The sequence below is a fragment of the Corallococcus sp. RDP092CA genome (assembly GCF_041903675.1).
Classification (GTDB): Bacteria; Myxococcota; Myxococcia; order Myxococcales; family Myxococcaceae; genus Corallococcus.
Genome location: NZ_JAYESI010000047.1, coordinates 1 through 51,530 on the forward strand (window position 1 = coordinate 1; position 51,530 = coordinate 51,530).

Below are 51,530 nucleotides of genomic sequence, written 5' to 3' on the forward strand. Positions count from 1 at the left end.
CGGGCGGCGGGGGGCGGGTGGCGGGAACGCCCTGGAACGTGCCGGTCCGGACCGACGACGCGACGCTCGTCTCGGTGGGCACGCTGGGCTGGGACGGGGCCTCGCGGTGGGAGGCGCTGGGGGCGGGGGAGGTGGCCCGCATGCTCTTGCTGAACGCCCTGTTGCCCGAGCCCACGCCGGAGGGCCGGGGCGCGCTGGTGGGCGCTGCCGGGCGGCTGCTGTCGTCCGTGGAGACCGCGCGGCTCGTGTTCGCGCGGGATGCCAGCGCGGCGGAGGTCGTGCGGGCACGGCTGACCGAAGCGGCGCGGACCTGACGGTGAGGGGCTCGCGCTGGCCTCGCGTCTGCGTTACAGCGGGAGTGGGAGGCGGATGCTGGTGGCTGAGACGCGGGTGCCGTTGACGGTGATCGCTGGACCCACGGCGTCGGGGAAGACGGCGTTGGCCATCGCGTGGGCTCGCGCCGCGGGCGGGGAGATCGTCAGCGCGGACTCGCAGCAGGTGTACCGCGCCTTCGACATCGGCACCGCGAAGCCCTCCGCAGAGGAGCTGGCGGCCGTGCCGCACCACCTGCTCTCCTGCGTGGATCCGCTCGAGCCCTTCTCCGCCGCCGAGTACCAACGCCGCGCGGACGCGGCCATCGCGGCCATCGCGTCGCGGGGCCGGCCGGTGTTCGTCGTCGGCGGCACCGGCCTGTACCTGCGCGTGCTGCTGCACGGCGTGGTGGACGCGCCCGGCGCCCTGCCTGCGCTGCGCGCGGAGCTGGAGGCGCTCGCGGCGGAGCAGGGGAGGGAGGCCGTGCACCGCCGCCTGGCCGAGGTGGATCCCGAGACGGCGGCGAAGCTGCCCACCCAGGACCTGGTGCGCGTCGTCCGCGCCCTGGAGATCCACGCGCAGACAGGCGTGCCCGCATCCGAGTTCCGGCGCGCCCACGCCTTCGCGCCAGACCGCTATTCCTTCCAGCTCTACGTGCTCGACCCGCCGCGCGAAGCCCTCTACGCCGCCATCAACGCGCGCACGGAGGCGCTCTTCTCGCGGGGGCTCGTGGAGGAGACGCGAGCCCTGCTGGAGCAGGGTTACGCGGACGCGGCGCCCATGCGCAGCGTCGGCTACGTGCAGGCCCGCGCGGTGGTGGAGGGCCGGATGACCCGCGAGGAGGCCATCGCCGACACCGCGCAGGAGACCCGGCGGTACGCCAAGCGGCAGCTCACGTGGTTCCGCAAGGAGCCCGGCGCGGTGTTCCTCGCACCGCCCTACGCCTGCCCTGCCTCCCAGGCGCAGTAGGCCGCGCAGGCCCCTGCCCGCCGCTCCGCCTCATTTCGTCCCCGGGAGCCGATTGTTCGCACCCCGCCGCGCTCCCATCTTCCACATGGAACGCTACCCCCACGTCCCCTCCCGGACCGCCAGGCGGCCGAGGGCCCGGGCCGGGCAGCCATCACCGTGGAGAACGCCATGGAAACGAACGTTGAGCGAGTGCCGGAGACCCGTCCGGACCGTCGTCCTCCCCGAGGGGCCTCCGCGATGTGGGGCGCCCCCTTCATCCTGGGCCTGCTGACGGCGATCGCGGGCGTCGTGCTGCTGGGCGCCACGTTCTTCACCAGCATGGTCACCATCATCTTCGTCGGGACCATGCTGGTGATTGGCGGCGTCCTGGAGCTCATCGCGGCCTTCCGTTCGCGCGACGAGAGCAAGGGCGCCTTCTGGTCCCTCATGCTCGGCGGCGTCCTCACCACCGTGGTCGGCATCCTCACGGTCATGTACCCGGCCGCGGGGCTCGCCTCCCTCACGCTGCTGATCGCCGGCTACTTCTTCGCCAGCGGCCTGTTCCACACCATCACCTCCGTCATGGACCGCTACTTCCAGTGGGGATGGGACCTGGCCTATGGCCTCATCTCCCTCGTCCTGGGGTTCAGCGTCATGGCCCGGTGGCCCGCGTCCTCCGTGTGGCTCGTGGGCACGCTGGTGGGGCTCGCCGTCTTCTTCCGAGGCATCTCGATGATGTCGGGCTCGCTCACCCTGCGGCGGGGGCTGCGGCGCGTGGAGGCGTGAGCGCCAGGAGCCGCCCTGGGCCTTGTTCACTTTGAGTGAATTAACGATAGCGGTGGGTGAAGCTCCGAGAGGCGGGGCAGGGCCCCCGGGAGAGGGGGCAGGAGGTGTCCACCCCGCGCGGGTGGACACCCCCTCCCCGTCGGCCCCGGGCCAACGCCGGACGCGGCTACGGCTTCTTGTGCGCGGCGTCGAACAGGTCGGAGAACTGATCACGCGACACGTGCTTCAGGTCGCCCTGCGCATCCTGCTGCTCCAGCGTGAAGTCGTGGATGGGGCCGCGCACCAGGTACTCCTGATCCCGCGCGGAGTTCATCATCGCGCGCTCGCGGTAGGTGAAGCTGGGTTTCGTCGGATCCACACCGACGTCCGCCATGTACCTCCGCTCGTGGGGCTCCGGCTTCCACACCGGCTTGCCGGGCTGCGTGCGGTTGACGGCTGTCTCGTCCAGCCCCGGATGCGTGGACGTGCGGATGTCGTGCTGGATGTCGAACTGATCGAAGACGTCCCCGCCCTTCGCGTCCTGCGCCGGGTTGTGGACGATGCGGCTCTTGCCGTAGCTCGGGTTGTCCACGAGCTTCTTCTCCGTGGCCTGACCGTCCACGCCCACGGGCACGCCGCTGAAGGACGTGAAGGGCGAGTGGGCCTTCGTCTCCTTCGCGCCGTCCACGTGCGCGGTCAGCGTCACCGTGCGGTCCTTCGCGTCCACCGGCTGCAGCCTGCCGTCGCGGTCGATGGCGGACTTCGGCGTGTTGTACTTCGGCTGGAGCTCGTTGAAGGGGAAGTCGTCCCGCCGGGTCAGCTCCACGTCCGGCCGCAGGCGCGGCGCGAGCCGGTTGTTGCCGCCGTCACGCCGATCCTCGGCGTTCATGATGTCGCTCATGAGGTCGTGCTGCTGGAACCGGGTCCGGTTCTGCTCGGCGCGGACCTTGAGCGCCAGCTCCTCCGACGACGGGACCTTCGTGGAGAACGAACGGCTGACCTCCGGCGCGTGCTTGAACAGCCGGGACGTCGTCTGCGTGAGACGCGGCAGCTTCGAGGCGAACATGAGGGACTCCCTTTTTTGTGGAGCATGAAGTGCGAAGCTTCATGCTTTTGTAGGGATTATCCCGTCTATGTGATCGCGGTTGCGCGCAGGTGGGTGTCAGGACGCAAAACGGTCTTCGCCAAATGTTTCGACGACGGCGTGCCGGAGGGCGTCGCGCGACCTGTCGAGCGGGTCCGGCACGCGGCCGGTGAGCTGGCAGAGGAGGCGATCCGGGTTCACCGGCTTGGGCAGGAAGGTCTCCGCGCCCGCGTCGAGCGCGCGCTGACGCACGTGCGGACGGTTGAGGCCGCTCATCACCAGCACGCGCGTGTCGCGGGTGAGCGGATGCTGCTTGAGGCCTTCACACAGCCGCAGGCCGTCCACCCAGTGCAGCACCACGTCCAGGAGGATGGCGGTGGGGGGCCGGCGCGCCACCGCGCAGAACAGCGCCAGCTCGTCCGCGAAGGCCACCACGCGCGCGCCGGTGCTCTCCAACAGCAGCGTGAGCGCCTCGCGCGTGTCCGCGTCGTCGTCCACCACGTAGTACAGGTCCGGCTCCACCTCCGGCACCAGCGTGGGCACGGGCTCGATGGGCGTGCGCAGCCACGAGCCCACCACCTCGCGCACGCCGGACCAGCGCGCCGCGGACAGCAGGCCCAGCGGGGTGGGGGCGCTCAGCCCCAGCACGCCGCCGCCGTACACGCCGCACGCCGAGTGCCTCGCCCGCGCCGCGACGAACGCCGCCGGGGCCCGCTTTCCCGCGCGGCGCAGCCACGCGATGGAGCGCGCGCCGGCCGCCGCGTCCTCCATCAGCTCGCCCAGCCCGTCGCGCACGTAGCGCCGATCCAGCGACGGCGCGTCCAGCCCGCCATCCAGCAGCGCCACCGCGGCGCGGCTGCAAGACGCCAGCGTCTCCGACAGGCCCACCTGCAGCGGGTGGCCGAAGGCCGCGGGGCCCACCGCCAGCTGCCCGGGCGCCACCAGCGTGCGGCCGGGCCCGAAGGGCAGGCGCGTCGTCTCCAGCGCGGTGACCTCGAAGCCCTCCTCGAGCATGCCGTCGCGCGCGGCCATCATCAGCACCTGGCACAGGTCCGCGGGCGTCACCGCCGCGCCGAAGGCGAGCGCGTACACGGACGATGCGCCCGGGACCAGGAACAGCGCGTCCACGGAGGGCAGCGGCGCCACCCACAGCCGCGCCACCGGCGCCAGATCCCGTCCGGGCATCGCGCCCTGGAGCCGCGCCTGCACCGCCGGCATGGACGGCGCCGGCTTGAAGCCCTTGAAGAACGCGTCCCCCAGGAGCGGCCCCGCGCCCGCCGCCAGCGCCACCGCGTGGAAGCGCTCGCCGCTGCCCTGCGCGCGGACGACCAGGGGCCCCGCGTTGCGCACCGCCGCGGGCGCGTCCGGAGCCGCAGCCTGCCGCTCCACGCGCTCCACGTGGCGGTTCACGAACCGGGCGCCCTGCGCGCTGGCCGCCGTGGCCAGCACGTGGCTCACCATGTCCAGGCCCCCTTCGCCCTTGGGCCAGCCGTCCACGACCCAGAGGCCGCCGGCCGCGCACGGCAGCAGCGCTCGCTCGCCGTGGGAGACGATCTCCACGCCGCGCAGCTCGTGCGCGCGCCACTCCGGAGGAATCCGGCAGCCCAGCGCCGCGAGCCGCGAGCGGCACTCCGGCGTGAGCAGGGCAGGGGGCGCGGTGCGCTCCTCGGTGCCGCCCGCGTAGACGCGCACGTCCAGCGCCACGCCCCGCGCGCGGCCGTTGAAGAGCAGGGAGGCCGCGAGCCCCGCCCCGGCGATGCCCCCGCCGACGATCGCCACCCTCGAACCACTCGCCAGCTTGCTGGTCCCGCTCATCGCGCGCCCTCGTTCCCTTCCGGCCGTCAGTGCCGCTGTGCCGCCGGAGCGTGGAGCGACCGGCCGTACACCACCACCCGGTCGCGCCCCTCCCGCTTGGCCTCGTAGAGCGCGGCGTCCGCCGCCTTCAGCAAGGCCTCCGTGCTCTCGCGCGGCGCGTCGGCGGTGTGGTCCGCCACGCCCACGCTGATGCTCAACCCGAAGGGCGCCGGGCGCCCGTCACCGCGCTGCACGTGCACGCCGCGCAGCTCCGAGCGCAGGCGCTCCGCGAACACCGCGGCCTCCAGCGACGTCTGGTGCGGCAGGAGCACGACGAACTCGTCGCCGCCGAAGCGCGCCGCGAAGTCCGACTCGCGCAGGTTGCCCTGCATCAGGGTGGCCAGGGCCAGGATGGCGCGGTTGCCCACGTCGTGGCCCATGCCGTCGTTGATGGCCTTCAGGTGGTCCAGGTCGATGACCACCACGCTCAGCGCGTAGCCGTAGCGCTGGGCGCGCTTGAACTCGTCCTCCAGCCGCACCGACAGCGCCCGGAAGTTCGCCAGCCCCGTGAGCGCGTCCGTCTGCGCCAGCACCTGGAGCTTGCGCTGCTGCTCGCTCTGGCGCACCGCGCGGTCGATGCGGGCGAGCAGCTCGCGCGAGCTCGCCGGCTTGTGGATGAAGTCCACGGCACCCATCTCCAGGCATCGCTCCAGGGTCGCCTCGTCCGCGTCCCCTGTGAGGAAGATGACCGGCACCATCTCCGTGCGCACGTCGCCCTGGAGCGTCTCCAGGACCGCCAGCCCATCCCCGGAGGGCAGGAAGCGATCCAGCAGCACCAGGTCCGGGCGGTGCTCGCGGGCCAGCTCCACGCCTGCGTCCGCGTCCGAGGCGGCCAGCACGTCGAAGCGGGTGGCGAGCAGGTCCATCAGGCCTTCGCGCACGCCGGCGTCGTCCTCGATGATCAGCAGGAGCGAGCGCTCACTGCTGCGGCCGTGCCGTTCCATGAACTGGTTCACTCCGCTTGCCTGTCCCGAAATGGCAGGCCGAAAGTCTCGGGCGCCACGCCCTTCGAGGTGCTCCCCACGCCCCTGCGCCCCACGCGCACCCGCCATCGCCCCGTCCTGCAAGCACCCGCCCATCCATCCAACCTTCACCCGAGACCTCCGGCTGCCAAGCCCGTCCGCCTCCGCGGGGGCTTGGGGAGCCTTCCGCCCCGGTCGCCCGCGTGCCCCTGCACGAGAGCAAGCCCTGTGCCCCGCGCTTCACTCGCGGGACGGCCTCTTTTCAGGGGGTTGCATGGGGGCCGGCGAAACAACCAACAAGGCGGCCGGAAGACGTTGCAGCGTGGGCGCCGGGCGCACGGTAGGAATTGCCGGACGCACGCCGCTCCGGAGGCCGCGCCCGACGCGGGGTGGGGCGGCTGATCCGTCGGGGGCTCCCCGGAGGCGCGCGCGAGGAAGCGGCGCCATCCACGGGGGCGGGGCGGGCCGCGAAGCCGGATCGCGGCGGCCCGGAAATACGACGCCAGCGCCGGTCAGGTGGCGCCCGGGCGTCAACTCGCTGGGACTTCAGCGCCGCTGGGTGAACTGCACGCGACGGCCGCCGCCCATGGGCGGCATCATCGGTGGCGTCTCCAGACCGAACTGCCACCAGAGCGGCTCGTAGGGCTTCATCTTCAGGCGCTTGTCGTTCTGCAACTGGGCGAGGCTGCCCTTGAGCTTCTCGTCGGAGGGGTTCTGCTCCACGCCGCGCGCCAGCACGCGCTGGGCCCCGTCCTTGTCCTTCTGCTGCAGGAGGCACCACGCGTAGACGGCCCAGACGATGGACTCCTTCTTGCCGCTCTTCGCCGCGGCCTCGAACGAGGCCTTCATGGCGGGCACGTCGTTGCGGCGGAAGTGCAGGGCGCCCTCCATGGCCTTGGCCATGTAGTTGCGGCTGCTGGCCTTCTCCAGGTGGGGCTTCGCGCCGTCCAGGTCCTTCACCATGTACTTCAGCATCCCGATCTGCGCGTGGATCTCCGGACCGATGAGGAACTGCCACTTGTCCCAGACGAGCCCCTGCTCCAGCGTCTTGACCGCCCGGTCCACGCGCCCCTGGGCCTCCTTCTGGTTGGCGGGCTGGCCCTGGAGATCATTCTGCACCGTCGTCATCAGCGCCTGGACCCGGGTGGAGACCCTGCGGGCGAGCAAGATGTAGGCAGCGAAGAAGACGATGACGCCGGGGACGATGCCGGCCCACCAGGAGAAGCCGCCAGCGAGCTTCACCAGCACGCCGACCGCCAGCCCGATGGCCAGGGAGATGAGGAGGTTGTACATGCGCTGCCCCTTTAGCGGTGTGCGTGGACCACCGCAATCTTCGGATGCACACGGACCGAAGGCGCGATATACGTTCGGCCGCCTCGTTCACACCCAAGGGGCCCTCTGTCGAAATTGGTAGACGAGGCGGACTCAAAATCCGCTGCGGCTGACCCCGCGTCCCGGTTCGAGTCCGGGGAGGGCCATCCTCGAAACGCAGACCCGGCGCCCGCGATGCCGTCCTTCCGGGCCGCCCGAACGTGAAAGCGCTCCCCTGTTCCCCGCGCTGGAAGACGCGATGAAGGTCCTGCTCGTCGAGGATGATCCGAGCCTCCGGGAGGGGATGGGGGAGCTGGTCGCCGAGCTTGCGGACGTGCAGGCGGTGGGCACCCTCGACGAAGCGCTGCGCGCCCTGGCGACGGACCGCTTCGAGCTGGTGATGACCGACATGCGCATCGCCGGCGGGCACGCGGATGGCCGGGGCGTCCTGGAGGCCGCGCGCCGCAGGCGGCTCCCGGTGGCCATCGTCAGCGCCTCCGGGCCGGACGAGGTCGCCCAGGTCCTGCACCCCTCGGAGCCGGACGCGCTGCTGATCAAGCCCTTCCAGGTGGAGGACATCATGGGCCTGGCGGAGCGCTTCCTCGCGCTCAAGCGTCAGGTGGTCGCCGCGGCCCGGGAACCCCTGGCCGAGGACTCCCCGGAGTGGACCGAGGTGTCACCCGGGGTGAAGTGTGCCGGAGCGGCGCCGGACAGCGCCCGGACGTGGGTGCGGCTGGGGGCAGGCGCGGCCTTCCCCTGGAACCGTTCGCAGTGGGGCCAGGGGATCCTCCTGATGGAGGGGGACCTGGAGCTGGACGGCGAGCGCTTCGCCGCGCCGTGCTACCTCTTCCTGTCCCAGGGGGCGTCGCCCCAGGTGACGACGCAGGCCGGCGCGCTGGCCGTGTGCGTGCCGCTGCGCGGCTAGGCGACGAGGTCATCCGTGGACATCCCCCTCTGGCCCACGCCGCATGAGCCGTCACGCCTGGGCCGTCCGTCCCGGCGCGCGGCCACCGCGGCGCTGGAGACGCACATCTCCGTCCTCAAGGGCGAGCCGCTGAAGGCCGCGCTCGCCACCGCGCTGCGAGAGGCGGACGGGCTGGGCGGACAGGAGCGGCGCTTCGCGGCGCTGGCGGCGCGCGAGCTGTCCCGGCACCAGCGGCTGTTGGACCTGGCGGCGCGGCAGCTGGGGCACTCGCCCGGGAAGCACACGCTCTCGGAGGACCAGGCGCTGGTGCGCTACGCGCTCTGGCGGCGCCTGTTCTGCGGCGAGGGCTGGGGGCGCATCGGGCCGGAGGTGAAGCTGCCCGGGCCGGTGCGCCCGCGCACGCTGCATGACGCGGTGCTGGAGGGGCTGGTGACGAAGCCGCTCGCGGAGCCCGCTCCGGTGGAGGGCGCGGAGGCCCTCGTCGAGCGGCTGGCCACGCGGTACTCGTTCCCGGGCTGGCTCTCGCAGCGGCTGGCGCAGGTGTATCCGGAAGGAACGCTCGCGGGGCTGATGGCGTCGCTGGATGAGGAGCCCGCGCTGCACTTCCGCGCGCGGCCCCCGGGGACGCGGGACGCGGTGCTGGCGGCGCTGGCCGAGGAGGGCGTGGCGGCGGAGGCGGTGCCCTGCGCGCCGGACGCGCTGCGCGTCGCGGACGCGAGCCACCGCATCTTCGAGTCCCGGACGATGAAGGCCCGGCGCCTCCAGGTGCAGGACGTGGGCAGCCAGCTCATCGTCCTGGCGTGCCTTCCTCCCGGGGCGACCCTGGACGGGCTCACCGTGGCGGACGTGTGCGCGGGGGCCGGCGGCAAGACGCTGGGGCTCGCGGACCTCGTGGGCGCGAAGGGGAAGGTGCTCGCGGGGGACCGCTCCAAGCGGCGGCTCGCGGACGCGCGCGACCGGGTGCGCGAGTTCGGCCTGCGGCAGGTGGCGTTCCCGCACCCGGTGCCGCTGGGCGCGGTGGACGTGGTGCTGGTGGACGCGCCGTGCAGCGGCACGGGGTCCCTGGCGCGCGAGCCGGATCAGAAGTGGAAGCTGTCCGCGAAGGCCATCACCGAGTTCAGGGCCACGCAGTCCGCGCTGCTCGCGGAGGTGGCCGCCCAGGTGAAGCCCGGGGCGCGCATCGTCTACGCCACGTGCTCCGTGCTGCCGGAGGAGAACGACGCGGTGGTGGAGGGCTTCCTCGCGAAGCACCCCGGCTTCGCGCTGGAGCCGGTGGGGCAGGGGTGGCCCGCGGAGCTCCAGGTGGGGGTGGATGGCCCCTACCTGCGCGCCCTGCCGCCCCGGGTCCCCGGCGGGGGCTTCTTCGCCGCCCGGCTGGTCCGCGAGGCGGGTTGACAGTCGGCGAGCCGCCACGTTACGCACGAACGACCTTCTCCCGTCCCGAGGGTGACAGCCGTGGCTGCAGATCCGAAGCAGACCGAAGTGATGCGGCAGATCAACGAGGCCTTCCAGGCGGCCGAGGCCAAGCTGGCCAGGCTGCGCGAGGCCGTCGAGCGCAACACGGAGCTGGCGCGGGCCAACGGCAAGGCGGCCTTCCTCAAGGACAAGAAGGAGCAGACCCACCGCGAGCTGGGCGAGGCCGTCTGGCAGGCCATCCAGGCGGGCCGGCTGGAGCTGCCCCCCAGCTTCGGCCGGTTCCTCCAGAACATCGCGGCGGCGGAGAAGGCGGCGGCGGACCATGCCGCGTCCCTCACCGACCTGCTCCGGGAAGGAGAGGAGGTGGCGGACCGTTTGAAGGTAAAAACCGTCGCGAAGCCGCAAAAAGTTGTGGCGTCGGGAACGAAGAAGCCGTAGAAGTCGCGCCGCCTCACGGCACGGACCGCTCCCCACGGCGGACCGGGCAGCACGCAGCAGAGAAGGGGCTATAGCTCAGCTGGGAGAGCGCTTGAATGGCATTCAAGAGGTCACCGGTTCGATCCCGGTTAGCTCCACACTGAATCCAGAGAGGCCCGCGGGAGAAATCCCGCGGGCCTCTCGCTTTTTCGGGCCTCCGCCGGACGCAGGCCCCGGGCTCGGCGCCTCCCGCGCTACGGGAGCGCCGAGACGCCGCGGGGCAGCCGCACGGTGAAGGTGGTCCCCGCGTCGGCGGTGGACGTGACGGTGATGGTGCCCCCGTGGGCCTCCACCAGCTGTTTCACGATGTAGAGCCCCAGGCCGATGCTCCGGCCGCTGGTGTCCACCTCGCCGCTGGCGCGCTGCAGGGGCTGGAAGAGGCGGCCCATCCGCTCCGGGGAGATGGGGGCGCCCGCGTTGTGGATGGACAGCGTGACGGCGTCGTCCTCGCCGTAGGTCTCCACGAGGACGGCGGTGTCCCGGGGGCTGTACTTCAGCGCGTTGGTCACCAGGTTCTGGGCCAGCTGCCCCAGGCGGTCCGGATCCCACTCGCCCAGGCCGCTGCCGCCGCGGCGCCGGTGGAGCTCGCGGTCCGGGTGCGTGGCCTCGATCTCCTCCAGTACGCCGTCCACGATTTCGTGCACGTCCGACGCGCGGCGCTGGATGCGCAGCCCGCCGCCCAGGCGCGCCTGGGTGAAGTCCAGCAGGTCGCGGATCATCCGGTGGGCCCGCTCCGCGGCGGTCTGAATCCGGCTGACGGCCTTGGTGCTGCGCTCGTCCAGCTCCTCGCGGCGTATCAGGCTGGCGGCGCCCAGGAGGATGGCGCTCACGGGGTTGCGCAGGTCGTGGCTCACGATGCCGATGAGCTGCTGCTCGAAGTCCGCGCGCTGCTGCTGCTGGGCCTGGGCCTGGCGCAGCTCGTGGACGTCCATGGACATGCCCACCCACTTGAGCACCCGGCCCTCCGCGTCCTTCACGGACATGGCGCGCACCATGTGCCAGCGGTACAGGCCGTCCCGGTAGCGCACCCGGTGCTCGGTCTGGAGGCGCTCGCCGCCCGCCAGCGCCTCCGCCCAGGCCCTGGCGCTGCCGGGGAGGTCGTCGGGGTGGATGACGCGGCGGTAGCCCCGCTCCAGCAGGGTCTCCGCGGCCACGCCGGTCTGCTCCGTCAGCACGCCGTTCACGTAGGTGACCGCGCCGTCCGGGGCGGTGACGAAGACGGCCTCCGGCAGCGCCTCCGCGAGCGTGCGGAACTCCTCTTCACTCCGGCGCAGGAGGCCCTCCGCTTCCTTGCGCCGGGTGACGTCCTGCATGGCGCCCACCATGCGCAGCGCCGTGCCGGCGGCGTCGCGCACCACCCAGCCCCGGTCCTCCACCTGGGCGTAGGTGCCGTCGTGCTTGCGGAAGCGGTACTCGGCGCGCCAGTCGCTGCCGCCGGGCGCGTCGATGATGGCGTGCAGGCTGTCCACGGTCGGCGCGCGGTCCTCCGGGTGGACGGCGTCCGTCCACCAGTCCAGCCCGGGGGGCACCGTGTCGACCGGGTAGCCGAAGAGGGTGTGGATGCCCTCGCTCCAGGTCAGCTGCTGGGTGCGCAGGTCCAGGTCCCAGACGGCGTCCTTGGTGGCGCGGGTGGCCAGCCGGTAGCGCGTCTCCGACAGCTTCAGGGCCTCGAGCAGCTCCTCGCGCTGGGCGCGGGCCCGCGCGGCGTTCACCGTCCCCTCCAGCCGCGCCACCAGCTCGCGCACGCCGAAGGGCTTCACCAGGTAGTCGTCCGCGCCGGCGGTGAGGCCCTCCACCTTCGCCTCCTCGCCCGCGCGCGCGGACAGGAGGATGACGGGGAGGTGGGCCGTGCGGGGCTCCGCCTTCAGCGCGCGCAGGAGCCCGAAGCCATCCAGGCCCGGCATCATCACGTCCGTCAGCACCACGTCCGGCGGGTGCGTCCGCGCCGCCTCCAGCGCGGCGTGGCCATCCGCCACCGCCGTCACCGTGAAGCGCCCCTCCAGCGACCGCCGCACGTAGTCGCGCATGTCCGCGTTGTCGTCCGCGAGGAGCACGTGCCCCAGCACGGCGCCCCGGGGCGCCTCCGGGACGGGCACCGCCGCCGGTGAGGCGTCCGCCGTGGCCGACAGCCACTGCGCCGCCTCCTGGACGAAGACCTCCGGGTTCGGGGCGTGGACGGCGTCGCGCGACGGGGCCTTGAGCTGATCCGCCGGCAGGTGCGCATGGCCGGTGGGCAGGGAGACCGTGAAGGTGCTGCCCTGCTCCGGAACGCTCTCCACGCGGACGCGGCCGCCGTGCAGCTCCACCAGCTCCCGCACGAGCGCCAACCCGATGCCGCTGCCTTCATGGCTGCGCCCCCGCGCGCCCTCCACCCGGTGGAAGCGATCGAAGACGCGGGGCAGCTCGTGGGCGGGGATGCCGGTGCCCGTGTCGCTGACGGACAGCTCCACCCGGTCCGCGTGCTCGCGCAAGCGGACGGTGAGCGTGCCGTGGAAGGTGAACTTGAAGGCGTTGGAGAGGAGGTTGAGGACGATCTTCTCCCAGAGATCGCGGTCCACCCACACGGGGGCGGACAGGGGAGGGCAGTCCACCTGGAGCCGCAGCCCCGCCCGCGTCGCCAGCGAGTCGAACGCGCTCGCGAGCCCCGCGGTGAGCGGCCCCAGGTCCGTGGGCTCGAAGGTGGCCCGCATCCGGCCCGCCTCCAGCCGGCTGAAGTCGAGCAGGCTGTTCACCAGCTTGAGCAGCCGCTGGCTGTTGCGCTGCACGAGGGCCAGCCGCTCGCGGTGCCCCGGCTCCAGGGGGTGTTGCTGATCCGCGAGCACGTCGGCCAGCGGCCCCAGCATCAGCGTCAGCGGCGTGCGGAGCTCGTGGCTGACGTTGGAGAAGAACGCCGTCTTCGCCCGGTCCAGCTCCGCCAGGGCCTCCGCGCGCCGCCGGGCGTCCTCGTGCGCGCGAGCCCCGGCGATGGCGGCGCCCAGCCCGCCAGCGACCAGCTCCAGGAACGCCAGGTAAGAGGCATCCGCCGGCAGCCGCGGGGACATGCCCAGCACGAGCAGCCCCGCCGGGGCCGACCCGCCCTCGACCTTCAGCGAGAGGACGAGCGCGGCGTCAGGCTGCGGCACGCCGTCGCGCAAGGGGAGCGGGCCGAAGCGGGCCTCGAGCCCATGGAGCCGCGCCGAGCCGCCGGAGCGGACCACCCGCGCCAGGGGCCAGGGGGACGCCCCGTCGGAGCCCAGGTCCACCTCGGCGGGGCAGAAGGCGCCGTCCCCCTCCAGCCCCGTGCGCCCCTCCAGCCGGGCCCGGGTGCCTTCCGCGTCGAGGCGGTAGAGCAGCGCGAAGGGGAGGTCCGCGGGGTTGGTGGCGAGCGCCGCCATGCCGTGGGTGCACGCGTCCTCGACCCGGAGGCTGCCGCCCGTGCGGGACGCCACCTCCTGGAGCGTCCGGAGGCGCCGGGAGTCCAGCACCTGGCTGGTGGTCTCCACCACCGTGTCGAGCACGCCGTTGACGGCCCCCGACTCGTCCGTCACCGGGCTGTACGCGAAGGTGAAGTAGGTCTCCTCCAGGAAGCCGTTGCGCTCCATGAAGAGGCGCTGGTTCTCCGCCATGACGGCGCGGCCCTCGCGGCGGACCTGCTCGACCCACGGGCCGATCTCCCCCCAGATCTCCGTCCAGACCTCGCGCCCGGCGCGCCCCATGGCGTAGGGGTGCTTGCTGCCCAGGATGGGCCGGTAGGCGTCGTTGTAGAGCTTCACCGCGTCCGGCCCCCAGAAGACCATCATGGGGAAGCCCGAGTTCAGGGTCACGCCGGCGATGGTGCGCAGGGACTGCGGCCAGGAGGACACCGGGCCGAGCGGCGTCTTGGACCAGTCCATGGCTCGCATCAGGGCGCCCATCTCGCCGCCCCCGGCGAGCACCTCCTGGGTCGCGCGGTCGGCGCCGTCCGGTCCGGGCGCGGGTGTGTCCGCGCCGCCCATGCCGGACGTGCTGAAGCCTTCGTTCATCCGGGTTGCGTAACCGAGGCGCTCCGCCCCGGCCAGCCAGGGAGCATGGGAAGCCGGCCGCTCCAGGGGCTGGCTGCCCGCCAGCGTCGGCGACGGAACGGTGCGGCGTGACGCGCTGCCCGGAAGCGGCCTCGAGCCGGGCAGGGCGCCACGCCGCGGGTGACAGCTCGCGAGGGACTACTTGCCCGCGAAGATGTTCATCACGTCCTTGAGCAGCTTGATCGACTCGGCGTGCGGACGCTGGAACGCGTTGCGGCCCATGATGGAGCCGAAGCCGCCACCCTGGTGGATCTGCTTGATGTCCTCGAGGAGGGCGGACGTCTCCTTCGCCTCGCCGCCGGAGAAGATGACGATGCGCTTGCCGTTGAACGCGGAGCGCACCACCTCGCGCACGCGGTCCGCGAGCGTCTTGGTGGGGATGTTCGCCTTCTCGAAGGCCTTCTTCGCCTCCGCCTGCTCCAGGTGGTCCGTGGGCGGCTTCACCTTGATGATGTGCGCGCCCAGCTGCGCGCTGATCTGCGCCGCGTACGCCACCACGTCGATGGCCGTCTCGCCCTCCTTGGACAGCGAGCCGCGCGGGTAGGCCCACAGCACCGTGGGCAGGCCGTAGGACTTGGCCTCCGCGATGATGTCGCGCAGGTCCTCGTACTGCTCGTTGCGGGCCGCGGAGCCCGGGTAGATGGTGTAGCCCACCGCCGCGCAGCCCAGGCGCACCGCGTCCTTCACGGACGACGTCACCGCGGACATGGGCGCGGCCGTCTTCGCCAGCGTGTCGGAGTTGTTCACCTTCAGGATGAGGGGAATCTCACCGGCCAGCTTCCCCGCGACGGCCTCCAGGAAGCCCAGCGGCGCCGCGTACGCGTTGCAGCCGGAGTCGATGGCCAGCTGCGCGTGGTAGTCCGGATCATACCCGGCGGGGTTCGGGCCGAAGGAGCGCGCGGGGCCGTGCTCGAAGCCCTGATCCACCGGCAGGATGACCAGCTTGCCCGTGCCGGCGAGCGTGCCGTGGTTCAGGAGGCGCGCCAGGTTCGTCAGCGTGCCGGGGTTGTCGGAGGGATACCAGGAGAGGATCTGCTTGACGCGGTCGGTGTAGGCCATGGGTCTTCCTTGAAGAAAGGCGTCGAAACTGGCGCGGGATTCTGCGGTCCTTGCCCGCGCCCACCAAGCTTTGTCTGAACGGAATGTCGGCGACTGTCACGCCCTCTACGCGCCTCGTGGCGCGAGCCGACTGGGCGGAAGCCGACACCCGGAACGGCGGGAACCCTCACAGAAATGCTGCACCGTCGCGGGGTTCCGGATATGCCCGGCCGCACACGAGGCGGACCACAGCATGGGCAGAGAAGTCGGCAGGGTCATCGCAGTGGCAATGATGCTCACCGGTGGCATTTCAGGCGCGCAGATCGCGCCCTCACCGGCTCCCTCGAACGCTCCGGGAACGGGCGCGCCGGGGACCGCGGCTCCTTCGCCCGGGAGCCTGTCTCCGGGCACCGTGCCCACCCCCGCGCCGGCCCCGGGCCCCACGGGCACCGGGTCGTCGGCCGCCGACCCCACCCCGGGGACGCGCGCGCCCCTGCCGAGCCCCTCCGCCGTGAACCCGGGCCCGGCCGCCGAGCCGGGCAACGCCGCCCAGGGCGCCACGACGGGCACGCCCAAGCCGCCGGCCGCCACCCCGGGCGCGAAGGAGCTGGGCACGTCCCCCGTCGCCCCCGGCTCGGGCGACGGCGCGCGGGGCGACCTCACCCCCGGCGCCCCCCGGGGCGCTCCGGAGGAGGCCCGGGCTCCGGGCGGCACCGAGGCCACCCAGGCCCCGCGCGGGCCCATCACCCTGGCCCAGCTGGTGGCACGGGCGCGCACGCAGGACGCGCGCGTGGCGGAGGCCACCGCGGAGCTGCGCAAGTTCCAGGCGCTCTATGATCAGGCCCGCTGGGCCTGGTTCCCCAAGTTCGAGATCACCCTGGGCGGCGGCGGCCCCGTCCCCGAGGCGCGCAACAACGGCCTGGGGGGACCGCCCACCACGGAGGCGTCGCTGGAGGGCGACTGGAACTTCGGCAAGGTGGGCGTGACGGTCTTCTCCACCGGCAACGCGGTGCTGCCGCTGTACACCTTCGGCAAGCTCTCCGCGCTGAAGAAGGCCGGCGAGCAGGGCCCCAAGGTGGGCGCGGCGCTGCGCGAGCGGGCGCGCGCGGAGGCGGGCTTCCAGGCCGCCCAGGCGTACTACGGCTACCAGCTGGCCCGGGCGGGCCTGAAGCAGCTGGAGGACGTGTCCAAGCGCCTCAAGGACGCGGGCGACAAGATCGACGCGCTGCTCAAGCAGGACTCGGATCAGGTCACCAAGCTGGACACGTTCAAGCTGGGCTACTTCCGCCAGCTGGTGGAGTCGCAGCGGGCCGCCGCCCTCCAGGGCGAGCAGTTCGCGCTGACCGCCATCCGGATCCTCGCCGGCGTGGAGCCGGACGAGCAGGTGGAGGTGGTGGAGGAGGACCTGCCGCTCCAGGAGGAGGTGAAGGTGCCCGACCTGGAGACGGCGTTGCGGGAGGCCAACGAGCGCCGCCCGGAGCTGAAGGCCATCGCCGCGGGCATCATCGCGCGCGAGCAGGAGGTCCTCATCCGCGAGCGCAGCTACTACCCGGACCTGGGGCTCGCGGGCTACTACGACATCCGCTGGACGAGCAGCGCCACGCGCCAGCGCAGCCCCTTCGCCTACGATCCGTACAACGACCGCACCGCCGGCCTGGGCCTGGTGCTGCGCGGCACCTTCGACATCCCCATCAAGGACGCGCAGTTGGAGCAGGCCCGCGCGGAGCTGGACAAGATGCACGCGCAGGAGCTGACGCTCAAGGCCGGCATCCGGCTGGAGGTCACCCAGGCGCAGGGCCAGCTCGAGGCGGCCTACGCGCGCGCCAGGTCCTTCACGGAGGCGGAGAAGAACGCGAAGCGCTGGGCCACCGCCGCCTACGCCGCCTTCGACCTGGGCACCGGCGACACGCGTGAGCTGGTGGACGCTTTCACCGCCCTGGCGCAGGCCTCCGCCGAGCGCGGCAAGAGCTGGCACGACGTGCGCGTGGGGCTCGCGTCACTCGCCCGCGTCACGGGTGCCGTCCCCGGGGCGGATGAATAACCCTTCCAGGCTGCCAGTCCTCACAGGTGTCGTCACACCTGAACTTCCATCCGGAGCTTCATCGACATGATCGCTTCCCTGCTTGCCGCCACGCTGCTCGCCGCCGCTCCCGTGAGCCCCATCAACGTGGTGAAGAACGGCAACGCCGCCGTCCAGAAGGCGGCCAATGCCCCCGGCGCCACCGTGCAGTCCCTGGCGAACGTCGTGGAGTCCTTCGTCGACTTCGAGGAGCTCGCCAAGCGCGCCCTGGGCGAGAAGGCCTGGGCGGGCCTCACCGCCGCCCAGCGCAAGGACTTCACCGAGACCATGACGGGGCTGCTGCGCGCCTCGTACGCCCAGAAGGCCATCGGCCAGGCGAAGGCGGACGTGAAGTACGGCAAGGAGAGCGTGCAGGGGAGCGAGGCCACGGTCGACACGGAGCTCACCGTGAAGTCGGACCAGGTCCCCGTGAACTACAAGCTCTTCAAGGCGTCGCCCAAGGCCGACTGGCGCATCTACGACGTCGTCACGGACGAGGTGTCGCTGGTGGACACCTACAGCGGCCAGTTCAAGAAGATCCTCTCCACCAAGGGCTTTGACGGCCTGCTGACGACGCTCAAGGCCAAGCGCGCCCAGCTGGAGAAGGAGAACGCCAACACCAGCGCGGCCTCCGTGAAAGAGTCCGCCGCCGGCTCCACGGGCGCCGCGCCGCAGGCGAAGTAGGGCAGGGCGCCTTCCGACAGCCTCACGCCGTTCCTTCCGCCCGGGGCCAGGATGCGCCCGGGCGGAGGCGTTTCAGGCCCCGGCGAGGGGCCCCGCGGCCTCAGGTGGGCCGCTGGTACACGCGGTACGTCTTGGAGCGCTGGCCGCCCATGGACTCGATGGCGCGGTTGACCAGGTGGTTGTCCTCCAGCGTCCAGGAGATCTCCCCGCCCGAGTACCCCAGCTCCTTCGCGGTGCGCAGGGTGTCCAGGTAGAGGATGGCGTCCAGGCCGCGGCGCCGGTAGCCCTCCTTGATGCCCAGGGTGATGAGGCGCAGCCGCTTGAGCCTGCGCGACGCCAGCACCAGCTTCACCAGGCCGATGGGCAGGCCGAAGGTGGTGAGCCGTCCGTTGGCCGCCTTGAAGGCCTCGTTGGCGTCCGGCAGCGTCATGGAGAAGGCCACGGGCTCGCCCTTCACCTCCGCGATGAGCAGCAGCTCCGGACGCACGATGGCCTTCATCTCCTTGGCCATGTGCTCGAACTCGCGGTCCGTGAAGGGGATGAAGCCCCAGTTCTTCTCCCAGGCCGCGTTGTAGATCTCCTTGATGCGCGCGACCTCCGCGGGGAAGTCCTTCAGGTTCACCGCGCGCACGGTGATGCCCTCGCGCTGGCGGATCTTCTCCGCGATGCGCGCCACCTTCTCCGGCGGCGGCGTGGACGCGGACAGCTCCCACGCCCACAGGTCCTTCGCCTTGGTGAAGCCGCACGTCTGGAGCAGGTCCGCGTAGTACGCCGGGTTGTACGGCATCATCAGCGCGGGCGGGCTGTCGAAGCCCTCCACGAGCAGGCCCCAGTCCTGGTTGGAGGAGAAGTTGGCCGGCCCCAGCACGGTGTCGATGCCGCGCGCCTTCAGCCACGCGCTGGCCGCGTCCAGCAGGCCCCGCGCCACGCCCGCGTCGTTCACGCACTCGAAGAGGCCGAAGAAGCCCTCCTTGGTGCCGTGGAACTCCATGTGGCGCGGGTTCTTGATGGCGGCCACCCGGCCCACCACGTCCTGCCCGCGGCGCGCGAGGAACAGCTCCACCTCCGCGTAGTCGAAGAAGGGGTTCTTCTTCGGGTCCAGGAAGTCGCGGCGCTCCATCTCCAGCGGCGGAACCCAGTTCGGCGCGTCACGGTAGAGCGTGTACGGCAGCCGGATGAACGCCGTCCGGTCCGCCGCGCCGCGCACAGGGGTCACCTGCACGTCGGAGGGGATGGAGGGAGCGGCGGAGGACGCTTCGTGCTTGGCGGGGTGGGCCATATGTGGGGGGCTCAGTTCCTTTCGGCCTGGTTGCCGCCGTCGGAACCGTCGCTGCCGTTGCGCATGAAGAGCTGCGCGCCCTTCTCCAGGAGCACGCCGCCCAGCTCGCTGCGCTTCTCCCACAGCTTGCGGGGCGCGCCGCCCAGCCGCCGCAGGTCCTCCGGCTGCAGGTTCGCCGCGCGCCAGGTGAGCTGCTCCACCGCGTCGAAGAACTTCCCGGCCATCTCCCGCGACGACATCCGCGACAGCTGGTCCAGGGAGAAGCCCTTGTCCGCGAGCAGGCCGGCGCTGCCCGCCGCCCACGTCTCGCTCGCCTTGTTGCTGCGCACCGCGCTGCCCGGCCGGGCGATCTTCACCGGCTCGTACACCGTGGGGCGCGTCTCCGGGATGACGTTGAGCTTGCGGCCGATCTTCTCGAAGGTGTCCAGCACCTGATCCAGCTGCGCGTCCGTGTGCGTCGCCATGTAGCTGGTGCGGATGAGCGCGTGGCCCGCCTCCACCGCCGGCGGGATGACGGGGTTGGCGAACACGCCCGCCTCGTGCAGCGCGCGCCAGAAGCGGAAGCACTTCACCTGGTCGCCGATGTGCACCGGCACCACCGGCGTCACCGACACGCCCGTGTCGAAGCCCATGGCGCGGAAGCCGTTGTGCATCTTCTCCGCGATGTCCAGCAGGCGCGCGCGGCGCTGCGGCTCCGCCTCGATGATCTCCGTCGCCTTCAGCGCCGCCGCGATGGACGCGGGCGTCATGGACGCGGAGAAGATGACCGAGCGCGCCTTGTGGCGGATGTAGTTGATGACCTCGAAGGGGCCCGCGAGCACGCCGCCCAGCGACGCGAAGCTCTTGGAGAACGTGCCCATCACCAGGTCCACGTCCTTCTCCAGGCCGAAGTACTCGGAGGTGCCCCGGCCCAGCTCGCCCAGCACGCCCATGGCGTGGGCGTCATCCGTCATCACGCGGGCGTTGTACTGCTTCGCCAGCTCCACGATGCGGGGCAGGTTGCAGATGTCGCCCTCCATGGAGAACACGCCGTCCGTGACGATGATCTTCCCGGCGCCCGGCTCCGCCGCGGCCAGCAGCTGCTCCAGGTGCTCCATGTCGTTGTGGCGGAACTTGCGCTCCGTCGCGAACGACAGGCGCACGCCGTCCACCAGCGACGCGTGGTTCGCGCGGTCGCTGAACACGATGTCGTGACGGCCCAGGATGGACGCCAGCGCCAGGTTCGTCTGGAACCCGGTGGAGATGACGATGGCCGCCTCCCGGTTGAGGAACTTCGCCAGCCGCGCCTCCAGCTCCTCATGCAGCGCCAGCGTGCCGTTGAGCAGGCGCGAGCCGGAGCAGGTGGTGCCAAAGCGCTCCGTGGCCTTGATGGCCGCCTCCTTCACGCGCGGATCCGAGGACAGGCCCAGGTAGTTGTTCGAGCCCACCATGATGACCCGCCGCCCCTCGATCTCCACCTCCGTGGCGCCGTGCGACGCCTCGATGGCCCGGAAGTACGGGTACAGGCCGGTGGCCTTGGCGATGCGGTAGTCCTTCCAGGTACGGCACTTGTCGAACACGTCGCTCATGGTGGTCTTTCTTACGCGTCGGGGGGTGTGGATCCGAGCCGCTTTCCATGTGCAGGGCGCGTTCCAGCTTCGGATTGCCCGGCCGCGCGAACACCCAGGGGGACGACGCGTGGGGGTCAATAAAGAGGGAAATCCACACTGTCAAGGCGGGGACGGCGCCATCGCACCCGGTGTGGGGCATCCGTGTCAGGGCGCGCCTTGACAGCCGTGGCGCATTGGTGGCACGCCGCGCCCCCAGGCCTGCGTTCGCCAGTGGATGCTCCAGCACCCTGCGCACACATGGGTTCACATGGGGAATGGGTTGTGAGGGGCCGTCTGTTTCGGGGGCCTGGATCATGGCCGGCTTATTGCTTCGCCGGCCAGCATCAGAGGAGCAGACGGTGTCCCAAGCACGACGGCAGCGGTGGTTCGAGGGCTTCATCCAGGCAGCGATGTCGCGCCCCTGGCAGGTGCTGCTCGCCATCGCCCTCTTGACGGCCGTCACGGGCGTCTTCGCGTCCCGCCTGGAGTTCCGCGGGTCGTTCGTGGAGCTGCTCCCGGAGGGCGCCCCGGAGGTCCGGGATCTGACACGCGTGTCAGAGAAGGCGGGCGGGGACGGGTACCTGGTCATCATGGCCAAGGGCGCGGCGCCGGAGGCCCTCAAGGCCTACGCCCGGGACTTCCAGAAGCGCCTGGAGGCGCTGCCGGAGGTCCGCTACGTCGAGCACCACTATGACGTGGCCTTCTTCCGCCGCCACGGGCTGCTGCTGCTGCCCACGGCGGAGGTCGCCTCGCTGCGTCAGGACCTGGAGGCCCGGGTCCGCTACGAGAAGGAGCGCGCGAGCCCCCTCTTCGTGGACCTGGGCGCGGACATCGCGCCGCCCACCTTCGAGGAGATCGCGAGGAAGCACACCCCGGACACGTCGCTGCCGGAGACGCTGGCGAACAAGGAGGGCACCGAGGTCTACCTGATGATCAAGCCGTCGGGGACGGCGGGGGACCTGGAGTTCGCGCGGCGCTTCGTGGCCACGGTGTTCGACACCGGCCGGAAGCTCGCGGCGGAGCAGTACCCGGGCGTGACGCTGGAGGCGACGGGCAACTTCCAGAACCGCATCGAAGAGGACGCGGTGATGCGCAGCGACCTGTCCAACGCGGGCCTGTTGTCCGCGCTCATCGCGGTGGGGCTGATCCTCCTGGCCACCCGGCGCATCTCCGCGCTGGCGGTGGTGGGCGTGCCGGTGATGGTGGGGCTGGTGCTGACGTTCGCGTTCGCGCAGGGCGCCATCGGCCACCTCAACATCGTGACGGGCTTCCTGGTCGCCATCCTCATCGGCCTGGGCATCGAGTACGGCGTCCACCTCTCCATGCGCTACTGGGAGGAGCGCGAGCAGCACGGCGTGAAGGAGTCGCTGACGGCGGCGGTGCGCGGCACCTTCAGCGGGGCGCTCACGTCCGCCTTCACCAACGCGGCGGCGTTCTTCGTGCTGGTGCTGGCGCAGTTCCACGCCTTCCAGCAGTTCGGCCTGCTCGCGGGCGTCGGCGTGCTGATGGCGGTCCTGACCGCGTACGCGATGGGGCCCTCGCTGCTCGCCATCGCGGAGCGCATCCGCCCGTTCCGTCGCGACGCCGCGCCCGCCGCCCAGGCCGCCACTCCGGCCGCGGCGCCGGCGCCGGAGAAGGAGTGGCGGCGCTGGCCCACGGGCGCCATCGTCGCGGTGGCGCTGTCGGTGGTGGGCTTCGCGGCGTACTCGGTGGCCATCGCGCCCCGGCTGGGCTTCGAGACCAACCTGCGCAACCTGAAGGGGGACTCGCCGGCGTCGCGCCTGGACGACCACATCACCGAGCAGATCGGCTCGCCGCTCAACCCCGCCATCCTCTCCGTGGACTCGCTGGACCAGGTCCGCGAGGTGGAGGCCGTCATCGCCCAGGTGAAGGCGCGGAACGGCGCCAACTCCGTGTTCCTGCGCACCGCGTCGCTGAGCGACCTGGTGCCGTCCGACGTGGCGGCCCACGAGGCGGAGATGGCCGGCATCCGGACGCTGCTGGACGGGCTGCCCAGGTCCGCGCAGCAGGATCCGCGGGTGAAGGACCTGCGGGAGATGGTGGACGCGAAGCCCTACGGGCTGGAGCAGCTGCCGGTGGAGGCGCGCCGCCGCTTCGAGGCGCTGGACGGCAAGGGGATGTTCCTCCTGCTGTTCCCGTCGGTGTCCAACTACGACACGCAGGACCTGCACCGCTGGGCGGCGCAGCTGGATGAAGTGGTCGCCGGGGCGAAGGCGAAGGGCATCGACCTGGCGGTCCTGGACAGCAACCGCATCGCCGCGCGCATCTTCTCCCTGGTCCGGGGGGACGGGCCGTTCATCCTCTGGTCCGCGGCGGTGGTGGTGTTCCTGGTCATCCTGGCCAGCCTGCGCAGCTTGAAGCGCGCGCTGCTGGTGGCGGGCCCCCTGTTCCTGGGCATGACCTGCCTGGCCGGCGGGATGTACCTGTTCGACGTCCAGCTCAACTTCATCAACGCGGTGGTGCTGCCCAACCTGCTGGCCATCGCCGTCGACAACTCCGTCCACCTGTACCACCGGTACGAGGAGGAGGGCCCCGGCTCGCTGGGCCGGGTGGTGCGCAACACCGGCTTCGCGGCGGTGGTGGCGACCCTGTCCAACGCGGCGGGCTACGGAGCGCTCCTCGTGGCGAACCATCAGGGCTTGCGCAGCATCGGACAGATTGCGCTACTGGGGGTCGTGAGCACCTTCCTGGGAACGACAGTGTTCTTCCCGGCCATGCTGGCGCTGCTGGAGCGGTGGAAGGGGCGGCGGTCCGCGGCGGTGGCGCCGGAGTCGGGCGCGGTGGTGCGGAGCCTCAATCTCGGGGGGGCCGGCGAGCTGCCGGTCGAATCGCCGGGGGAGCGCAAATCGGCGTGAGCATCTGGTCATTCAGCGAAGGCCGCGTGCGGCCGGTGACGGCGGCGTCGGAGGAGACGCTCGTCCGCTTCCGGCAGGTGGACGTGGTCCTGATGGTGGCCTGCTCGGTCGCCGCCCTGGTGTGCGTGGGCCCGGCCCGCTGGGCGCCGCACTCCGGCCGCAACGCGCTGCTCTTCCTCACGTTCGCGCTGGGCCTGCCGGCGGTGCGCATGCTGGAGGCGCGCTTCCCGCGCCAGCAGCTGCTCACCATCGCGGGGGACTTCTGGCTCCTGCCGGTGTCCGCGCTCGCCCACGGGTGGCTGGGTCCCATCGTGGACTGGATGAACCCGCTGCTGAAGGACGCCCAGCTCGTCGCGGTGGATCAGCGGCTCTTTGGCTTCCAGACCTCGGTGGCGCTGGCGCACGTGATTCCGCCCTGGGCCAACGACGTGCTGCTGCTCTGCTACTACGGCCACTTCATCTGGCCGCTGCTTCTGGGCGTCTACCTGTACGCCCGGGGCAGGGGGGCCACGCCCGCCTTCGATGAGTACCTGCTGGGGCTGGGGCTGCTGCTGGGCTTCAACTACGCGGCGTACTCGCTGGTGCCCGCGGTGGGGCCCCGGTACTTCCTCATCGGCGCGTTCGACGGGCCGGCCACCCACGGGTGGCTCCTCACGCCGCTGCTGGAGTCCATGATGCGCACGCCGGTGTATACCCGGGACTGCTTCCCGTCCGGGCACACCGGGGTGGCGCTGGTGGTGCTCTTCTACGCGTTCCGGTTCGCCCGGCGCTTCTTCTGGGTGATGCTCTTCCCGGGCCTGGGGCTCATCTTCGCGACGCTGGCGGGGCGGTTCCACTACGCCATCGACCTGGTGTGCGCGGTGCCCCTGGTGCTGGTGGTGACGGGGCTGGCGCTGGGCCTGTCCCGCGCCGCCCGGCAGCGCGCGGTGGAACAGGGCGCGCGTTCCGTGCCCGTGGACGCTATCGTCCGGCCCTGAACCGCCAGCCGGTCGCCCCGGGGTTCGGGGTGGACGTGCGCTGGCCTCAGAGGCCTGACCCATGTCCCCCCGGCCCGTGCTCGCGCAACGCGTCTCCCGCTTCGGCACCACCGTCTTCTCCGAGTTCAGCGCGCTGGCCCTGAAGCACCAGGCGATGAACCTGGGGCAGGGCTTCCCGGACTTCGACGGTCCGGACGCCATCAAGGAGGCCGCGTGGAAGGCCATCCAGGGCGGCGTCAACCAGTACGCCCCTGGCACGGGCGCCAAGGACCTGCGCAACGCCATCGCCGAGCACGCGCAGCGCTTCCATGGCCACGCCGTGGATCCGGACACCATGGTCACGGTGACGAGCGGCGCGACGGAGGCCATCCTCGACGTCATCCTGGGCCTGGTGGACCCCGGCGACGAGGTGGTGGCCTTCGAGCCGTTCTACGACTCCTACGACGCCAACATCGCCTTCGTGGGCGCCACGCCGCGCTACGTGCCGCTGCGCCCGCCGGACGCGGAGCACACCACCTGGTGGTTCGACCGGGACGAGGTGCGCGCCGCCTTCGGTCCGAAGACGCGGCTCCTCATCCTCAACTCGCCGCACAACCCCACGGGCAAGGTCTTCACCCGCGAGGAGCTGGAGTTCCTGGGCAACCTCTGCGCCGAGCACGACGTGAAGGTGCTGGCGGACGAGGTGTACGAGCACATCGTCTTCGCCCCCGCGAGGCACGTCCGCGCCGCCACGGTGCCGGTGCTCGCGGACCGCACGGTGACGGTGAGCAGCGCGGGCAAGTCCTTCAGCCTGACGGGGTGGAAGGTCGGGTGGATCATCGCGCCGCCGCCGCTCCGGGACGCGGTGCAGCGCGCGCACCAGTTCGTCACCTTCGCCACCGCGTCGCCGTTCCAGGCCGCCATGGCCGTGGCGCTGCGGCTGCCGGACAGCTACTTCCAGGAGCTGACGGCGCTCTACACCGCCAAGCGCGAGCGCCTGCTCACGGGCCTGCGCGAGGCGGGGCTCCAGGCGTTCTCGCCGGAGGGCAGCTACTTCATCCTCGCGGACATCCGCGGCTACGGCTTCGCGGACGACGTCGCGTTCTGCCGGCACCTGGTGACGGAGGTGGGCGTCGCGGGCATCCCGCCCAGCGTCTTCTACGGCCCGGAGCACCGGCACCTGGGCCAGCGCTTCGCGCGCTTCGCCTTCTGCAAGACGGAGGGCGTGCTGGATGAGGCCGTGCGCCGCCTGCGGGAGAGGCTGCCCGCCCTCAAGCGCTGAGGCCCACACGGCCGTGGGAGCCTTCTTCGGAGAGCTGTACCTGCGCAGCACGCTGCCGTACCTCTCCGAGGCGGTGACGGCCCGGGAAGCGGAGTACCTGTCCCGGGCGTTCGCGGACGTGGAGGGGCCGGTGGTGGACCTGGGCTGCGGCCACGGCCGGCACGCGGCGCGGCTCAACACCGGCGGCGCGCTCGCCGGGCGCGTGGTGGGCCTGGAGCTGGATCCGCTGTCCCTGCGCCTGCGCCGTCCGGGCTTCCCCGCGGTGCGGGGCGACCTGCGAGCGCTGCCCTTCCAGGACGCGTCCCTGGGCGGGGCCTATGCCTGGTACTCGACACTCTTCGCCTTCACCGACGCGGAGCACGTCCAGGTGCTGCGCGAGGTGGCGCGGGCGCTGCGGCCCGGCGGACGGTTGGTGCTCCAGACGGTCCCCTACGAGCGGCTGGCGCGAAGCCCGGGCGCGTCGTTCCGCGAGCGGTTACCGGATGGGAGTCTCCTGGAGGAGGAGAGCCGCTTCGACGCGACGCGTGGCAGGGATCTCGGGCGGCGTCAGCTCACCCTGCCCGACGGGCGCGTGCTGCGGGCGGCGTACGCGCTCCGTTACTATCCTCTTGCGGAACTGAAGGGGCTGTTGGAAAGCACGGGCTTTGCGGTGGAGTGGGTGCATGGCGGCCTGGAGGCCGGGCCCATGACACCCGAGTCAACCGACCTCATCGTGGGAGCCGGGCGCCGTTGACGGGGCCCGGGACACGTCCAGTGGATCCGAAAGAGACAACGCGAACGCGGGTCGGCCTGCTGGGGCAACTGCCCCGCAAGGTCGACGTGTACGAGGTCGGCCCCCGCGACGGCCTGCAGAACGAGCTGCGCACGCTGCCCACCCGCGACAAGGCGCGCCTCATCAACGCCCTGGTCGCCGCGGGGGAGAAGCGCATCGAGGTGACGTCGTTCGTGTCACCCAAGTGGATCCCCCAGCTGGCGGACGCGGACGAGCTGCTCAAGCTGGTGGGCCGCCGCCCCGGGGTCGTCTTCTCCGCGCTGGTGCCCAACCTGAAGGGCCTGGAGCGCGCGCAGGCGGCGGGCCTGGAGGAGGCCGCGGTGTTCATCTCCGCGTCGGAGGCCCACTCCAAGAAGAACATCAACAAGACCATCGCGGAGGCGCTGGCCGGCGCGAAGGAGGTGACGGCCGCCGCCCGCAAGGCCGGGATGCGCGTGCGCGGCTACCTGTCCACCGTGTGGGGCTGTCCCTACGAGGGCCACGTCCCGGTGGAGCGCGTGGTGGGCATCTGCCGTCAGCTGGTGGACGCGGGCATCTACCAGCTGAGCCTGGGCGACACGATTGGCGTGGGCACGCCCCGGCAGACGGAGGAGATCCTGACCGCGCTGCTCCAGCACATGCCGGTGGACACGCTGGCGCTGCACCTGCACGACACGCGCGGCACCGCGCTGGCCAACGCGCTCGTGGGCCTGTCTGCGGGCGTCACCACGTTCGACGCCAGCATCGGCGGGCTGGGCGGCTGTCCCTACGCGCCGGGCGCCGCGGGCAACCTGGCCACCGAGGACGCGGTGTTCATGCTGCACGGCATGGGCGTGGACACCGGCATCGACCTGGACAAGCTGGTGGAGGCCGGGGAGATCGCCCAGGAGCTCATCGGCCGGAAGCTCGCGGGCAAGTACCTCCAGGCCGCGCTCGGCGAGCGGGACAAGAAGGCCACCCGCCGCGCGCAGACCTGAGCCGCCCCAGCGGGGGCCACGGCGTCAGTGGTCCCCCAGCAGCACGGACAGCCGCTCCTCCAGGCCCAGGTGCTGGGCGGCGATCTGCAGCATGCGCCGCTCCTTGCGGTCGATGCGGCCGTCCACCAGGGCCATCTCCACGATGTGGCGCAGGAACACCTCCGCCTCCGGGCTGCCGCGCGGCACCAGGCGCTCGAAGAGCTGCGGCCCGGCGTTGAGGGCCATCTCCACGTTGGCCCACGACACGCTCCAGCGCTCCGCGCACAGCTTGAGCAGGCGGCGCTCGGCGGCGCTGACCTCGCCGTCCGCGGCGGCGATGGCCGCCATCATGTAGAGCAGCCGCTCGCGCTCCTTCACGTCCGTCACCACGCGGTCGCCGTCCCCCGGGCCGCCGCTGTCCTCGGGCGGGGGCGCCACGGCGCCGCGCTCGGCCCGGCGGGTCTCCTGGTAGCGGGCCACGTTGCGGGCCGTGCGCTGCGCGTGCTGGACGTTCCAGGACTCGAAGGGGAGGGCGGACGCGAGCACCCAGTCGCGCTCGCCGTTGCCCAGCACCGTGCCGCAGAACTCGCAGGTGTTGGCGGCGCTGTTGGTGGTGGGCGCGTTGCACTGCGGGCAGCGGTCCGTGGACATGCCGGTGTCCGTGTTCGTCTTCGCGCCGTGGCGGCGCACCAGCGTGAAGACCCAGCGCTGCGGCACCGTGGGCAGGCTGGGCGGCTTCTCGTTCACCGGGCCCACGCCCATGCGGGCGCTCCAGCGGATCTCCACCTGCGCCTCGTCGAAGGACTCCGGGTGCACCTCCAGCGCGCGCACGTCCACCGCGCCCACCGCGCACTCCAGGAAGACGCGGCGGCGGCCCTGCTTCGCCAGCTGGCCCAGCTCCGCCTCCAGCTTCGCGATGGCGTCCGCGTTGGCCACCTTGGACAGGCGCTGCGTCTCGTTGCGGCTCTGCGCGTCGATCCACTTCCAGAACAGCAGCGACGCGCGGTCCTCCAGCATCTCCAGGTTGAGCGCCGGGTCGTCCGCGCGCGCCTGCATCAGGCCGTCCACCTGCTTGTGGTGGCGCACGTGCTCCACGCCCTGCGTGATTTCGGAGAGCGTCCAGTCGTAGTTGCCGGAGTTCACCACCGCGTTGCAGAACTCGCAGGTATTGGCCGCGCCGCCCTTGTAGGGCGCGCCGCAGTTGGGGCACTTGCCCTGGAACAGGTCCTCACCGATGCGCGTCTGCGCGCCGGGCTTGCGCACGAAGGTCCACACCTCCGTGAACGTCTCCGGCGCCACGCGGCTGGCGGCGGCCATGGCCTGCGCGTCCGTCTGGTCCGCGGGCACGTCCGTGTCCCGGATGCTCGCGCGCACCCGCACGTGGATGCTGTCGTACCACGGGGTCTGGTGCAGGCCGATGAGCTGCACGTCCAGCACCTTCATGTCCGCGAGCGCGTCCCGCACGCCCTGCGCCTGCATCAGCGCCAGCTGGACGTTGAAGCGCTGCCACGTCGCGTCCGACAGGAAGGGGCGCACCGGCGTCATGTCCCGGCGGAACCAGGCCTGCTGCAGCTCCAGGAAGAGCCAGCGCACCTTCTCCAGCGTGGGCTCCAGCTCGAAGGACGGGTCCTTGAGCTTCAGCGCGTTCACCCACCCCTGCACGTCGCGGCCGGACACCTCCGTGCGGATCTCCGCCTCGCGCTGATCCAGCGCGCGCCGGGTGGTGGCGTCCGGGTGCAGGTTGCGCTTGTAGAGCCAGTAGATGCCGCCGCCGATGACGAGCAGCGGGAGGGTCACCTTCGGGTAGAGGAAGAGGAGGCGGATGAGGTCGAAGAGCAGCCAGAGGGGCAGACCGTCGCCGCTGCCACCCCCACCGCCGCCGCGGTCGCGGCCGGACGTGTAGTGCTCGCCGCCGCCGCCGCGTGCCAGGGCCACGAGCGGCAGGGCGACCACGAGCAGGGCGGACACGGTGAGCAGGCCGGGCAGCCACCGCCATGGGCGTTTCGTCGTTGGGCACGAAGGCATGGGCGAAATCCTATCCGTTTACGGCTTGCCAGACTGGGGAACAGGTTTCAGGCTGCGCGCCATTCACGCGGGCCGCCCGCCGCGGTCCGTCACGGGGAGCGAAGATGCCGGAGTTCAAGGTCGAGGCCCGCGGGGCCATCGAGATCTGGACCATCGACGGGGAGAGCCGCCGCAACGCCATCAGCCGCGCGATGCACCAGGAGCTGGACGCGCTCGTCTCCCGCGTGTCCTCCAGCCGCGCCGTGCGCGCCGTCATCCTCACCGGCGCGGGCGACAAGGCCTTCTGCGCGGGCGCGGACCTGAAGGAGCGCACCACCATGTCGGAGGACGAGGTGCGCGCCTTCCTCAACGGCCTGCGCGTCACCCTGCGCGCCATCGAGAAGAGCGACTGCGTCTTCATCGCCGCCATCAACGGCGCGGCCTTCGGCGGCGGCACGGAGCTGGCCCTGGCGTGCGACCTGCGCGTCGCCTCGCCCGCCACGGAGATGGGCCTCACGGAGGTGAAGCTGGGAATCATCCCCGGCGGCGGCGGCACGCAGCGGCTGGCGCGGCTGATCGGCCCCGGGCGCGCCAAGGACCTCATCCTCACCGCCCGGCGCGTCAACGCGGCGGAGGCCTTCAGCATCGGGCTGGTGAACCGGCTGGCCCCGGAAGGACACCTGCTGGAGGTCGCCTTCCAGCTCGCGGAGGCCGTGGTGGAGAACGCCCCCGTGGCCGTGGCCACCGCCAAGCACGCCATCGACGAGGGCACCGGCCTGGAGCTGGAGGACGCGCTGGCGCTGGAGCTCGAGAAGTACGAGGAGGTGCTCAAGACGGAGGACCGGCTGGAAGGGCTCCGCGCCTTCGCGGAGAAGCGTCCCCCCGTCTATAAAGGCCGCTAGGGCCCCCGAAAGCGACAGGGGCGGCAGGCCCGCGGTTGCCCGCGGACCGTGCGGCCCCTGCGCGCCACCCTCCACTCGACGTCAGGCGCTCGCGGTCTTCTCGCCGCCGATGTTCACGCCCTGCTTGTTGATGTAGCCCATCGCCTTGTCCTTGACGGTGGTGCGCAGCTCCGTGCCGCGGCTCGGGGCCAGGAGCAGGGCCACCACGCTGCCCGCGGCGGCGCCCAGGAGGAACGCCCCCAGGCCGCCCAGGCCCGCGCGCGCCGGCTTGTACGTCGTCAACCCCACATAGCGCAGCGCGTCGTCCGGGTCGAACCGGTCCCAGGACTTCCGGGCCGCCTTGCCGGCCTTGTCCGCGTACTCGGGGAGCTGGTCGAGCAGCTGGTGCGCCAGGAACTGGCGGTACAGCTTGCTCTTGGCCAATGCCTTCGCCTGCCACGTCGCCTTCTTCGCTCTGAACATGGATCCCTCCTGGGCCGGATGCGGTTCAACGGGTCGAGCGTGGCCCGCCTGGGTGCACACCCCCCGTGCGACATGAAGGTAGGCAGGGAGGCCCCTGGCGACACCCCCCGGAGCGCTCCGCCGTGGCTCCATGCGTCGTCCGTTGGACGGCACGGCTGGCGGCAGGAGTGGCAAGAAGGCAGCCAGGCCTGGGGTTTCTTGGTATGGGACGACGGCCATGTCCTCAGATCAGAAACTGCTCGAGAAGCTCTCCCAGGTGGAGAAGGGCGGCGCGCCCAAGTACCACGCGAAGAACGCGGAGACGGGCAAGCTCTTCGCGCGCGAGCGCATCCGGCTGCTCGTGGACGCGGACTCCTTCGTGGAGGACGGGAAGCTCGCCAACAACCTGGACCCGGAGCTGCCCTCCGACGGCGTCATCACCGGCGTCGCGCGCATCGACGGGCGCGCGGTGGCCGTCATGGCCAACGACTCCACGGTGAAGGCGGGCAGCTGGGGCGCGCGCACGGTGGAGAAGATCCTCCGCATCCAGGAGACGGCGAAGGCGCTGCGCTGCCCGCTGCTCTACCTGGTGGACAGCGCGGGCGCGCGCATCACGGACCAGGTGGAGATGTTCCCCGGCCGCCGCGGCGCGGGCCGCATCTTCTACAACGAGGTCCACCTGTCGGGCTTCGTCCCGCAGATCTGCCTGCTCTTCGGCCCGTCCGCCGCGGGCGGCGCCTACATCCCCGCGTTCTGCGACTTGGTCATCATGGTGGAGGGCAACGCCTCCATGTACCTGGGCAGCCCGCGCATGGCGGAGATGGTCATCGGCGAGAAGGTCACCCTGGAGGAGATGGGCGGCGCGAAGATGCACTGCTCCGTGTCCGGCGTGGGCGACGTGCTGGTGAAGACGGAGCAGGAGGCCATCGCCGCCGCGAAGCAGTACCTGGCCTTCTTCCCGGAGAACTTCTCCAAGGCCCCGCCCGCCGTCGAGCTGAAGGCCCCCAGGCACAGCGGCAAGCGCGTGGACGAGATCGTCCCGCCGGATCAGAACAAGCCCTTCGACATGCACGCGCTCATCGCGGAGCTCATCGACGAGGGGAGCTGGTTCGAGGTGAAGAAGCTCTTCGCGCAGGAGCTCATCACGGGACTGGCGCGCATCGGCGGCCGCCCGGTGGGCATCGTCGCGAACCAGCCCAAGTACAAGGGCGGCGTGCTCTTCGTGGACAGCGCGGACAAGGCGGCCCGGTTCATCTGGCTGTGCGACGCGTTCAACATCCCGCTCCTGTACCTGGCGGACGTGCCGGGCTTCATGATCGGCACCAAGGTGGAGCGCGCGGGCATCATCCGCGCGGGCGCGAAGATGATCTCCGCGGTGTCCGAGGCCAGCGTGCCGCGCATCTGCGTGGTGGTGCGCAAGGCCTACGGCGCCGGCCTCTACGCCATGAGCGGTCCGGGCTTCGCGCCGGAGGCCACGCTCGCGCTGCCCCAGGCGATGATCGCCGTGATGGGCCCGGAGGCGGCGGTCAACGCCGTCTACTTCAACAAGATCCAGGAGCTGCCGGAGGCCGAGCGGCCGGCCTTCGTCCAGAAGCTCCGCGACGAGTACAAGCAGGACGTGGACATCTTCAAGCTGGCCAGCGAGCTCATCATCGACGCGGTGGTCCCCGGCGACTCCCTGCGCGGGGAATTGATGCAGCGTTACTCGCTTTATGCGGGCCAGTTCCAGCCCCGTGCGGAGAAGAAGCACGGCGTCCACCCCGTCTGAAGTTCCCCCACCCGCCGTCTCCGCTCTAGATTCCGCACCCGACCATGGACTTCGAACTCCCTGAAAGCCACCGCGCCCTCCAGGCCTCCCTCCGTGAATTCTGCGAACGCCGCGTGAAGCCCTACGCGCGCGAGTGGGACAAGGACGAGAAGTTCCCCATGGAGGTGGTCAAGGAGCTGGGGCAGCTGGGCGTGCTGGGCATGCTCGTCTCCGAGGAGTACGGGGGCGCGGCCATGGACTCGCTCGCGGTGGCGGTGGCGGTGGAGGAGATCGCCCGCTACGACGGCTCGCTCGCGCTCACGGTGGCCAGCCACAACGGCCTGGGCACCAGCCACGTGCGCGTCTTCGGCAACAAGGCGCAGCACCAGCGCTACCTGCCCAAGCTCGCCTCCGGTGAGTGGCTGGGCGCGTGGGGCCTCACCGAGCCGGGCTCCGGTTCGGACGCGTCCGGCATGCGCACCACCGCCGTGAAGAAGGGCGGCAGGTGGGTGCTCAACGGCGCGAAGATGTTCATCACCCAGGGCACGGTGGGTGACGTGTTCGTGGTGCTGGCGCTCACCTCGCCGGAGAAGCGCCAGAAGGGCATCACCGCCTTCGTGCTGGAGAAGGGCATCCCCGGCTTCAGCCAGCGCTCCATCCACGGGAAGCTGGGCATGCGCTCGTCGGATACGGCCGAGCTCATCCTGGAGAACGTGGAGGTCGGTGACGACGCCATCGTGGGCGAGGTCGACCGCGGCTTCATCGACACGCTCAAGATCCTCGACAAGGGGCGCATCACCATCGGCGCGCTGTCGGTGGGCCTGTTGCGCGGGGCGCTGGAGGAGTCGGTGGCGTACTCGCGCGACCGCACCGCGTTCGGCCAGCCCATCGGCGAGTTCCAGGGCCTGCGCTGGATGATGGCGGACATGAAGACGGAGCTGGAGGCGGCGCGGCTCCTGGTGCACCGCGCGGCGCGGCTCGCGGACGCGGGGCAGCCGTACTCGCAGGCGGCGTCCATGGCGAAGCTCTTCGCGTCGGAGGCGGCCATGCGCGGGTGCAGCAAGGCGGTGCAGATCCACGGCGGCTACGGCTACACGCGCGAGTTCCCCGTGGAGCGCTACCTGCGCGACGCCAAGCTCTGTGAGATTGGCGAAGGCACGAGCGAGATCCAGCGGACCATCATCGCCCGCGAGACCTTCAAAGGCGCCTGATGGATACCGCTCGGCTGCGAGAGCTGGGGCTCCAGGTCCGTGAGGAGCCGTCTGGCGTCGAAGTGGTGCTGGATCTGGAGGCCGCGTCCCTGGTGAACCCCATCACCAAGGACTTCATCACCGAGATCACCTTCCAGGTGATGGGGGACCGGCTCATCCCCATCGCGCCGCCGGCGGTGGTGGGCATGACGCCCGTCCTCCTGTCCGCCATCGACGCGGCGGAGGAGATGCAGGCGCTCCTGCTGGACACCTTCAGCGAGCACGTCTTCCACCTGCAGCGCCGCTCGGAGGAGCTCCAGCTCCTGGGCCTGCCCGCGGACGTGGATCCGCAGTCGCTGGAGCTGTCCACGAACGTGAAGGAGGGCCAGCTCGCGGTGAAGCTGGTGGCGGACCGGCAGGGCAACTTCCGCATCGCGCAGGCCCTCCGCGGCCGTGAGGAGCTGACCACCGCCGCCGGGCACGTCATCGAGCTGTCCGAGTTCCGCGAGAAGGCTGCGCTGACGGGCTACCTGTCCGCGCTGCTGGGCGAGCCCCTGCCGCGCGCGCCGCAGGTGGCGTCCGGCGCGGAGCCGGTGCGCTTCGTGGAGATCGTGGAGAAGTTCGGGCAGGAGGCGCTGGTGCCGCCGCGCAGCAGCCTGGAGCTGCTGGCGCAGCTCCAGGTGGAGGGCCGCGCCTACCGCTTCGCCGCCGCGCGCATCGCCGGGCGCACCTTCCGGGGCCTCCTGGCGGGCACGCAGGGCAAGGTGTGGGCGGGCCGCTTCGAGCTGGATGAGTTCCCCGGGGTGGTGCGGCTGGTGGCGGAGCTGCTGAAGGTGCCTCCCGAGGCCGTGCGACTCGTGGGCCCGGACGCCCCCCAGGAGTGAGCCGCGTGGAGAAGATGACCCTCGCCGAGCGGGTGCAGGCGCTTGAGACGCGCCTGGACGTGCAGTTCTCCAAGCGCGACCTGGCCCTGGAGGCGCTGACGCACAAGACCTACGTCAACGAGAACCGCGACCAGAACCTCAAGGACAACCAGCGCCTGGAGTTCCTGGGCGACGCCGTGGTGGACCTGGCCGTGAGCCACCGGCTGATGGACCGCTGCCCGGGCGTCCCCGAGGGCGAGCTCACCAAGATGCGCGCCCGCATCGTCCACGAGGAGGGCCTGGCCCGCGTGGCCCGCGGCCTGCGCCTGGGCGAGCTGCTCCTGCTGGGCCGGGGCGAGTCCCAGTCCGGGGGCCGCGACAAGAACTCCATCCTCGCGGACGCGCTGGAGGCGGTGCTGGGCGCGGTGTACCTCAGCGGCGGCCTGGAGCCGGCGCTGGCCCTGGTGGACCGCTGCTTCACGGAGCTCCTGGAGGAGGTGACCTCCGGCGCCGGCCGCCTGGACTACAAGACGCTCCTCCAGGAGCTGTCGCACGAGCGGCTCAAGCTGTCGCCGCGCTACCGCGTGGTGTCGGAGACGGGCCCGGAGCACTCCAAGGTGTTCGAGGTGGAGGTGTGCATCGGGGAGGCCGTGTACGCCCGCGCCAGCGGCCGGAACAAGAAGGAGGCCGAGCAGGCGGCCGCTCGCACCACGCTGGAGCGCCTGAAGGCCGAGCCGGCTTCCGGGGCCTCCCCGGCTGTCGCGGCCCCCGCTCCGGGGGGCCTCGCACCGGACGACCCTCCGGCGTGAAAGCCCTTGGAGGGGCAGGGGGGTGGGGGGTAGGGTCCGCGCCTTCCAGCCCTGGAGGCTGTCCCGTATGCACCGTCTTCTCGGTATCACCGCGGCGCTGGCCGCCGTCGTGGCGCTCGCCGCCGAGCCCGCAGCGGGCCCCTGGACGAAGAAGGTCCAGGCCGGCAAGGACGTCTACGCGACGCTGAAGACGAGCCAGGGCGTCATCACCGTGAGGCTCTTCTCCAAGGAGGCGCCCCGGACGGTGGAGAACTTCGTGGGCCTGGCCACCGGCGAGAGGGCCTGGACGGACCCGAAGACGGGGGCGCAGGTGAAGGGCAAGCCGCTCTACGACGGCACCGTCTTCCACCGCGTCATCCCGGGCTTCATGATTCAGGGCGGCGACCCCACCGGCACCGGCATGGGCGACCCGGGCTACCGCTTCGCGGACGAGTTCCAGAGCGGCCGGACCTTCGACAAGCCGGGCCTGCTGGCCATGGCCAACGCGGGCCGCAACACCAACGGCAGCCAGTTCTTCATCACCACCTCCACGCCCTCGAACCTCAACAACCGCCACACCATCTTCGGCGAGGTCATCACCGGCTACGACGTGGTGGAGAAGATCGGCAACGTGCCGCGCAGCGCGGAGGACCGCCCGCAGACGCCCGTGGTCCTGGAGACCATCACGCTGGGTGACAAGGCGCCCAGGGCGCCGGCCGCCCCCAAGCCCGCCGCCCCCAAGAGCACCCCGCGATGAGCTTCATGGCGCAGGCCCGCGAGGGCACGGAGCTGTTCGGCGCCTTCCACACCACGGAGGGGCGCATCGTTGTGCGCCTGTTCTCCAAGGAGGCGCCCCGGACGGTGGAGAACTTCGTGGGCCTGGCCACCGGGGAGAAGCCCTGGACGGACCCCATCACCTTCCAGCCCCAGCACGGCCGCCCGCTCTACGACGGGACGCTCTTCTTCCGCTGCATCAAGGACTTCATGATCCAGGGCGGGGACCCGACCAGCCGGGGCAACAACGGCCCAGGCTTCCGTTTCGAGGATGAGTTCCAGAGTGGCCGGCGTTTCGACAAGAAGGGCGTGCTGGCCATGGGCAACACCGGCCCCAACACCAACGGCAGTCAGTTCTTCATCACCGTGGCGCCGCAGAAGCACCTGGACAACCGCTACACCATCTTCGGCGAGGTGGTGGAGGGGCAGGACGTGGTGGACCGCATCGCCAACGAGCTTCCCAAGGACTCAAACGACCGTCCCCGCCGGGACGTGCGCATCCAGACGTTGACCATCTCCACGGCGCGGCCGTCGTAAAGGCCGTCCGCCGTACCCTGGCAGTTCCCCCGGGGCCTTCCCGTCGTCGCGAGTCGGAAGGCCCACTGATCATCTCCGGAAGTATGGCCTCCCAGTCCCAGAAGAAGACCCCTCGCGCTGGCTTCGCCGCGCTCATCGGCCGGCCCAACGTGGGCAAGAGCACGCTGCTCAACGCCCTCACGGGCGAGAAGATCGCCATCGTCTCGCCCAAGCCGCAGACCACCCGCAACCGCATCCTGGGCGTGGTGACGCGTCCGGAAGGGCAGGTGGCGTTCATCGACACCCCGGGCATCCACCAGGCCAAGGGGGAGCTCAACCGCTACATGGTGGAGGCCGCCCTCGCCGCGGCCGAGGAGGTGGACCTGGTCCTCTTCCTCATCGAGCCGCCCCAGGGCGAGACGCTGGACGTGACGCCGGGCAACCGCGCCATCCTCGAGCGGCTGCAGAAGGTGGGCAAGCCCACCTTCCTGGTCATCAACAAGATCGACTCCATCCCCAAGGCGAAGCTGCTGCCGCTCATCGCCCTCTACGGCCAGGAGTTCCCCTTCGCGGAGGTGGTGCCCATCTCCGCGCGCGAGAAGGACGGCGTGGAGCACCTGTTCCAGGTCGTGCTCGGCCACCTGCCGGAGGGCGAGGCCCTCTTCGCGGAGGACATGCTCACGGATCAGCAGGAGCGCGTCCTGGTGGCGGAGTACATCCGCGAGCAGGTGCTCCGGCACTGCCGCCAGGAGATCCCGTACTCCACCGCGGTGCTGGTGGACGTGTTCGACGAGTCCGAGCGCGAGCCGCGCCCGGGCACGCCCCCGGGCCAGCTGGGCGGCCTCATCCGCATCGCGGCGTCCATCTACGTGGAGCGCGACAGCCAGAAGGCCATCCTGATTGGCAAGCAGGGGCAGATGCTGAAGCTCATCGGCACGGACGCGCGCAAGTCCGTGCAGCGCCTGCTGGGCGCGCACGTGTACCTGGACCTGCGCGTGCGCGTGGAGGCCCGCTGGAGCGAGCGCGCCGCGGGCCTGAGGAAGCTGGGGTACGAGTGATGTCGCCGCCGAGGTCCGTGCCGCTGACGTCGTTGAAGCCGAAGTCGTCGTCGCTGTCGAGAGAGACTCCATGAAGCCGCTGGTCGCCATCGTCGGTCGCCCCAACGTGGGCAAGAGCACGCTGTTCAACCGCCTGGTGGGCCGCCGCATCGCGCTCGTGGAGGACGAGCCGGGCGTCACCCGCGACCGCCACTACGCCGACGCGGAGTGGGAGGGCCGCGCCTTCACCCTCATCGACACGGGAGGCTTCGTCCCGGGGGAGAAGGACACGCTGCTCCAGTCGGTGCGAGAGCAGGCCCAGTTCGCGGTGGAGGAGTGCGACGTCATCATCTTCGTGGTGGACGCGCGCGCGGGCATGACCACCGCGGACGAGGCCGTCGCCCAGTACCTGCGCAAGGCGGGCAAGCCCGTCGTCGTCGCGGCCAACAAGCTGGACAACGAGTCCGGGCAGATGCAGTCGCTGGCCGGCGAGTTCTTCCGCCTGGGCCTGGGCGACGTGAACGCCATGTCCGCCGAGCACAACCTGGGCATGGGCAGCCTGATGGACTCCGTGGTGTCCAGGCTCCCGCCGAAGCGGGAGGACGAGGACGCCGAGGCGCCGCCGGACGACGGGAAGATCCGCGTGGCCATCATCGGCCGGCCCAACGTGGGCAAGAGCACCCTGGTCAACGCCATCCTCCAGGAGAAGCGCGTCGTCACCAGCGACGTCGCCGGCACTACGCGCGACCCCATCGACTCCGAGGTCACCTACAAGGGCACGCCGCTCATCCTCACGGACACCGCGGGCATCCGGCGCAAGAAGACCATCGCGCACCAGGTGGAGCAGTACTCGGTCATCGCGGCGCTGAAGGTGCTGGAGCGCAGCGACGTGGCGGTGCTCCTGATGGACGCCACGGAGCCCGCGGTGGACCAGGACGCGAAGCTCGCGGGCCTGTCCATGGACCGCGGTCGCGCGCTGGTCATCGTGGTGAACAAGTGGGACCTCGTGGCGGAGGACAAGCGCCGCCAGGAGTCCTTCCGCGAGGAGCTCAAGCACGCGCTCAAGTTCGTGGGCTACGCGCCGGTCCTCTTCACGTCCGCCCTGCACGGCTCCAAGGTGGAGAAGGTGGTGGACGTGGCGGTGGAGCTGGCGAAGCAGTTCCGCTTCCGGGCGCCCACCCCCCAGCTCAACAAGCTGCTGGACTACATGGTGGACAACAACCCGGCCCCCATCGTGAAGGGCAAGCCGCTGCGCCTGTACTACATCGCCCAGGTGGCGGCGGCGCCGCCGACCTTCGCCCTCACGTGCAATGCGCCGCAGGGTGTGCCGGACATGTACAAGCGGTACATCACCAACCAGATCCGCAAGACCTTCGACCTGCGGGTGCCCATCCGCCTGCTCTTCCGCGAGCGGCCAGGCAAGGCCAAGCGCGAGGCCCGCAAGAACCCGCACCTGGCGGGGAAGGGTGGCAAGAAGGGTGGGAAGCGCGCGGGGCGGGACTGACCGCGCTCGCGCGTTGACACTCGCGGCGGGCGCTCTTTACAGTGCGCCGCTTTCCCAGAGAGAAGAGCACCGTCGAGCCGGAGAGAGGTCCCTTCATCGTGGCCCAGCAGAAGACCGAGAAGATTCGCCAGCAGGAGCTTCGCCAGCCGGACGCCTTCCAGAAGGTGGGCGCGGAGGCGCGAGACTGGCTGATGCAGCGCCAGAAGTTCCTCGCCATCGGCGCGGGGGTGCTCGTGCTGGGGGCGGTGGGCGTGGCCATCGCCAGCGAGGTCTCCAAGCGCGGCGAGGAGACGGCCTCCATGGCCATGGGCCAGGCGCTCACCGTCCTGGACCGCCCGGTGAAGGGCGTGGACCCGGTGGACCCGTCCGCCACGGAGCCCGCCTTCGACACGGCGCAGGCCCGGGACGAGGAGGTCGTGAAGCAGCTGGCCGCCTTCCGCAAGGAGCACGCGGGCTCGCGCGCGGCGACGACCGCCGCCCTGCCGCAGGCCAAGGCCGAGCTCCGGCTGGGCAAGAACGACGACGCCCTGGCGTCCCTGGACGCCTTCCTCAAGGGCGCCCCGGAGAACGACTCCCTGCGCGCCAGCGCCCTGGAGGGCCAGGGCTACGCCTACGAGGCCAAGGGCGACTACGCCAACGCCATCAACTCCTTCGAGGCGATGGAGAAGGCGGACACCGGCGAGTACCTGGTCGGCATGGGCGCGTACCACAAGGCGCGCATGCTGATCCTCCAGGGCAAGAAGGAGGAGGCCGCGCAGGTGCTCTCCAAGATTCCGACGGATCACCCGAACAGCGCGGCGGCCCGCCAGGCCACCGAGCGGATGGCGGTGCTGGCCGCGGAGGGCGTGAAGGTGCCCACCCCGGCGCCGCCGGCCGCGACGGCCACGGACGCGGGGGAGCCGTAGCTCGCTCATGACCATGCGGCTCGCTCGGTGGAAGCGGTGGGTGGGAATGGCGGCCGGGGTGGGGCTCCTGGCCGGGTGCGCGACGGCGCCGTTGTACGGCAACCCGGAGCTGCCCGCGGCGCCCCGTCAGCCGCCCGTGGAGTTCTTCCAGGTGAACTGGTGGACGGGGCTCCTCGACGGCGTCCCGTTGCTGGAGTACTCGCCGCACGAGCCGGCCTCCCCGGTGTACGAGCCGGAGAGCCGGAACGTCATCGCGCAGACGCGGGACGGCTACGTCCGCGCGGTGGGGCCGGACGGGAAGGTGGCCTGGTCCATGCGCACGGGGGCCCGGGCGCTCGCGGGCGGCCTGGCCAGCGAGGGGGTCGTCTACCTGCCAGGCGGTGACGGCGTGCTGTACGCGCTGGACGGCCGCACCGGCGCGGTGAAGTGGAAGTACGCCACCAACGAGTCCCTGGCCACGGTGCCGGTGCTCTCGGACGGCCTGGTGCTGGTGGCCTCGGACACCGACACGGTGTTCGCGGTGAAGGCCACGGACGGCACGTGGGTGTGGCAGTACCGGCGCGACCCGCCGTCGGGCTTCACCGTCCGGGGCGCCTCCGCGCCGAGGGTGGACCAGGGCACCGCGTACATCGGCTTCTCCGACGGCTTCCTCGTGGCCCTCAAGGTCGACGACGGCGCGGTCATCTGGGAGAAGTCCCTGTCGGGCGCGGGGACCGAGTTCCTGGACGTGGACACCACGCCGGCCATCGACTCGGCCGGGCGGCTGTACGTGGCCTCGTACAAGAACGGCCTGTACGCCCTGGAGGCGGACACCGGCGCCGTCATCTGGAACTCCAGCGTCAGCGGCCTGACGTCGCTCCTGGCCCGGGGCGAGGTGGTGTTCGCCTCCGGCGACGGCCGCGTGGACGCCTACCTGGGAGAGACGGGGAAGCTCATCTGGTCGATCCGCCTCAAGGAGCGGACGGCGCTGGCTCCGGTGTTGGCCCGGGGAATGCTGCTGGTGCCCAACGAGCGAGCGCTGCTGTTCGTGGACCCGACGACGGGCAAGACGCGCCTGTCGTGGAACCCGGGCACGGGCATCTCCGCGCCGCCGTTCGTGGTGGGCTCGCGGGTGTACGTGCTGTCCAACAACGCGTACCTGTACGCGCTGGACATGAACAACGTGAAGAAGGGGCCGCGCGGGTGACGCGCGCCGTGCCCCGGACGGTGCGGGTGGTGGCCGCGCTGATTCCCCGGCCCGGTCCGGAAGACGGCGGGCCGCGGTACCTGGTCCAGCAGCGCCTCCCCGGCGGGAGCCGCGCGCTCCTCTGGGAGTTCCCCGGCGGCAAGGTGGAGGCGGGCGAGTCGGACGAGGCCGCCCTCGCGCGCGAGTGCCGCGAGGAGCTGGACGTGGAGCTGTCCGTGGGCCGCCGCCTGTGGGAGGGCCGGCACACGTACCCGGACCTGACGGTGGAGCTGGTGCTGTACGCGGCCACGCTGGTGTCCGGCGAGCCGAAGCCGCTGGGGGCGCACCAGCTGGCGTTCCACACGCCCACGGAGATGCAGGCGCTGCCGTTCTGCGAGGCGGACGTGCCGCTGCTGGACGACCTGCTGGCGGGAAGGCTGGGTGCGCTCGATTGATGCTGCGCCACACCTTCCAGCTCATCCCCGGCGTGGGGCCGTGGCGCGAGAAGGACCTCTGGTCCAAGGGCATCCGGACCTGGGATGACTTCCCGGACGGCGGCATCGTCATCAGCCGCAAGGCGGACACGGCGGCCCGCGAGCGCATCGCGGAGGCCCGCGCGGCGCTGGCGCGGAAGGACCTGAAGGACCTGGCCCGCATGGTGCCGTCGCGCGAGCACTGGCGCCTGTACCCGGAGTTCCAGGACGACGCCGTCTACTTCGACATCGAGACGGACGGCAGCCAGACGCAGGTGCCCACGGTGGTGAGCCTGTTCGACGCCGAGGGGCTGCACGTCTTCATCCAGGGCCGGAACATGGACGCGCTGCCGGACGCCATGGCGAAGCGGCGGCTGTGGGTGACGTTCAACGGCTCGTGCTTCGACGTGCCGGTGCTGAAGGAGTACTTCGGCGCGAAGCAGTTCCCGGTGCCGGAGGCGCACATCGACCTGCGCTTCGTCACGCGGCGGCTGGGGATGGGTGGCGGGCTGAAGGAGATCGAGGACAAGCTGGGCGTGGGCCGGCCGCCGCACCTGAAGGGCGTGAATGGCTACGACGCGGTGCTGCTGTGGCGGGCGTACCTGCGGCGCGGGGACGTGGAGGCCCTGCGCTACCTGGTGGAGTACAACCTCTACGACTCGTTCCAGCTCCGGTCGCTGATGGACCTCTCGTACAACAAGGGCGCGGACGACCTGAACCTGGACGTCCCCCGGCTGAAGGTCTTCGAGCGCGGGGACCTGCTGTACGACGTGAGCCGGCTGCTCCTGGAGCTGGGCCCCACCGAGCGCGACCTGGACACGCTCGCGCGCGTGCGGGCCATGGAGCAGGACGCCTGAGCGGCCACGTGGTCCCCTGGGTCGGCCGGCCTCGACCCGGCACGCCGTGGGGCATTCCCAGCCGCCGCGCGGCGCTCACCCGGGTGACGACCCTGCCGGTGACGGACGCGGAGTGGGCGGGGGACGGCTTCGTGCTGCCGCCCATGGCCGAGGCGGTGGGCTTCGCCGTGGGGGCTCGGAGGCTGGCGGTGCTCGGTGCGCGGGAGGCCTGGCCGCCTGCGCGGGTGCTGGAGCTGCCCCGGACCGCGAGGCTCGTGGCGCTGCATCCGTCGCTCCAGTGCGCGGCGGTGCTCGGGCCGGGGCGCATCGAGATGGTGGGCCGGGCGCGGGACGGAAGTCCGGTGGAGACGCCGGCGCGAGCCTGGACGCGGCCCACGCAGGCGATGGGGTTCGACGTCACCGGCGACGGCCTGTGGACGAGCGGCATCGAGGACGGGAGGGCCTGGGTGCGCGTCCTGGATGCCCGCACGTTATCGGACGTCGCGGGGACGGAGGCCGGGCTCGGGCTGGAGACGCCCCCGCTGGGTGAGGACGACCTGGACGGGCTGCACGAATGGATCTCGCACCCGCGCCTGCCGGTGATGGGCGTGGCGGTGAGCCAGGGGCAGGAAGGCACCTGGCTCACGTTCGTGGAGCGTGGCGCTGCGGGGCTCGTGCGCGGCGCGGCGGTGGCTTCGGTGGATGCGCCGTTCTATCCGGCGGGGTTCCTGCCGGATGGCTCGGGCTTCATTGGCGTGGGGGGCTCGTGGGTGCGGCGCTGGACGTACCCGGACGTCACGCTGGCGGCGGAGTTCGCGCTGCCGGAGGCCGGGACGCTGGCGACGGGCTACATGGCGCTGGTGATGGAGGGGGCGGTGCTGGTGGCGGTGGAGGACCTGCTGGAGGCGGGTGAGTGGTACCTGCTGCAACTGGACCCCGGCTCGCTGCGGCCCGTGTGCGCGTGGGAGCTGCCGCTGTCCACGGAGGCCGTCACGTCGGTGCACCTGTTGCCCGGGGGCTTCCTGCTGTCGCCCGAGGATGGGCAGCTCTGGCGCCTGCCCGCGGAGGTCGGCATGCCCCTGGGGGAGTCGAGCGGCTAACCGCCTATGAGCCGGTGGCTACGAGTCAGCGCCTTGGAGGCACGAGCCCGGAGCTAACCGCCCACGATCCGCTGCCAGGAGCGGCTCAGCGCCTCGGAGGCGCGCGCGACGTCGTCCTCGGTCGTGCGGCGGCCGAGCGTGAGGCGCACGGAGCCGAGCGCGTCTTCTGGGGCGATGCCCATGGCCAGGATGACCGCGGAGGCGCTCTCGTGACCTTCGTGGCACGCGGAGCCCGTCGAGGCGGCGACCTCGGGTGTGCCGTCGAGCACCGCGTTCCCGGAGGCTCGCGGGAAGCGCACGTTGAGCGTGTTGGGCAGGCGCAGCTCGCGGTGGCCGTTGAGCGCGAGGCCGGGAACCGCGCTCGCGAGTCGCGCGCCCAGGAGGTCGCGGAGGCGCCGCATGCGCGCGGCCGTCGCATCCAGGTCGCGGCCCACGGCTTCGCACGCGGTGCCGAGCCCGACGATGGACGCGACGTTCTCGGTGCCTGGACGCAAGCCGCGTTCGTGGCTCGCGCCGAGCGCAAAGGGAACCAGCGGCGTGCCGCGCTTCACATAGAGCGCTCCGACGCCCTTGGGCGCGTAGAGCTTGTGGCCGGCGATGGAGAGCAGGTCGATGCCGAGCTCGCGCACCTGGACCGGCACCTTGCCGAGCGACTGCGCGGCGTCGGAGTGGACCAGGGCGCCCGCCGCGTGGGCGAGCTTCGCGAGCTCGGAGACCGGTTGCAGCACGCCGGTCTCGTTGTTCGAGTGCATGACAGTGACGAGCGCGGTGTCGCCATCCAGGGCCTCGCGCGCCTCGTCGACGCGGGCGCACCCGTCGCCATCGACCCCGATGCGCGTCACGCGTCGTCCGTGCGATTCGAGCCATGCACACGGGCGGGCTGTGGCCGGGTGCTCGATGCACGTCGTGAGGACGTGGCGCTTCGACGCGAGCGCCTCCGTCACGCCGCGGATGGCGAGGTTGTTGGCCTCCGTGCCGCCGGAGGTGAAGACGATCTCCTCCGCGTCACAGCCGAGGAGCGCCGCGACCTGCTCGCGGGCCTGGGCGACCGCGCTCCGGGCCTGGGCGCCGTAGCCGTGGTTGCTGGAAGGATTGCCGAAGTGCTCGCGCAGGTACGGGAGCATGGCGTCGACGACCTCCGGCAGGAGCGGCGTCGTCGCGTTGTGGTCGAGATAGACGGGGTGGGGTGTCCGCAGCGGCTCCATGCCTCACATCCTCCGCTCAAGTATCGAACTGCGTACGGGAGTTCGAACGTGCTTGGAATGGGCAGCGAGGCTGTCTGTAAGGTTCAGCGTCATGAGCGATCCGAACTTCGTGAATCAGGGGCCCGAAGGAATCCCACCGCCGCAACAGTCAGAGCCGCCCAAGGCTCCGTCGCGGGGCAAGGTCCTGGGCATCCTGATCGCGCTGATGGTCTTGGGGGTGGTGGCGTCGTACTTCGGCTTGAAGCGTCAGGTGGAGCCGCCGCCCGTGGTGACGGCACCGTCGGTGGTGGACGCGGGCGTGGCGGAGGCGCCCGCGGAGGTGTCGCTGCCGGAGAGCGACGGCCGCATCCGCGACCTGGCGGGCAAGCTGTCGGTGGACCCGGAGCTGGCCCGGTGGCTCCAGGAGCAGGACCTGGCGCGCCGGTTCACGGCGTCCGTGAGCAACATCGCCGAGGGTGAGAGTCCTCGGACCTCACTGTCGTTCATGGCGCCCGCGGGGGCATTCGAGGTGGGCGCGGCCGAGGCGAACGGGCGCTCGGTGATCGCGCCGCTGAGCTATGCGCGCTACGACCTGGTGGCCCGGGTGCTGGGCTCGGTGGACGTGTCCGGCGCGGCGATGGTGTACCGGGAGCTGAAGCCGCTGATCGACCAGGCGTACCGGGAGATCGCGCCGCCGGATCAGACCTTCGAAACGGCCTTTGGCCGGGCCATCCAGCACCTGCTGGCGGTGCCGGTGCCCCAGGGGCCGGTGGAGGTCGAGCCGAAAGGCGCGCTGTACGTCTACGCGTCGCCGGAGCTGGAGGGCCTGAGCAAGGCCCAGAAGCATCTGCTGCGGATGGGGCCGGGGAACATGCGGGTCATCCAGGCGAAGCTGCGGGAGCTGCGCACGGCGTTGAGCCTGCCGACCCCGGCGCCGGCGGCGCCCGAACCGTTGCCGGATCAGGCGCCGGGGCAGTCAGAAACCCAGGAATGACGGCTACTTGGACTTCTTCCTGCCGCCCTTGGCAGGGGGCGGCGGCTTGGGCTTTTCCTTGTCGCCGATGATCTGGAACGAGGCCCGGAGGTCCTCGACGTCGCGTCCGCGCGAGTCCTGGAACGCCGAGCCCGTCTGGGCGTCCACGACGAGGGTGTACGAGTAGCCCGTCTTGAGCGGCTGCGGTAGGTGGATGCGGTACACGAGGCCGTCGTCGTCCTCGGAGGCGGAGTCATCGGAGACCATGGCCCGGTCGGCTTCGTCCATCAGGCGGACGCGGTAGTTCTTGAGCCCCAGGGTGCTGCGGAGTTCCAGGTCGGAGGTGGGCTCCACGAGCGGCTTTTCCTCCAGGGCCAGGGGGATGAGCGCGGAGCCGCCATCCGGGGACAGGTACTGGAGGGTGAAGACCACGGCCTCGGGGCCGGAGTCTGGGGCGGCCGTGGCGCCGGTGACGCCGCTGTCCAGTGGAGCCTGGGCGGTCTTTTCGGGGCAGCCCGTCAGCAGGGCCGCGGTGAGGCCGCACAGCGCGGCGAGTCCGGTTCGACGGAAGAAGCGCATGGGGCGGCAAGGTACGTTCCGGACCCAGGCTCGGGAAGCACGAGATTTCAGGCCCCCGAGGCCGAAGGTTGATGGCTGACGGTGACCTGGGGGCAGGTGGAATCCCTGGGGAATCCACGGTCACAATGTCTGATAAGAAGCGTTATGTAAACTAAGCCTCTGGGGTCCTGGGTGGGGTTCTTGGAGCCCGTCCCCCATTGGCTCGATTCCGCGGCTCCGTACAGGCCAAGCCGCCCCCCCGGACCGGCTCGCCAAGAACCTGTCCGTCACCGCCGGACAACGTCGCGCAGAGCGCGGCCCAAAGCTGTGCCGCCCTGCCCGCCGAGGAAGACTCGTCGGACAGTCGGACAGGTTTCCAGTGACCGCGACCTGGGGCTGGGGCCTGGGGCCGTGATCGCGAGGCCGCGAGGCTTCAGCGCGCGTGCGGCCTCGTCCACCACCACGTCCAGCTCAGCCTGCGCGAACTGTGGCGCGCCCGGGCCCTGGCTTCCGTGCTCAGGATCGCCTGCACGTGGGCCCTCAGATCGTGCAACCGGGCACCACACCGGGCGCGTCTGCGCGCGCACGGGCAGCCCGAGTTCCCTCGGACGCGCTGCGTTGGGACGCCTCGGGTCGGAAAGCGCCTGCCCGGCGGACGCCCCTGGGAATCGTTCGGGCGCTCGGACGTTGTGCGTCCGGCGTGGGCGCTTTCCCAGCTTGACCGCTGCAGGGTCATCCCTCACAAACGCCCCGTCCCCGCGGGTTCTCCGTCCCGCGGCCCCCGAAAGGATTTCACTCATGAAGCGATTGGTCGTCATCGCCGCCCTCGTGGGTGCCGCTCCGGCGCTCGCCGATGAAGGCATGTGGACGTACAACAACTTCCCCGCCGCCAAGGTGAAGGAGAAGTACGGCTTCGAGCCGAGCCAGCAGTGGCTGGAGAAGCTCCGCCTGGGCGCGGTGCGGCTGGCCGGCGGCTGCTCGGCGAGCTTCGTGTCGCCGGACGGCCTGGTGATGACGAACCACCACTGCGCGCGCGGCTGCATCGAGCAGCTCTCCAGCGCGAAGCAGGACTACCTCGCCAACGGCTTCTACGCGAAGACCCAGGCCGAGGAGAAGCAGTGCCCGGCGATGGAGGTGAACCAGCTCGTCGAGATCACCGACGTCACGGATCAGCTCAACAAGGCCACCCAGTCGCTGACCGGCAAGCAGTACTCGGACACGCTGAAGGCGGAGATGGCCAAGGTGGAGAAGGCCTGCGCCAACGGCGACGACAAGGTCCGCTGCGACGTCGTCACGCTGTACCAGGGCGGCAAGTACAACCTCTACAAGTACCGCCGGTACCAGGACGTGCGCCTGGTGTTCGCCCCCGAGCACGCCATCGCCTTCTTCGGCGGTGACCCGGACAACTTCGAGTTCCCCCGCTACGACCTGGATGTGTCCTTCGTGCGCATCTACCAGGACAAGCAGCCGGTGAAGACGCCGGACTACTTCAAGTGGTCCGAGCACGGCGCGAAGGACGGCGAGCTCACGTTCGTGGCCGGCAACCCGGGCCGCACCTCTCGCGCGCTGACCATCGCGGAGCTGGAGTACATCCGCGACGTGTCCATGCCCAAGACGCTCATGCACCTCTCCGAGCTGCGCGGCATGCTCACCGAGTTCCAGAAGCGCGGCCCCGAGCAGAAGCGCATCTCCAGCAACATCCTGTTCGGCGTGGAGAACGCCCTCAAGGCGTCCAAGGGCCGCGAGGAGGCGCTGCTGGACAAGACGTTCTTCGCCTCCAAGGTCGCCGCGGAGCAGGAGCTGCGCAAGAAGGTCGACGCGAACCCCGAGCTGAAGAAGAAGTACGCCGGCGCGTGGGATGAGATCGCCAAGGCGGAGGCGCAGCTCAAGAACATCCGCAAGGACCTGAACTTCATGGAGCAGGGCTCGGGCTTCTCCTCCACCCTGTTCAGCATCGCCAAGACGCTGGTGCGCGCCGCCGAGGAGCTGCCCAAGGACAACGGCCAGCGACTGCGCGAGTTCAACGACGCCAACCAGCCCGCGCTCAAGGCGCAGCTCCTCAGCCCCGCGCCCATCTACCCGGAGCTGGAGATCGCCCGCCTGACCTTCGGCCTCACCAAGCTGCGGGAGGAGCTGGGCGCGCAGCACCCGTTCGTGAAGAAGGTGCTCGGCAAGGAGTCCCCGGCGCAGCTGGCCACCCGCGTGGTGAAGGGCAGCAAGCTGGCGGACGTGAAGACGCGCAAGGCGCTCTTCGATGGCGGCAAGAAGGCCGTGGACGCGTCCAAGGACCCGATGCTCCAGCTGGCCGCCCTGGTGGACCCGGACGCCCGCGCCATCCGCAAGAAGTTCGAGGATGACGTGGAGTCCGTCATCCGGAAGAACAGCGAGCTCGTCGCCAAGGCGAAGTTCGAGATCTACGGCACCAGCCAGTACCCGGACGCGACCTTCTCCCCGCGCGTGTCCTTCGGCTCCGTGAAGGGCTACACGCAGAACGGCCAGCAGGTCGCCCCCATCACCCAGATGTCCGGCACCTTCGAGCACGCCACGGGGCAGGAGCCGTTCGCGCTGCCCAAGTCGTGGCTGAAGTCGGAGAAGGTCATCACCGGCACCACGCCCATGAACTTCGTCACCACCAACGACATCATCGGCGGCAACTCCGGCTCGCCCGTGGTGAACAAGAACCACGAGATCGTCGGCCTGGTGTTCGACGGCAACATCCAGTCGCTGGGCGGCGAGTACGGCTTCGACGAGTCCGTGAACCGCACGGTGGCCGTGCACTCGGACGCCATCATCGAGGCGCTCCAGAAGGTCTACGGCGCCAACCGCGTCCTGGAGGAGCTGCGCCCCGGGAGCACCAAGGTGGCGCCGGTGAAGGCGAACCCGGCGGGGTAGGCTTCCCCCGGGCTTCTTCGTGAAGCACCCCGAGAGGCTGTCCGGTTCGCTCCGGGCAGCCTCTTCGTTCATCCACTCCTGAGCCAGCCATGCGCCTCCGCCCTGCCCTGTTCGCCGTGACCTCCACCGCCGCGCTCTGTCTGGCGGCCTGCGCCGGGAAGCGCCCCGCGGAGGCACCGCCCGCCGCCGTCCAGGACGTGGTCTCCACGGTGGACGTGGACCACTTCTGGGAGGCCTACGACGCCGTCCGGAGCACGGCCGAGCCGGCCGAGCAGCTGGCCCGCTTCCAGGCCCTCTACATCGACCGGGGCACGCCGGGGCTGCACAGCTTCATGCGCGCGAGGCGCTACACGGCGCAGGGCTACGTGGACGCCATCCGGAGCTACCCCCGCTTCTGGGAGTCCGTGCGCCCCCTGACGGCGCGCGCCCGGGAGTCCGCGGCCCGCGTGGCCCCCACCCTGGAGCGCTTCCGCGCCCTCTACCCCCGGCTGGGCGCCGCGGAGGTGTACTTCACCGTGGGCGCCCTCAACTCGAGCGGCACCGCGCTCGACGGCCGGGTGCTCCTGGGCGCGGAGCTGGCCACCGGCGACGACCGGGTGGATGTCTCCGAGCTTCCGCCCAAGCTGCGCGTGGCGCTGGGCACCTACTTCCAGAGCCGCCCCTACGAAGGCATGGACCTGCTCATCGCCCACGAGGCCGTGCACACGCGGCAGAAGGTCCCCGCGGACGTGCTGGTGGACTGGGTCGTCTACGAGGGCGTGGCGGACTTCGTGGCCGAGCAGGTCACCGGCAAGCTGCCCACGCTCGCCTACGTCACCTACGGCCCCCAGCACGACGCGGAGCTGCGCGAGCGCTTCCGCGAGGCCCAGGACGCGACGACCTTCGCCCCGTGGCTCTGGTCCGGGCCGGACAACGCGGACGGCGTGGCGGACCTGGGCTACTACGTGGGCTACGCCATCGCCCGCGCCTACCATGCGAAGGCCCCGGACAAGCAGGCGGCGCTCCAGCGGATGATCGAGCTGGACTACGCGGACACCGCCGCGGTGAAGACCTTCGTCAGGGAGAGCGGCTACCTGCCGTGAGGCCGGGAAAACCCCGGCCCCCGGGGATGGGAGCATTCATGGACGCGCGTGCGGAGCAGTTCATGCGGGACGGGTTCCTGCGCATCGACCGGGCCTTCCCCCGGGCGCTCGCGGACGCGGCGCGGGCCCTCCTCTGGCGCGACACGGGGTGCGATCCGGACCGGCCCTCCACCTGGACCCGGCCCGTCATCCGCCTGGGCATGTACCCCCAGGCGCCCTTCGTGGACGCCGCGAACACCCCCGTGCTGCGTGAGGCATACGACGCGCTCGTGGGCGCCGGGCGATGGCTGCCGCTGAAGGCCATGGGCACGTTCCCCGTGCGCTTCCCCGCTCCGGAGGACCCGGGCGACGCGGGGTGGCACATCGACATGGGGTTCGACTTCGAGAAGCCGGACTTCATGGACTGGCGCGCCAACGTCGCCTCGAAGGGCCGGGCGCTGCTCATGCTCTTCCTCTTCTCCGACGTGGGCGAGGACGACGCGCCCACCCGCCTCCGCGTGGGCTCGCACCAGGACATCGCGCGGCTGCTGGGGCCGGCCGGTGAAGCGGGCCTGACGCTGCGCCAGCTGGCGGCGAACGGCTTCGAGGAGTCCGCCCACCGGCGCGAGGCGCTGGCCACGGGCGAGGCGGGCACCGTCTACCTGTGCCACCCCTTCCTCGTGCACGCGGCCCAGGCCCACCGGGGGACGCGGCCGCGCTTCATGGCGCAGCCGCCGCTCCTGCCCCGGGAGCCCCTGAGCCTGGCCCGGCTCCCGGAGGACACCTCGCCGGTGGAGGAGGCCATCCGGCGCGCGGTGACGTGAGGCCCTGCCGCCTTGTATGAACTCCACCAGCCTGACGGTTCCGGTATAGAGCGGGGCCGGAAGGTACCGGGAGAGGGTCGCCGTGTTCGCCTTGGGGCTACCTCCTCGGGACTGAGATTGGCGCCCTCGACCGGTGTTTCAGGCTCGAACGGCATCCAGGGGGACGGCGGAGCGTCGTCGCCTCGCATTCACAAGGGCGGGCAGAAACACCGGCTCCGAGGCTCCCTGC

At 71.3% G+C, this 51,530-nt stretch carries 42 protein-coding genes, 2 tRNA genes and 1 pseudogene; 33 read left to right on the forward strand and 12 right to left on the reverse strand.

Going from position 1 to position 51,530, the window contains the following annotated elements:
- The 3 genes and pseudogenes from U8525_RS32135 to U8525_RS32145 form a co-directional block, all read left to right on the forward strand.
- Positions 1-314 (forward strand): annotated as a pseudogene (locus U8525_RS32135) (hypothetical protein); the annotation flags it as partial.
- 55 nt (positions 315-369) lie between these two features.
- Entirely contained in the window at positions 370-1,281 is a 912-nt protein-coding gene (gene miaA, locus U8525_RS32140) for a tRNA (adenosine(37)-N6)-dimethylallyltransferase MiaA (RefSeq protein ID WP_374270543.1), read from the forward strand.
- 168 nt (positions 1,282-1,449) lie between these two features.
- On the forward strand, positions 1,450-2,046 hold the full coding sequence (locus tag U8525_RS32145) for an HdeD family acid-resistance protein (RefSeq protein ID WP_374270544.1): 597 nt from the start codon (positions 1,450-1,452) through the stop codon (positions 2,044-2,046).
- 166 nt (positions 2,047-2,212) lie between these two features.
- Here U8525_RS32145 and U8525_RS32150 read toward each other — a convergent pair whose 3' ends face one another.
- The 4 genes from U8525_RS32150 to U8525_RS32165 all read right to left on the reverse strand — a co-directional run bounded on the left by U8525_RS32150 (position 2,213) and on the right by U8525_RS32165 (position 7,218).
- On the reverse strand, positions 2,213-3,091 hold the full coding sequence (locus U8525_RS32150; RefSeq protein WP_374270545.1) for a hypothetical protein: 879 nt from the start codon (positions 3,089-3,091) through the stop codon (positions 2,213-2,215).
- A 96-nt stretch (positions 3,092-3,187) separates the two neighbouring features.
- Positions 3,188-4,924, reverse strand: coding sequence for a two-component system response regulator (locus U8525_RS32155; RefSeq protein ID WP_374270546.1), 1,737 nt, complete (start codon positions 4,922-4,924; stop codon positions 3,188-3,190).
- Positions 4,925-4,950: 26 nt separating this feature from the next.
- Positions 4,951-5,907, reverse strand: a complete 957-nt coding sequence (locus U8525_RS32160) for a diguanylate cyclase (protein ID WP_374270548.1) — start codon at positions 5,905-5,907, stop codon at positions 4,951-4,953.
- A gap of 564 nt (positions 5,908-6,471) precedes the next feature.
- Entirely contained in the window at positions 6,472-7,218 is a 747-nt protein-coding gene (locus U8525_RS32165; RefSeq protein ID WP_374270549.1) for a tetratricopeptide repeat protein, read from the reverse strand.
- A 99-nt stretch (positions 7,219-7,317) separates the two neighbouring features.
- Here U8525_RS32165 and U8525_RS32170 point away from each other — a divergent pair.
- The 5 genes from U8525_RS32170 (at position 7,318) to U8525_RS32190 (ending at position 10,152) form a co-directional block, all read left to right on the forward strand.
- Positions 7,318-7,403: transfer RNA gene (locus tag U8525_RS32170), tRNA-Leu, on the forward strand.
- A gap of 92 nt (positions 7,404-7,495) precedes the next feature.
- On the forward strand, positions 7,496-8,161 hold the full coding sequence (locus U8525_RS32175; protein ID WP_374270550.1) for a response regulator: 666 nt from the start codon (positions 7,496-7,498) through the stop codon (positions 8,159-8,161).
- A gap of 15 nt (positions 8,162-8,176) precedes the next feature.
- Positions 8,177-9,556 (forward strand): RsmB/NOP family class I SAM-dependent RNA methyltransferase, encoded by a 1,380-nt coding sequence (locus tag U8525_RS32180; RefSeq protein WP_374270551.1) that lies wholly within the window; start codon positions 8,177-8,179, stop codon positions 9,554-9,556.
- A 60-nt stretch (positions 9,557-9,616) separates the two neighbouring features.
- Positions 9,617-10,015, forward strand: a complete 399-nt coding sequence (locus U8525_RS32185) for a hypothetical protein (RefSeq protein WP_374270552.1) — start codon at positions 9,617-9,619, stop codon at positions 10,013-10,015.
- 64 nt (positions 10,016-10,079) lie between these two features.
- Positions 10,080-10,152 (forward strand) — tRNA-Ala (locus tag U8525_RS32190).
- Between the two features lie 96 nt (positions 10,153-10,248).
- Here the strand turns inward: U8525_RS32190 and U8525_RS32195 are convergent.
- Positions 10,249-14,055 (reverse strand): ATP-binding protein, encoded by a 3,807-nt coding sequence (locus U8525_RS32195; RefSeq protein ID WP_374270553.1) that lies wholly within the window; start codon positions 14,053-14,055, stop codon positions 10,249-10,251.
- A gap of 177 nt (positions 14,056-14,232) precedes the next feature.
- Positions 14,233-15,153, reverse strand: a complete 921-nt coding sequence (locus U8525_RS32200; protein ID WP_374270554.1) for a class I fructose-bisphosphate aldolase — start codon at positions 15,151-15,153, stop codon at positions 14,233-14,235.
- 232 nt (positions 15,154-15,385) lie between these two features.
- Here U8525_RS32200 and U8525_RS32205 point away from each other — a divergent pair, with 232 nt between their 5' ends.
- Positions 15,386-17,173 carry a TolC family protein gene (locus U8525_RS32205; RefSeq protein ID WP_374270555.1) on the forward strand — a complete coding sequence of 596 codons (1,788 nt, stop codon included), beginning with the start codon at positions 15,386-15,388 and terminating at the stop codon, positions 17,171-17,173.
- A 66-nt stretch (positions 17,174-17,239) separates the two neighbouring features.
- Positions 17,240-17,875: a phospholipid-binding protein MlaC gene (locus tag U8525_RS32210; protein ID WP_374270556.1), complete on the forward strand. Its 636-nt coding sequence runs from the start codon at positions 17,240-17,242 to the stop codon at positions 17,873-17,875.
- A gap of 100 nt (positions 17,876-17,975) precedes the next feature.
- On the opposite strand, the gene U8525_RS32215 is transcribed toward U8525_RS32210, so the two are convergent.
- On the reverse strand, positions 17,976-19,154 hold the full coding sequence (locus U8525_RS32215) for an N-acetyltransferase (RefSeq protein ID WP_374270557.1): 1,179 nt from the start codon (positions 19,152-19,154) through the stop codon (positions 17,976-17,978).
- Positions 19,155-19,165: 11 nt separating this feature from the next.
- Complete coding sequence (locus U8525_RS32220) at positions 19,166-20,722, reverse strand: aminotransferase class I/II-fold pyridoxal phosphate-dependent enzyme (RefSeq protein WP_374270558.1); 1,557 nt, start codon at positions 20,720-20,722, stop codon at positions 19,166-19,168.
- 431 nt (positions 20,723-21,153) lie between these two features.
- Here U8525_RS32220 and U8525_RS32225 point away from each other — a divergent pair, with 431 nt between their 5' ends.
- The 5 genes from U8525_RS32225 to U8525_RS32245 all read left to right on the forward strand — a co-directional run bounded on the left by U8525_RS32225 (position 21,154) and on the right by U8525_RS32245 (position 27,585).
- Positions 21,154-23,619 (forward strand): RND family transporter, encoded by a 2,466-nt coding sequence (locus tag U8525_RS32225; RefSeq protein ID WP_374270583.1) that lies wholly within the window; start codon positions 21,154-21,156, stop codon positions 23,617-23,619.
- Positions 23,616-24,596: a phosphatase PAP2 family protein gene (locus tag U8525_RS32230; RefSeq protein ID WP_374270559.1), complete on the forward strand. Its 981-nt coding sequence runs from the start codon at positions 23,616-23,618 to the stop codon at positions 24,594-24,596. The genes U8525_RS32225 and U8525_RS32230 overlap by 4 nt, the downstream gene beginning before the upstream one ends.
- Before the next feature lie 61 nt (positions 24,597-24,657).
- Complete coding sequence (locus U8525_RS32235; protein WP_374270560.1) at positions 24,658-25,857, forward strand: aminotransferase class I/II-fold pyridoxal phosphate-dependent enzyme; 1,200 nt, start codon at positions 24,658-24,660, stop codon at positions 25,855-25,857.
- A gap of 13 nt (positions 25,858-25,870) precedes the next feature.
- A complete protein-coding gene (locus U8525_RS32240; protein ID WP_374270561.1) occupies positions 25,871-26,590 on the forward strand; it encodes a class I SAM-dependent methyltransferase in 720 nt (239 codons plus the stop codon).
- Between the two features lie 20 nt (positions 26,591-26,610).
- Positions 26,611-27,585 (forward strand): hydroxymethylglutaryl-CoA lyase, encoded by a 975-nt coding sequence (locus U8525_RS32245; RefSeq protein ID WP_374270562.1) that lies wholly within the window; start codon positions 26,611-26,613, stop codon positions 27,583-27,585.
- Between the two features lie 24 nt (positions 27,586-27,609).
- Here U8525_RS32245 and U8525_RS32250 read toward each other — a convergent pair whose 3' ends face one another.
- Entirely contained in the window at positions 27,610-29,589 is a 1,980-nt protein-coding gene (locus tag U8525_RS32250; RefSeq protein ID WP_374270563.1) for a TIM44-like domain-containing protein, read from the reverse strand.
- A gap of 104 nt (positions 29,590-29,693) precedes the next feature.
- Between U8525_RS32250 and U8525_RS32255 the strand changes: the two genes are divergently transcribed.
- Entirely contained in the window at positions 29,694-30,470 is a 777-nt protein-coding gene (locus U8525_RS32255) for an enoyl-CoA hydratase-related protein (protein ID WP_374270564.1), read from the forward strand.
- An 81-nt stretch (positions 30,471-30,551) separates the two neighbouring features.
- Here the strand turns inward: U8525_RS32255 and U8525_RS32260 are convergent, their stop codons facing one another.
- Complete coding sequence (locus U8525_RS32260) at positions 30,552-30,932, reverse strand: YtxH domain-containing protein (protein ID WP_374270565.1); 381 nt, start codon at positions 30,930-30,932, stop codon at positions 30,552-30,554.
- Positions 30,933-31,149: 217 nt separating this feature from the next.
- On the opposite strand from U8525_RS32260, the gene U8525_RS32265 reads away from it, so the two are divergent.
- From U8525_RS32265 to U8525_RS32325, 13 genes are all read left to right on the forward strand, one after another.
- The gene (locus U8525_RS32265) at positions 31,150-32,679 is read left to right on the forward strand and encodes an acyl-CoA carboxylase subunit beta (protein WP_374270566.1); all 1,530 of its coding nucleotides are present in this window, start codon (positions 31,150-31,152) and stop codon (positions 32,677-32,679) included.
- Positions 32,680-32,723: 44 nt separating this feature from the next.
- Complete coding sequence (locus tag U8525_RS32270) at positions 32,724-33,869, forward strand: acyl-CoA dehydrogenase family protein (RefSeq protein ID WP_374270567.1); 1,146 nt, start codon at positions 32,724-32,726, stop codon at positions 33,867-33,869.
- Positions 33,869-34,732 (forward strand): hypothetical protein, encoded by an 864-nt coding sequence (locus tag U8525_RS32275; protein ID WP_374270568.1) that lies wholly within the window; start codon positions 33,869-33,871, stop codon positions 34,730-34,732. The genes U8525_RS32270 and U8525_RS32275 overlap by 1 nt, the downstream gene beginning before the upstream one ends.
- A gap of 14 nt (positions 34,733-34,746) precedes the next feature.
- Positions 34,747-35,520 (forward strand): ribonuclease III, encoded by a 774-nt coding sequence (gene rnc, locus U8525_RS32280; protein WP_374270584.1) that lies wholly within the window; start codon positions 34,747-34,749, stop codon positions 35,518-35,520.
- A 67-nt stretch (positions 35,521-35,587) separates the two neighbouring features.
- Positions 35,588-36,256, forward strand: a complete 669-nt coding sequence (locus U8525_RS32285; protein ID WP_374270569.1) for a peptidylprolyl isomerase — start codon at positions 35,588-35,590, stop codon at positions 36,254-36,256.
- The gene (locus U8525_RS32290; RefSeq protein ID WP_374270570.1) at positions 36,253-36,810 is read left to right on the forward strand and encodes a peptidylprolyl isomerase; all 558 of its coding nucleotides are present in this window, start codon (positions 36,253-36,255) and stop codon (positions 36,808-36,810) included. The genes U8525_RS32285 and U8525_RS32290 overlap by 4 nt, the downstream gene beginning before the upstream one ends.
- An 83-nt stretch (positions 36,811-36,893) precedes the next feature.
- Positions 36,894-37,847: a GTPase Era gene (gene era, locus U8525_RS32295; protein ID WP_374270571.1), complete on the forward strand. Its 954-nt coding sequence runs from the start codon at positions 36,894-36,896 to the stop codon at positions 37,845-37,847.
- A gap of 70 nt (positions 37,848-37,917) precedes the next feature.
- Positions 37,918-39,330 carry a ribosome biogenesis GTPase Der gene (der, locus tag U8525_RS32300; RefSeq protein ID WP_374270572.1) on the forward strand — a complete coding sequence of 471 codons (1,413 nt, stop codon included), beginning with the start codon at positions 37,918-37,920 and terminating at the stop codon, positions 39,328-39,330.
- Positions 39,331-39,425: 95 nt separating this feature from the next.
- Positions 39,426-40,235, forward strand: a complete 810-nt coding sequence (locus U8525_RS32305) for a tol-pal system YbgF family protein (protein WP_374270585.1) — start codon at positions 39,426-39,428, stop codon at positions 40,233-40,235.
- A gap of 7 nt (positions 40,236-40,242) precedes the next feature.
- On the forward strand, positions 40,243-41,421 hold the full coding sequence (locus U8525_RS32310) for a PQQ-binding-like beta-propeller repeat protein (protein ID WP_374270573.1): 1,179 nt from the start codon (positions 40,243-40,245) through the stop codon (positions 41,419-41,421).
- The gene (locus U8525_RS32315) at positions 41,418-41,855 is read left to right on the forward strand and encodes a (deoxy)nucleoside triphosphate pyrophosphohydrolase (protein WP_374270574.1); all 438 of its coding nucleotides are present in this window, start codon (positions 41,418-41,420) and stop codon (positions 41,853-41,855) included. The genes U8525_RS32310 and U8525_RS32315 overlap by 4 nt, the downstream gene beginning before the upstream one ends.
- The gene (locus U8525_RS32320; RefSeq protein ID WP_374270575.1) at positions 41,855-42,730 is read left to right on the forward strand and encodes a ribonuclease H-like domain-containing protein; all 876 of its coding nucleotides are present in this window, start codon (positions 41,855-41,857) and stop codon (positions 42,728-42,730) included. The genes U8525_RS32315 and U8525_RS32320 overlap by 1 nt, the downstream gene beginning before the upstream one ends.
- Positions 42,731-42,738: 8 nt before the next feature.
- The gene (locus U8525_RS32325) at positions 42,739-43,809 is read left to right on the forward strand and encodes a hypothetical protein (protein WP_374270576.1); all 1,071 of its coding nucleotides are present in this window, start codon (positions 42,739-42,741) and stop codon (positions 43,807-43,809) included.
- A 53-nt stretch (positions 43,810-43,862) separates the two neighbouring features.
- Here U8525_RS32325 and U8525_RS32330 read toward each other — a convergent pair whose 3' ends face one another.
- On the reverse strand, positions 43,863-45,014 hold the full coding sequence (locus U8525_RS32330; protein ID WP_374270577.1) for a cysteine desulfurase family protein: 1,152 nt from the start codon (positions 45,012-45,014) through the stop codon (positions 43,863-43,865).
- 91 nt (positions 45,015-45,105) lie between these two features.
- Between U8525_RS32330 and U8525_RS32335 the strand changes: the two genes are divergently transcribed.
- Positions 45,106-45,987 (forward strand): DUF3014 domain-containing protein, encoded by an 882-nt coding sequence (locus U8525_RS32335; RefSeq protein ID WP_374270578.1) that lies wholly within the window; start codon positions 45,106-45,108, stop codon positions 45,985-45,987.
- Positions 45,988-45,990: 3 nt separating this feature from the next.
- Here U8525_RS32335 and U8525_RS32340 read toward each other — a convergent pair whose 3' ends face one another.
- Positions 45,991-46,545, reverse strand: a complete 555-nt coding sequence (locus U8525_RS32340) for a hypothetical protein (RefSeq protein ID WP_374270579.1) — start codon at positions 46,543-46,545, stop codon at positions 45,991-45,993.
- A gap of 777 nt (positions 46,546-47,322) precedes the next feature.
- Here U8525_RS32340 and U8525_RS32345 point away from each other — a divergent pair.
- From U8525_RS32345 to U8525_RS32355, 3 genes are all read left to right on the forward strand, one after another.
- Positions 47,323-49,416 (forward strand): S46 family peptidase, encoded by a 2,094-nt coding sequence (locus U8525_RS32345; protein WP_374270580.1) that lies wholly within the window; start codon positions 47,323-47,325, stop codon positions 49,414-49,416.
- 89 nt (positions 49,417-49,505) lie between these two features.
- Positions 49,506-50,498: a DUF2268 domain-containing putative Zn-dependent protease gene (locus U8525_RS32350; protein ID WP_374270581.1), complete on the forward strand. Its 993-nt coding sequence runs from the start codon at positions 49,506-49,508 to the stop codon at positions 50,496-50,498.
- 38 nt (positions 50,499-50,536) lie between these two features.
- A complete protein-coding gene (locus tag U8525_RS32355; protein WP_374270582.1) occupies positions 50,537-51,301 on the forward strand; it encodes a phytanoyl-CoA dioxygenase family protein in 765 nt (254 codons plus the stop codon).
- Positions 51,302-51,530 lie beyond the last annotated feature (229 nt).

What these genes read in the sequence shown, in the direction of transcription:
- U8525_RS32275 (WP_374270568.1), top strand. Translation starts at nt 33,869, where the DNA reads ATGGATACCGCTCGGCTGCGAGAGCTGGGGCTCCAGGTCCGTGAGGAG.
- U8525_RS32255 (WP_374270564.1), top strand. Translation starts at nt 29,694, where the DNA reads ATGCCGGAGTTCAAGGTCGAGGCCCGCGGGGCCATCGAGATCTGGACC.
- miaA (WP_374270543.1), top strand. Translation starts at nt 370, where the DNA reads ATGCTGGTGGCTGAGACGCGGGTGCCGTTGACGGTGATCGCTGGACCC.
- U8525_RS32270 (WP_374270567.1), top strand. Translation starts at nt 32,724, where the DNA reads ATGGACTTCGAACTCCCTGAAAGCCACCGCGCCCTCCAGGCCTCCCTC.
- U8525_RS32210 (WP_374270556.1), top strand. Translation starts at nt 17,240, where the DNA reads ATGATCGCTTCCCTGCTTGCCGCCACGCTGCTCGCCGCCGCTCCCGTG.
- U8525_RS32165 (WP_374270549.1), bottom strand. Translation starts at nt 7,218, where the DNA reads ATGTACAACCTCCTCATCTCCCTGGCCATCGGGCTGGCGGTCGGCGTG.
- U8525_RS32260 (WP_374270565.1), bottom strand. Translation starts at nt 30,932, where the DNA reads ATGTTCAGAGCGAAGAAGGCGACGTGGCAGGCGAAGGCATTGGCCAAG.
- U8525_RS32330 (WP_374270577.1), bottom strand. Translation starts at nt 45,014, where the DNA reads ATGGAGCCGCTGCGGACACCCCACCCCGTCTATCTCGACCACAACGCG.
- U8525_RS32310 (WP_374270573.1), top strand. Translation starts at nt 40,243, where the DNA reads ATGACCATGCGGCTCGCTCGGTGGAAGCGGTGGGTGGGAATGGCGGCC.
- U8525_RS32225 (WP_374270583.1), top strand. Translation starts at nt 21,154, where the DNA reads ATGTCGCGCCCCTGGCAGGTGCTGCTCGCCATCGCCCTCTTGACGGCC.
- U8525_RS32290 (WP_374270570.1), top strand. Translation starts at nt 36,253, where the DNA reads ATGAGCTTCATGGCGCAGGCCCGCGAGGGCACGGAGCTGTTCGGCGCC.
- U8525_RS32200 (WP_374270554.1), bottom strand. Translation starts at nt 15,153, where the DNA reads ATGGCCTACACCGACCGCGTCAAGCAGATCCTCTCCTGGTATCCCTCC.
- U8525_RS32265 (WP_374270566.1), top strand. Translation starts at nt 31,150, where the DNA reads ATGTCCTCAGATCAGAAACTGCTCGAGAAGCTCTCCCAGGTGGAGAAG.
- U8525_RS32150 (WP_374270545.1), bottom strand. Translation starts at nt 3,091, where the DNA reads ATGTTCGCCTCGAAGCTGCCGCGTCTCACGCAGACGACGTCCCGGCTG.
- U8525_RS32235 (WP_374270560.1), top strand. Translation starts at nt 24,658, where the DNA reads ATGTCCCCCCGGCCCGTGCTCGCGCAACGCGTCTCCCGCTTCGGCACC.
- U8525_RS32220 (WP_374270558.1), bottom strand. Translation starts at nt 20,722, where the DNA reads ATGAGCGACGTGTTCGACAAGTGCCGTACCTGGAAGGACTACCGCATC.
- der (WP_374270572.1), top strand. Translation starts at nt 37,918, where the DNA reads ATGAAGCCGCTGGTCGCCATCGTCGGTCGCCCCAACGTGGGCAAGAGC.
- U8525_RS32335 (WP_374270578.1), top strand. Translation starts at nt 45,106, where the DNA reads ATGAGCGATCCGAACTTCGTGAATCAGGGGCCCGAAGGAATCCCACCG.
- U8525_RS32195 (WP_374270553.1), bottom strand. Translation starts at nt 14,055, where the DNA reads ATGAACGAAGGCTTCAGCACGTCCGGCATGGGCGGCGCGGACACACCC.
- U8525_RS32345 (WP_374270580.1), top strand. Translation starts at nt 47,323, where the DNA reads ATGAAGCGATTGGTCGTCATCGCCGCCCTCGTGGGTGCCGCTCCGGCG.
- U8525_RS32250 (WP_374270563.1), bottom strand. Translation starts at nt 29,589, where the DNA reads ATGCCTTCGTGCCCAACGACGAAACGCCCATGGCGGTGGCTGCCCGGC.
- U8525_RS32155 (WP_374270546.1), bottom strand. Translation starts at nt 4,924, where the DNA reads ATGAGCGGGACCAGCAAGCTGGCGAGTGGTTCGAGGGTGGCGATCGTC.
- U8525_RS32340 (WP_374270579.1), bottom strand. Translation starts at nt 46,545, where the DNA reads ATGCGCTTCTTCCGTCGAACCGGACTCGCCGCGCTGTGCGGCCTCACC.
- U8525_RS32160 (WP_374270548.1), bottom strand. Translation starts at nt 5,907, where the DNA reads ATGGAACGGCACGGCCGCAGCAGTGAGCGCTCGCTCCTGCTGATCATC.
- U8525_RS32285 (WP_374270569.1), top strand. Translation starts at nt 35,588, where the DNA reads ATGCACCGTCTTCTCGGTATCACCGCGGCGCTGGCCGCCGTCGTGGCG.
- U8525_RS32355 (WP_374270582.1), top strand. Translation starts at nt 50,537, where the DNA reads ATGGACGCGCGTGCGGAGCAGTTCATGCGGGACGGGTTCCTGCGCATC.
- U8525_RS32205 (WP_374270555.1), top strand. Translation starts at nt 15,386, where the DNA reads ATGGGCAGAGAAGTCGGCAGGGTCATCGCAGTGGCAATGATGCTCACC.
- era (WP_374270571.1), top strand. Translation starts at nt 36,894, where the DNA reads ATGGCCTCCCAGTCCCAGAAGAAGACCCCTCGCGCTGGCTTCGCCGCG.
- U8525_RS32175 (WP_374270550.1), top strand. Translation starts at nt 7,496, where the DNA reads ATGAAGGTCCTGCTCGTCGAGGATGATCCGAGCCTCCGGGAGGGGATG.
- U8525_RS32320 (WP_374270575.1), top strand. Translation starts at nt 41,855, where the DNA reads ATGCTGCGCCACACCTTCCAGCTCATCCCCGGCGTGGGGCCGTGGCGC.
- U8525_RS32215 (WP_374270557.1), bottom strand. Translation starts at nt 19,154, where the DNA reads ATGGCCCACCCCGCCAAGCACGAAGCGTCCTCCGCCGCTCCCTCCATC.
- rnc (WP_374270584.1), top strand. Translation starts at nt 34,747, where the DNA reads ATGACCCTCGCCGAGCGGGTGCAGGCGCTTGAGACGCGCCTGGACGTG.
- U8525_RS32350 (WP_374270581.1), top strand. Translation starts at nt 49,506, where the DNA reads ATGCGCCTCCGCCCTGCCCTGTTCGCCGTGACCTCCACCGCCGCGCTC.
- U8525_RS32145 (WP_374270544.1), top strand. Translation starts at nt 1,450, where the DNA reads ATGGAAACGAACGTTGAGCGAGTGCCGGAGACCCGTCCGGACCGTCGT.